The organism is Nonomuraea sp. NPDC051941 (assembly GCF_044593615.1).
The window spans coordinates 55039-109210 of record NZ_JBIUCF010000022.1 but is presented as its reverse complement, the minus strand read 5'-3'; the positions used below and the strand labels follow the sequence as shown (position 1 = coordinate 109210).

Annotated in this window: 61 protein-coding genes (2 of these 61 running past the window's edge); 33 read left to right on the top strand and 28 right to left on the bottom strand. The window is 70.0% G+C overall.

Translation table 11 applies throughout. The features are described 5' to 3' along the window. Both ACIHFD_RS33345 and ACIHFD_RS33340 read left to right on the top strand, forming a co-directional pair. A protein-coding gene (locus ACIHFD_RS33345; RefSeq protein WP_397370276.1) for a sensor histidine kinase crosses the window boundary here: on the top strand, nt 1–876 show its 3' portion. Its footprint begins 270 nt before the window's first position; only the last 876 of its 1146 coding nucleotides appear in the window; its start codon lies beyond the left edge, outside the window; its stop codon occupies nt 874–876. After that, nucleotides 873–1478, top strand: a complete 606-nt coding sequence (locus ACIHFD_RS33340; RefSeq protein WP_397370275.1) for a DNA-binding response regulator — start codon at nt 873–875, stop codon at nt 1476–1478. The genes ACIHFD_RS33345 and ACIHFD_RS33340 overlap by 4 nt, the downstream gene beginning before the upstream one ends. Nucleotides 1479–1498: 20 nt before the next feature. Here the strand turns inward: ACIHFD_RS33340 and ACIHFD_RS33335 are convergent, their stop codons facing one another. Genes ACIHFD_RS33335 through ACIHFD_RS33325 form a run of 3 tightly spaced genes read right to left on the bottom strand, consistent with a single transcriptional unit; the run spans nt 1499 to nt 3280 of the window. Next, nucleotides 1499–1696 (bottom strand): TrmO family methyltransferase, encoded by a 198-nt coding sequence (locus tag ACIHFD_RS33335; protein WP_397370274.1) that lies wholly within the window; start codon nt 1694–1696, stop codon nt 1499–1501. A 30-nt stretch (nt 1697–1726) separates the two neighbouring features. Beyond that, the gene (locus ACIHFD_RS33330; RefSeq protein ID WP_350730510.1) at nt 1727–2275 is read right to left on the bottom strand and encodes a helix-turn-helix domain-containing protein; all 549 of its coding nucleotides are present in this window, start codon (nt 2273–2275) and stop codon (nt 1727–1729) included. A gap of 57 nt (nt 2276–2332) precedes the next feature. After that, nucleotides 2333–3280, bottom strand: a complete 948-nt coding sequence (locus ACIHFD_RS33325; RefSeq protein WP_397370273.1) for a DUF1152 domain-containing protein — start codon at nt 3278–3280, stop codon at nt 2333–2335. 125 nt (nt 3281–3405) lie between these two features. Here ACIHFD_RS33325 and ACIHFD_RS33320 point away from each other — a divergent pair, with 125 nt between their 5' ends. Next, complete coding sequence (locus tag ACIHFD_RS33320) at nt 3406–3657, top strand: hypothetical protein (RefSeq protein WP_355196388.1); 252 nt, start codon at nt 3406–3408, stop codon at nt 3655–3657. Here ACIHFD_RS33320 and ACIHFD_RS33315 read toward each other — a convergent pair. The 10 genes from ACIHFD_RS33315 to ACIHFD_RS33270 all read right to left on the bottom strand — a co-directional run bounded on the left by ACIHFD_RS33315 (nt 3621) and on the right by ACIHFD_RS33270 (nt 12427). After that, nucleotides 3621–3911: a hypothetical protein gene (locus ACIHFD_RS33315; RefSeq protein WP_397370272.1), complete on the bottom strand. Its 291-nt coding sequence runs from the start codon at nt 3909–3911 to the stop codon at nt 3621–3623. The two genes, ACIHFD_RS33320 and ACIHFD_RS33315, sit on opposite strands and share 37 nt — an antisense overlap. 308 nt (nt 3912–4219) lie before the next feature. Beyond that, nucleotides 4220–5656, bottom strand: coding sequence for an ATP-binding protein (locus ACIHFD_RS33310; RefSeq protein ID WP_397370271.1), 1437 nt, complete (start codon nt 5654–5656; stop codon nt 4220–4222). Beyond that, nucleotides 5653–6336 carry a response regulator transcription factor gene (locus ACIHFD_RS33305; protein ID WP_397370270.1) on the bottom strand — a complete coding sequence of 228 codons (684 nt, stop codon included), beginning with the start codon at nt 6334–6336 and terminating at the stop codon, nt 5653–5655. Before ACIHFD_RS33305 ends, ACIHFD_RS33310 begins: the two co-directional genes overlap by 4 nt. Next, on the bottom strand, nt 6333–6719 hold the full coding sequence (locus tag ACIHFD_RS33300) for a hypothetical protein (RefSeq protein ID WP_397370269.1): 387 nt from the start codon (nt 6717–6719) through the stop codon (nt 6333–6335). Before ACIHFD_RS33300 ends, ACIHFD_RS33305 begins: the two co-directional genes overlap by 4 nt. A gap of 46 nt (nt 6720–6765) precedes the next feature. Continuing rightward, nucleotides 6766–8100 carry an acyltransferase family protein gene (locus tag ACIHFD_RS33295; RefSeq protein ID WP_397370268.1) on the bottom strand — a complete coding sequence of 445 codons (1335 nt, stop codon included), beginning with the start codon at nt 8098–8100 and terminating at the stop codon, nt 6766–6768. Further along, a complete protein-coding gene (locus tag ACIHFD_RS33290) occupies nt 8100–8879 on the bottom strand; it encodes an SGNH hydrolase domain-containing protein (RefSeq protein WP_397370267.1) in 780 nt (259 codons plus the stop codon). Before ACIHFD_RS33290 ends, ACIHFD_RS33295 begins: the two co-directional genes overlap by 1 nt. Before the next feature lie 128 nt (nt 8880–9007). After that, a complete protein-coding gene (locus ACIHFD_RS33285) occupies nt 9008–9436 on the bottom strand; it encodes a YybH family protein (RefSeq protein WP_397370266.1) in 429 nt (142 codons plus the stop codon). 29 nt (nt 9437–9465) lie between these two features. Then, a complete protein-coding gene (wrbA, locus tag ACIHFD_RS33280) occupies nt 9466–10074 on the bottom strand; it encodes an NAD(P)H:quinone oxidoreductase (RefSeq protein WP_397370264.1) in 609 nt (202 codons plus the stop codon). A 112-nt stretch (nt 10075–10186) separates the two neighbouring features. Beyond that, nucleotides 10187–11107, bottom strand: a complete 921-nt coding sequence (gene sigJ, locus ACIHFD_RS33275; RefSeq protein ID WP_397370263.1) for an RNA polymerase sigma factor SigJ — start codon at nt 11105–11107, stop codon at nt 10187–10189. Between the two features lie 276 nt (nt 11108–11383). Further along, nucleotides 11384–12427, bottom strand: coding sequence for an NAD(P)-dependent alcohol dehydrogenase (locus tag ACIHFD_RS33270; RefSeq protein WP_397370262.1), 1044 nt, complete (start codon nt 12425–12427; stop codon nt 11384–11386). A gap of 98 nt (nt 12428–12525) precedes the next feature. Between ACIHFD_RS33270 and ACIHFD_RS33265 the strand changes: the two genes are divergently transcribed. The 9 genes from ACIHFD_RS33265 (at nt 12526) to ACIHFD_RS33225 (ending at nt 19533) form a co-directional block, all read left to right on the top strand. Beyond that, nucleotides 12526–13113, top strand: coding sequence for a TetR family transcriptional regulator (locus ACIHFD_RS33265; protein ID WP_397370261.1), 588 nt, complete (start codon nt 12526–12528; stop codon nt 13111–13113). Between the two features lie 102 nt (nt 13114–13215). After that, a complete protein-coding gene (locus ACIHFD_RS33260; RefSeq protein WP_397370260.1) occupies nt 13216–13608 on the top strand; it encodes a VOC family protein in 393 nt (130 codons plus the stop codon). After that, complete coding sequence (locus tag ACIHFD_RS33255; protein WP_397370259.1) at nt 13605–14480, top strand: sigma-70 family RNA polymerase sigma factor; 876 nt, start codon at nt 13605–13607, stop codon at nt 14478–14480. The genes ACIHFD_RS33260 and ACIHFD_RS33255 overlap by 4 nt, the downstream gene beginning before the upstream one ends. A 131-nt stretch (nt 14481–14611) precedes the next feature. Then, complete coding sequence (locus ACIHFD_RS33250; RefSeq protein WP_397370258.1) at nt 14612–15310, top strand: NAD(P)-dependent oxidoreductase; 699 nt, start codon at nt 14612–14614, stop codon at nt 15308–15310. 576 nt (nt 15311–15886) lie between these two features. After that, nucleotides 15887–16210 carry a hypothetical protein gene (locus ACIHFD_RS33245; RefSeq protein WP_397370257.1) on the top strand — a complete coding sequence of 108 codons (324 nt, stop codon included), beginning with the start codon at nt 15887–15889 and terminating at the stop codon, nt 16208–16210. Continuing rightward, on the top strand, nt 16194–16751 hold the full coding sequence (locus ACIHFD_RS33240; RefSeq protein ID WP_397370256.1) for a YceI family protein: 558 nt from the start codon (nt 16194–16196) through the stop codon (nt 16749–16751). The genes ACIHFD_RS33245 and ACIHFD_RS33240 overlap by 17 nt, the downstream gene beginning before the upstream one ends. A 42-nt stretch (nt 16752–16793) precedes the next feature. Next, nucleotides 16794–17396 carry a dihydrofolate reductase family protein gene (locus ACIHFD_RS33235; RefSeq protein WP_397370255.1) on the top strand — a complete coding sequence of 201 codons (603 nt, stop codon included), beginning with the start codon at nt 16794–16796 and terminating at the stop codon, nt 17394–17396. Nucleotides 17397–17400: 4 nt separating this feature from the next. Continuing rightward, nucleotides 17401–17988, top strand: coding sequence for a dihydrofolate reductase family protein (locus ACIHFD_RS33230; RefSeq protein WP_397370254.1), 588 nt, complete (start codon nt 17401–17403; stop codon nt 17986–17988). Nucleotides 17989–18177: 189 nt separating this feature from the next. Further along, the gene (locus ACIHFD_RS33225) at nt 18178–19533 is read left to right on the top strand and encodes an FAD-binding oxidoreductase (RefSeq protein WP_397370253.1); all 1356 of its coding nucleotides are present in this window, start codon (nt 18178–18180) and stop codon (nt 19531–19533) included. Nucleotides 19534–19542: 9 nt separating this feature from the next. On the opposite strand, the gene ACIHFD_RS33220 is transcribed toward ACIHFD_RS33225, so the two are convergent. Then, nucleotides 19543–20985, bottom strand: coding sequence for a PLP-dependent aminotransferase family protein (locus ACIHFD_RS33220; RefSeq protein WP_397370252.1), 1443 nt, complete (start codon nt 20983–20985; stop codon nt 19543–19545). Nucleotides 20986–21084: 99 nt separating this feature from the next. On the opposite strand from ACIHFD_RS33220, the gene ACIHFD_RS33215 reads away from it, so the two are divergent. Next, on the top strand, nt 21085–22551 hold the full coding sequence (locus ACIHFD_RS33215; RefSeq protein ID WP_397370251.1) for an MFS transporter: 1467 nt from the start codon (nt 21085–21087) through the stop codon (nt 22549–22551). Here ACIHFD_RS33215 and ACIHFD_RS33210 read toward each other — a convergent pair. Continuing rightward, nucleotides 22485–22961 carry a MerR family transcriptional regulator gene (locus ACIHFD_RS33210; RefSeq protein ID WP_397370250.1) on the bottom strand — a complete coding sequence of 159 codons (477 nt, stop codon included), beginning with the start codon at nt 22959–22961 and terminating at the stop codon, nt 22485–22487. The genes ACIHFD_RS33215 and ACIHFD_RS33210 overlap by 67 nt on opposite strands. 211 nt (nt 22962–23172) lie before the next feature. On the opposite strand from ACIHFD_RS33210, the gene ACIHFD_RS33205 reads away from it, so the two are divergent. Genes ACIHFD_RS33205 through ACIHFD_RS33185 form a run of 5 tightly spaced genes read left to right on the top strand, consistent with a single transcriptional unit; the run spans nt 23173 to nt 29575 of the window. After that, a complete protein-coding gene (locus tag ACIHFD_RS33205; protein ID WP_397370249.1) occupies nt 23173–24138 on the top strand; it encodes a WD40 repeat domain-containing protein in 966 nt (321 codons plus the stop codon). A gap of 58 nt (nt 24139–24196) precedes the next feature. Next, nucleotides 24197–26491: a transglycosylase domain-containing protein gene (locus ACIHFD_RS33200; protein ID WP_397370248.1), complete on the top strand. Its 2295-nt coding sequence runs from the start codon at nt 24197–24199 to the stop codon at nt 26489–26491. A gap of 11 nt (nt 26492–26502) precedes the next feature. Beyond that, nucleotides 26503–27036 carry a PadR family transcriptional regulator gene (locus ACIHFD_RS33195; RefSeq protein WP_397370247.1) on the top strand — a complete coding sequence of 178 codons (534 nt, stop codon included), beginning with the start codon at nt 26503–26505 and terminating at the stop codon, nt 27034–27036. After that, the gene (locus ACIHFD_RS33190) at nt 27033–27779 is read left to right on the top strand and encodes an ABC transporter ATP-binding protein (protein WP_397370246.1); all 747 of its coding nucleotides are present in this window, start codon (nt 27033–27035) and stop codon (nt 27777–27779) included. Before ACIHFD_RS33195 ends, ACIHFD_RS33190 begins: the two co-directional genes overlap by 4 nt. Nucleotides 27780–27784: 5 nt before the next feature. Then, on the top strand, nt 27785–29575 hold the full coding sequence (locus tag ACIHFD_RS33185) for an FtsX-like permease family protein (protein WP_397370245.1): 1791 nt from the start codon (nt 27785–27787) through the stop codon (nt 29573–29575). Here ACIHFD_RS33185 and ACIHFD_RS33180 read toward each other — a convergent pair. From ACIHFD_RS33180 to ACIHFD_RS33165, 4 genes are all read right to left on the bottom strand, one after another. After that, complete coding sequence (locus ACIHFD_RS33180) at nt 29556–30530, bottom strand: redoxin family protein (RefSeq protein ID WP_397370244.1); 975 nt, start codon at nt 30528–30530, stop codon at nt 29556–29558. The two genes, ACIHFD_RS33185 and ACIHFD_RS33180, sit on opposite strands and share 20 nt — an antisense overlap. Before the next feature lie 102 nt (nt 30531–30632). Then, nucleotides 30633–31829, bottom strand: coding sequence for an NAD(P)/FAD-dependent oxidoreductase (locus ACIHFD_RS33175; protein ID WP_397370243.1), 1197 nt, complete (start codon nt 31827–31829; stop codon nt 30633–30635). Nucleotides 31830–31908: 79 nt separating this feature from the next. Beyond that, nucleotides 31909–32850, bottom strand: a complete 942-nt coding sequence (locus tag ACIHFD_RS33170) for an RNA polymerase sigma-70 factor (RefSeq protein ID WP_397370242.1) — start codon at nt 32848–32850, stop codon at nt 31909–31911. A gap of 104 nt (nt 32851–32954) precedes the next feature. Further along, entirely contained in the window at nt 32955–33440 is a 486-nt protein-coding gene (locus tag ACIHFD_RS33165) for a carboxymuconolactone decarboxylase family protein (protein WP_397370241.1), read from the bottom strand. Between the two features lie 127 nt (nt 33441–33567). Here ACIHFD_RS33165 and ACIHFD_RS33160 point away from each other — a divergent pair, with 127 nt between their 5' ends. Next, nucleotides 33568–33810, top strand: a complete 243-nt coding sequence (locus ACIHFD_RS33160; protein WP_397370240.1) for a hypothetical protein — start codon at nt 33568–33570, stop codon at nt 33808–33810. A gap of 332 nt (nt 33811–34142) precedes the next feature. On the opposite strand, the gene ACIHFD_RS33155 is transcribed toward ACIHFD_RS33160, so the two are convergent. Beyond that, on the bottom strand, nt 34143–35711 hold the full coding sequence (locus ACIHFD_RS33155) for an MFS transporter (protein ID WP_397370239.1): 1569 nt from the start codon (nt 35709–35711) through the stop codon (nt 34143–34145). A 36-nt stretch (nt 35712–35747) separates the two neighbouring features. Next, a complete protein-coding gene (locus tag ACIHFD_RS33150) occupies nt 35748–36383 on the bottom strand; it encodes a class I SAM-dependent methyltransferase (RefSeq protein WP_397370238.1) in 636 nt (211 codons plus the stop codon). Between the two features lie 107 nt (nt 36384–36490). On the opposite strand from ACIHFD_RS33150, the gene ACIHFD_RS33145 reads away from it, so the two are divergent. After that, nucleotides 36491–37087, top strand: a complete 597-nt coding sequence (locus ACIHFD_RS33145) for a helix-turn-helix domain-containing protein (protein WP_397370237.1) — start codon at nt 36491–36493, stop codon at nt 37085–37087. 353 nt (nt 37088–37440) lie between these two features. Here the strand turns inward: ACIHFD_RS33145 and ACIHFD_RS33140 are convergent, their stop codons facing one another. Together ACIHFD_RS33140 and ACIHFD_RS33135 are read right to left on the bottom strand one after the other, a co-directional pair. Beyond that, nucleotides 37441–37875, bottom strand: a complete 435-nt coding sequence (locus ACIHFD_RS33140; protein ID WP_397370236.1) for an ester cyclase — start codon at nt 37873–37875, stop codon at nt 37441–37443. Between the two features lie 159 nt (nt 37876–38034). Next, nucleotides 38035–38085: a hypothetical protein gene (locus ACIHFD_RS33135; RefSeq protein ID WP_397370368.1), complete on the bottom strand. Its 51-nt coding sequence runs from the start codon at nt 38083–38085 to the stop codon at nt 38035–38037. Nucleotides 38086–38290: 205 nt separating this feature from the next. On the opposite strand from ACIHFD_RS33135, the gene ACIHFD_RS33130 reads away from it, so the two are divergent. The 6 genes from ACIHFD_RS33130 (at nt 38291) to ACIHFD_RS33105 (ending at nt 43759) form a co-directional block, all read left to right on the top strand. Continuing rightward, nucleotides 38291–38677 carry a hypothetical protein gene (locus ACIHFD_RS33130; RefSeq protein ID WP_397370235.1) on the top strand — a complete coding sequence of 129 codons (387 nt, stop codon included), beginning with the start codon at nt 38291–38293 and terminating at the stop codon, nt 38675–38677. Then, nucleotides 38670–40271 (top strand): multicopper oxidase family protein, encoded by a 1602-nt coding sequence (locus tag ACIHFD_RS33125; protein WP_397370234.1) that lies wholly within the window; start codon nt 38670–38672, stop codon nt 40269–40271. Before ACIHFD_RS33130 ends, ACIHFD_RS33125 begins: the two co-directional genes overlap by 8 nt. 43 nt (nt 40272–40314) lie before the next feature. Beyond that, on the top strand, nt 40315–40770 hold the full coding sequence (locus ACIHFD_RS33120; RefSeq protein ID WP_355196328.1) for a MarR family transcriptional regulator: 456 nt from the start codon (nt 40315–40317) through the stop codon (nt 40768–40770). Beyond that, on the top strand, nt 40767–41603 hold the full coding sequence (locus tag ACIHFD_RS33115) for an ABC transporter ATP-binding protein (RefSeq protein WP_397370233.1): 837 nt from the start codon (nt 40767–40769) through the stop codon (nt 41601–41603). Before ACIHFD_RS33120 ends, ACIHFD_RS33115 begins: the two co-directional genes overlap by 4 nt. Beyond that, the gene (locus tag ACIHFD_RS33110; RefSeq protein WP_350730448.1) at nt 41593–42423 is read left to right on the top strand and encodes an ABC transporter permease; all 831 of its coding nucleotides are present in this window, start codon (nt 41593–41595) and stop codon (nt 42421–42423) included. Before ACIHFD_RS33115 ends, ACIHFD_RS33110 begins: the two co-directional genes overlap by 11 nt. A 247-nt stretch (nt 42424–42670) precedes the next feature. Further along, entirely contained in the window at nt 42671–43759 is a 1089-nt protein-coding gene (locus ACIHFD_RS33105) for a VWA domain-containing protein (RefSeq protein ID WP_397370232.1), read from the top strand. Nucleotides 43760–43826: 67 nt separating this feature from the next. On the opposite strand, the gene ACIHFD_RS33100 is transcribed toward ACIHFD_RS33105, so the two are convergent. Together ACIHFD_RS33100 and ACIHFD_RS33095 are read right to left on the bottom strand one after the other, a co-directional pair. Then, complete coding sequence (locus ACIHFD_RS33100) at nt 43827–44048, bottom strand: hypothetical protein (RefSeq protein ID WP_397370231.1); 222 nt, start codon at nt 44046–44048, stop codon at nt 43827–43829. Between the two features lie 79 nt (nt 44049–44127). Continuing rightward, nucleotides 44128–45600 carry an MFS transporter gene (locus ACIHFD_RS33095; protein WP_397370230.1) on the bottom strand — a complete coding sequence of 491 codons (1473 nt, stop codon included), beginning with the start codon at nt 45598–45600 and terminating at the stop codon, nt 44128–44130. A gap of 192 nt (nt 45601–45792) precedes the next feature. On the opposite strand from ACIHFD_RS33095, the gene ACIHFD_RS33090 reads away from it, so the two are divergent. Further along, nucleotides 45793–46407 (top strand): TetR/AcrR family transcriptional regulator, encoded by a 615-nt coding sequence (locus ACIHFD_RS33090; RefSeq protein ID WP_397370229.1) that lies wholly within the window; start codon nt 45793–45795, stop codon nt 46405–46407. 415 nt (nt 46408–46822) lie between these two features. Beyond that, nucleotides 46823–47335 (top strand): NUDIX hydrolase, encoded by a 513-nt coding sequence (locus tag ACIHFD_RS33085; RefSeq protein WP_397370228.1) that lies wholly within the window; start codon nt 46823–46825, stop codon nt 47333–47335. A gap of 180 nt (nt 47336–47515) precedes the next feature. Here ACIHFD_RS33085 and ACIHFD_RS33080 read toward each other — a convergent pair whose 3' ends face one another. Further along, the gene (locus ACIHFD_RS33080) at nt 47516–47782 is read right to left on the bottom strand and encodes a hypothetical protein (protein ID WP_397370227.1); all 267 of its coding nucleotides are present in this window, start codon (nt 47780–47782) and stop codon (nt 47516–47518) included. 513 nt (nt 47783–48295) lie between these two features. Here ACIHFD_RS33080 and ACIHFD_RS33075 point away from each other — a divergent pair. Then, nucleotides 48296–48763 carry a DUF4240 domain-containing protein gene (locus tag ACIHFD_RS33075; RefSeq protein ID WP_397370226.1) on the top strand — a complete coding sequence of 156 codons (468 nt, stop codon included), beginning with the start codon at nt 48296–48298 and terminating at the stop codon, nt 48761–48763. Nucleotides 48764–49131: 368 nt separating this feature from the next. Here the strand turns inward: ACIHFD_RS33075 and ACIHFD_RS33070 are convergent, their stop codons facing one another. Further along, a complete protein-coding gene (locus ACIHFD_RS33070; protein WP_397370225.1) occupies nt 49132–49665 on the bottom strand; it encodes a hypothetical protein in 534 nt (177 codons plus the stop codon). Between the two features lie 96 nt (nt 49666–49761). On the opposite strand from ACIHFD_RS33070, the gene ACIHFD_RS33065 reads away from it, so the two are divergent. Then, entirely contained in the window at nt 49762–50139 is a 378-nt protein-coding gene (locus ACIHFD_RS33065; protein WP_397370224.1) for a DUF4440 domain-containing protein, read from the top strand. Between the two features lie 2 nt (nt 50140–50141). Further along, a complete protein-coding gene (locus ACIHFD_RS33060) occupies nt 50142–51557 on the top strand; it encodes an MFS transporter (RefSeq protein WP_397370223.1) in 1416 nt (471 codons plus the stop codon). 56 nt (nt 51558–51613) lie between these two features. On the opposite strand, the gene ACIHFD_RS33055 is transcribed toward ACIHFD_RS33060, so the two are convergent. Beyond that, nucleotides 51614–52288 (bottom strand): TetR/AcrR family transcriptional regulator, encoded by a 675-nt coding sequence (locus ACIHFD_RS33055; protein ID WP_397370222.1) that lies wholly within the window; start codon nt 52286–52288, stop codon nt 51614–51616. An 88-nt stretch (nt 52289–52376) separates the two neighbouring features. Between ACIHFD_RS33055 and ACIHFD_RS33050 the strand changes: the two genes are divergently transcribed. Next, entirely contained in the window at nt 52377–53507 is a 1131-nt protein-coding gene (locus tag ACIHFD_RS33050; protein WP_397370221.1) for an FAD-dependent oxidoreductase, read from the top strand. Nucleotides 53508–53671: 164 nt separating this feature from the next. Beyond that, nucleotides 53672–54172 carry the 5' portion of an NADP-dependent oxidoreductase gene (locus ACIHFD_RS33045; protein WP_397370220.1) on the top strand. It continues 417 nt past the right edge of the window, so the window shows 501 of its 918 coding nt (coding positions 1–501); its start codon is at nt 53672–53674; the stop codon falls past the right edge of the window.

Below are 54172 nucleotides of genomic sequence, written 5' to 3'. Positions count from 1 at the left end.
TGGCTCGGCTCCAACTGGGAAGCCCTCGGGATCTTCGCGCTCGCCTCGATGATGACCTTGCTGCGCGGCGGGTGGGTGCTGGCGGCGGCCGCCACGCTGCAGTTGATGGCCAACGCCACGAGGGAGGTGCTGACGATGGTGCAGAGCCGGGGCACGATCTCGCAGGCCGTCCTCCTCGGCCTGTACGCGGTGGTCGTCACCGGCCTGTACGCCGCGGCTCTGGTCGGGGGCGCCCGGCTGGTCCGGCTGCTGAACGAGCTGGACGCCGCCCGTACCGAGCTGGCCGCGACCGCCGTCGGCGAGGAGCGGATCCGGGTCTCGCGCGACCTGCACGACCTACTCGGCCAGAGCCTGTCGGCGATCGCCCTCAAGGGCGACCTGGCGCTGCGGCTGCTCACCAGGGACGCCGTCGCCGCCCGCGCCGAGATCGAGAGCCTGACCGGCGTGGCCCGCGACGCGCTGCACGACGTACGGGCGATCACGCGGGACCAGCACGCCGTGTCGCTGCGTACGGAGATCGACGGGGCCGCGGCCCTGCTCGGCGCCGCAGGCGTGGAGACCCGGCTCGACGTGGCCGACCTGCGGTCGCTGCCCGGGTCCGCGCAGAGCGCCCTGGCCTGGGCCGTGAGAGAGGGCACCACGAACCTGCTGCGCCACAGCGAGGCCGGCTCCTGCACCATCACGCTTTCCCGGCAGCACGGGAGAATACGGCTGGAGATCGTCAACGACGGCGTCCGCGGCGCCGCCGGCCTTGGGAGCGGCTCCGGGCTCGCCGGGGTGGCCGAGCGGGCCGAAGCCGTGTCCGGCTCGTCCGAGGCCGGTGTCCGTGATGGCCGGTTCCGGCTGTCGGTCGAGGTTCCCGAGGAGGTCGCGTGATCCGCGTGCTGATCGCCGAGGACATGCACATGATCAGGTCCGCGCTGGTCGCGTTGCTGTCGCTGGAGGACGACATGGAGGTGGTCGCCGAGATCGAGCGCGGGGACGAGGTGCTGGACGCCGCGCTGCGGGTACGCCCCGACGTCGCGGTGCTGGACATCGACATGCCGGGCCTGGACGGGCTGTCGGCGGCCGAGCAACTGTCCGCGCGGCTTCCCGACTGCCGCACTCTCGTGCTCACCGGGCTCAGCCAGCCGGGTAACCTGCTGCGCGCGCTGAAGGTGCACGTCAAGGGCTTCATCGTGAAGGACGCCCCGGCGCAGACCCTCACGGACGGGATCAGGCGCATCGCGGCGGGGGAGCGGGTGATCGACCCCGAGCTCGTCGCCGCCGCTCTCGAGACCGGCAGCAGCCCGCTGACGGCCCGCGAGACCGAGGTGCTGCGCGCCGCGGCGAGCGGCAACCGCGTCGCCCAGATCGCCACCCAGCTCTCGCTCTCGCAGGCCACGGTGCGCAACTACCTGTCGAACGCGATCAGCAAGGCGGGCGGGCGCAACCGCATCGACGCCATCCGCATATCTCGCGACGCCGGCTGGCTCTAGACAGGTCAGTGCCCGGGCTGTCAGCGGTCGGGGGTGAGGAGGGGTTTGACGTCCACGATCGGGGTCGCGTCCAGGGCTTCGAGGTTGCGGACGTGGACGCGCGTGCCGTCGATGGCGAGGATGTGGACGACGTGCAGACCGATCGGGTTGGGACGGTCGGGCGCGCGGGTGGCGGAGACGCCGGAGAGCGGCCGGGTGGTGTCGCCGCGCGGGTGCACGCTGAGCGTCTCGAAGGGTCCTGGATCCTCTCACTCGGTCTCGGCCGCGGACGCTTGTTCGATGGGGAAGAAAACCGGGCTGAGCAGGTATTGCGCGCGATCCGGCGTCGGCTCGTTGGCCAGCAGGGGCAGGATCACGCGCCGCAGCTCGATGATCATCTTCTCCAGTTCGTCGCGGTTGAGCCAGACGGCGTGCTGCCGGTAGCCGACCAGGTCCGCGGCCGGCTCGGCGTTGTCGCGATCGAGGTAGGCGTTGAACTCGGCCACCAGCACGGCCATCGACGTGGCGAACACGCGCCGGTGGTCGTCGGGCGACAGCGCCGCCGCCGCGTCGGCGTCCACGACGACCCGGTCAAGGCGTAGCCGGTAGCGGCGTTCCACCGCGCCGCGCACGCGCCGCTCGTCGGCCACCTCCAGGATTCCGTTGGCCGCGAGCAGGTCGACGTGCCGGTAGATCATGGCCTTCGAGCTGTCGGGGATGCGGGCGCACAGTTGAGCGGTGGTGAGTTCGCGCCCTCCGCGCATCGCGTGCACGATCCGCAGCCGTACCGGATGCGCCAGCAGTTCCAGGGTGTCCACCTCGCAACGGTCTCATGCCGTGCCACCATTACACAAACACGAGAACGGTGGCTACCTCTAGTGCGGGAACGCCTTCGGCGGGCGGGGCGTCACCTCGTCGCGGAACGCCTCGATGACGGAGTGGACCTGGCGCATGAGCACGGTGTCCCGGAGCCGGTCCAGGTAGAGCGAGCGCCGGGCCAGCGCGTCGAGGTCCACGGCGAAGTAGATGGCCATCAGTGGATTGACGAACAGCTCGCTGCCCTTGGTCCTGTCGGTGAAGCGCACATCCCCGAACTCGCCGCGTACGGCCGCCGCGATCGAGCCGTTCACGATGCTCGGGTACGCCGGCAGCTCGGCCTGGGCGTGGGCGACGGCGTCGAGGTAGAGCGCGCCCGCCTTCGTGGACCTGGAGACGGAGAACGCGCCCAGGTAGGCGCCGTCGCGCTCCAGGGCTGCCAGGTTCTCCAGGACCTGCACGTGGTTGACGCCGTGATAGGCGTCCACCCCGAAGCCCAGGCAGGCCACGATCTTCTCGGGGACGTCGAGGGCGTGGGCGGCGGCCAGGCTCGTCATGTCGTCGGCCGGCGTGCCGAGACCGGCCTCGTCGCCGCGCATGAGGATGTCGGTGCCGCCGTCCACCAGGACGACCGCGTCCAGGTCGAGGTGCGCGGCGAGCTTGGCGTACGCGGCCCGCAGCGGGCGGACGCCGACCTTGGGGAAGGCGTACACGGTCGACGGCTGGCCGTGCATGGCCAGCCAGCGGGCCAGGCAGCCCTCGGGGAAGTACCAGTCGCGGGCCTCGGTGTCCGGGCGTATCTCCGCCACGTCCTCGAACAGCCAGACATTGAGGTCGAGGGCGTCGAGGTGGCTGAACGACAGGTTCGCCAGGTGCACCTCCTTGCCGGCCTCCCGGAGGGTCAGGGCGAGGGGTAACCCGGCGTACACGTCGGAACCTCCGCCTGCGCCGGCGACGAGGATCCGGCTGCAACGCTCAAGCCGGGCGGACAGGGGCGATCCGAACATGCATCACATCTTGCACTGTGGACAGCACGATCAGCGTCCCGTAATCGCTCGCGCTGCAGGCGTCGGCCCAGGGTTCGGGGCCGTTCATCAGCGGGCGCTGCGATCAATATGGCAGAGTGCGGGGCATGAAGCCCGATTTGCGCCTCGACGTTCCGGCGGACTTCGACGACTCCGATGCCGACTCGCAAGTCCATCCGATGGCCAGGTTGCTGTTCCCCGCACGGACCGCCGCGGAAGCGTTCGGCAAGGCCCAGGAGTGGGTGGGGGCTCACAACGTGTTTCTGGTGGACGTCTCGTGGGACTACGCGACCGGTGAAGCGGAACCGTACGTCCTGAGCATCTACTTCGTCTTCGAGGACGAATCCGAGCCGGCGTGAGCCACGGCCCGGCGCGGGCGGTGCCGGATCCGGCCGGTGCGGGCGGCCCGTCGTAGCCAGAAGGCCGTGGGTCCCAGGCAGACCAGCAGTGCGAGCAGGCTGGCCTCGGGGCCGAACGTTCCGCCGGTCAGCGGGGCCGGGCCGGACAGCGTGGCGTTCAGCAGGCCGTGGGGTGGCAGGTCCGACCCGGAGAGTACGACTCCGAAGATGCCCGCATGGGTGAAGTTCCAGGCGAAGTGAAGGCTGATCGGCAACCACAACGAGCGGCGGCCAGGCCGAACCCGACCGGCAGCGCGAGAATCGAGACGGGTGCGACGAGCTGGTTGATCCCGACGGCCGCCACCATCACGCCGAACATCGCGACCAGCAGCACGGGCAACCGGAACGCGCGGAGCCGGCGCCGGCCCATGGAGGAGGCGGCCTGTGACAGAGCCATGGCGGATCCTTCCGTTCGAGGTTCCGCAGTGATCCTGCGGCAGAAGGGAGGCTAGGGAACGGAGCGGGCCATGCCATCCCACCGGAAGGGACATTCGGGATAGCTCTCACGGGGGATGGGACGAGTTCAGGGTGCGGTCCGGGGGAGGGTGAGGGCCAGGATGGCTCCGCCGTGAGGGGCGTTGGCAGCGGTGAGGGTGCCGCCGTGCAGGCGCGCGTTCTCGGCGGCGATGGCCAGGCCCAGACCGCTGCCCTCGGTACGGGTACGGGCGGCGTCGCCTTTGGTGAACCGGTCGAAGACGTGGGGCAGAAGGTCGGCGGGGATGCCGGGCCCGTCGTCGGAGACGGTGACGACGATCCGGTCGGCACCGGACCGGACCTGGATGAGGACCGACACCGCCGGGCCGCCGTGCCGCAGCGCGTTGCCGACGAGGTTGGCGAGGATGACATCGACCCGGCGCGGGTCGAGGCGGACGCGCAGGCCCGGGGGGATGTCGGTGCGGACCCGATCGTGCCAGTGCCGCAGATCGAGCGTCTTGGCGATGAGCTCGCCCAGGTCGACCTCGTCGAGATTCAGTACGGCGGCGCCGGCGTCGAAGCGGGACACCTCGATCAGGTCCTCGACGAGGCGGGTGAGCTTGCGCGTCTCGTCGGAGACCAGCTGCAGCGCCTCGGCGGTGAGCGGCGCGAGGCGGCCGGAGGCGGCGTCGGCGTCGAGGACTCCGGTGACAGCGCTCATGGCCGCCAGCGGCGTACGCAGCTCGTGGGAGACGTCGGCGGCGAACCGACGCGCCCGCGCTTCCATGTCGCGCAGTGCGGCCGCGTCGGCCTGGAGCGTGGCCGCCATGGTGTTGAAGGTGCGGCCGAGGTCGGCGAGTTCGTCGTCGCCGGTGACGCTCACGCGGGTGTCCAGGCTGCCTCCCGCCATCTGTTCCGCGGCTGTGCGCAGCCGCCGTACCGGTCGCAGCAGTCTGCGCGCGGCCAGCAGCGCGGGGACGATGGAGGCCAGAGCGACGGGGAGGGCTCCGGCGCGGGCGGCGGCCGCCAGGCTGTCCACGTCCTGCTGCTGGGAGGCCAGGGAGAGGGAGGCGTAGACGACGAGCGGCGGGGAGCCGTGCGGGCGTGCGGCGGCGGTGACGGGAAGGGCCACGGCCAGCCAGGGCGTCCGGGCGTGGTGGAAGCGCTGGGCCAGCGCGGTGCGCGCCGAGGCCGCCTGGTGGCGCAGCTGCGCGGGCAGCGGCGGCACCTGCTTCCCGGCGGCGATGAGCGGGCCGCCACGATAGGACAGCGCGGTGTGCCGGCCCCGCGTGCCCATCGCCAGGTCCAGCTGCCGGGCCAGCTTGCGCAGATCCGCCTCGGCGGGGTCGGCGGGCAGGTCGGGCGTCCGGGAGGTGAGGTTGGCGCGTAGTTCCTGCAGGACGTCGGCCTGGGCGCGTTCGACGATCGCGGTGTGGCCCTGCCGGTAGGTGATCGTGGCGGCGGTCAGCGCGCTGATCGTGGAGACCAGGAGGAACACCAGGACCAGCTGGGCTCTCAGGCCGCGGGCGCGGGCGAGGCGGATCACAGCGGCCCGAACCGGTAACCGAAGCCGCGCACGGTCTGGATGTAGCGGGGGTTGCGAGGGTCGTTCTCGATCTTGGCTCGCAGCCGCATCACGCACGCGTCGACCAGCCGGTAGTCGCCGTGGAAGCTGTGCTCCCAGACCTGTTCCAGGAGTTGCTGGCGGCTGAAGGTCTGCTCGGGCGCGGCCGTCAGGAACAGCAGCAGCTTCAGCTCCGTCGGCGCCAGCGCGAGCTGCTCGCCGTGCTTGAGCACGCGCAGGGCGACCCGGTCGACGAACAGGTCGCCGTGGGTGGTGCGGGCCTGGTCGGAGGAGGCGGGCTGGGTGGTACGGCGCAGCACCGCGCGCATGCGGGCCTCGATGACCTCGCTGCTGGCCGGCTTGATCACGTAGTCGTCGGCGCCGGCTTCCAGGCCCACGACGACGTCCACGTCATCGTCGCGGGCTGACAGGATCACGATGGGCACCTGGCTGAAGGCGCGGATGCGGCGGCAGGTCTCCAGGCCGCTCATGCCGGGCAGCATGAGGTCGAGCAGGACGATGTCGGGCGCGCTCGCGATGAGTTCGGCCAGTCCTTCCTCGCCGGTCGAGACGACCAGGGTCTCGTGGCCCCTGTGGCGCAGGCCGAGGCTCACGCCGCGGCGTACGGCCGGGTCGTCTTCTATCACCAGGACGCGGGTCATGAGGAGGCTCCCTGGCGGGCCGGGACGGCCGACCCGCTCTCGTCGCACCTGACGGGCCAGGGCGGGCCCGGCATGCCGGGCTCGAACACCTCGATCACGGGGTCGTCGCCGACGTCCGGGGCCTCAGCGGCCGTACAGACCAGCTGGCTCACCGCAGCCGGGCGCAGGTCACGCACCAGCCACGGCAGATGCAGCTGTACGCGGCCCTTGGCCGTCCTGGCGCGGACCGGACGTGGCGCCGAGGGCAGTTGCGTGATCAGCCCCCGTGCCCGCTCGGCCGCCGTGGGGCCGTCGAGCAGCGCGTCCATGGCCTGTTGCACCCGGGCGGCGGCCGATGCCGGCCGGGAGACCGGCCAGGTGCCCTGGGGCGTGACGAAGTACACCCGCAGCGAACTACCGAGGTTTTCGGTCAGGCCGCCTTGGACCAAGTCACCGGCGGAGCGCACATCGGTGTCGCTGATTCCACAACCCGCCAGCGTCGCCGCGGCGACCAGGCCGGCCGCCACGTGGCATAAGACCCTCGGCATGTGTCCGTTCTCCCGTTTCCTGGCGCGAACCGTCCTGCCATGACTGGCTGAGCCTGCTCACGTCGACCGTCCCGGCGCCGGGCCGCGGCCGCGGTATCGCCGCCCACAGCCCCGCCGCCATGACCGCCGCGGCGGCCAGTGCCGCCCATCCGCGCCGCCCGCTGGCCCAGCCGGTGCGCAACCGTATCGGATCTTCGACGGTGGCCTTCGAGACTACCGCAGCCAGCAGTGACAGCCCGGCCGCGATGATCGTCCAGCCCCAGCCGCCGAACCCGGCCACCGGCCGGGGCAGCAGCAGGTAGACCGGCCAGTGCCACAGGTACAGGCTGTAGGACAGCTCGCCCAGCCGGCGCGGCACGGTGCTGCCGATCACCCGGCCCGCCAGGCCGTCCGGTGCGTGGGCCAGGAGCGCGATCAGCGCGGCGCCGGCCAGGGAGTGTGCGAACATCCCGCCCTGGAACAGGCCGGGGGCCTTTTCCCCGCCGGTCAACAGCCATGAGGTCAACAGTCCGCACAGCAGCAGGACGCAGAGCACGTCCACGGCGGTACGTGACAGGCCGGCCACCGCGTTCCGGATGGGCGCCGTGGCGGCGGCCGCGCCGAGGAGCAGGGAGAAGGCCCGGGTGTCGGTGCCCTCGTAGGCGCGGGTGGTGTCCACGGCCGCCCCGAGCCTGATCATGAGCAGAAGTGAGACGAGCGCGCCGGCCACCGCGACGAGCGCCACCCGCCGGTGCCCGCCGGGCCCTCTCCCGGCCACTGCCAGCATCAGAGGCCAGGCCAGGTAGAACTGCCATTCGACGCCGATGCTCCACAGGTGGGCGAACAGGCGGGTGCCGGAGGCGTTCCAGTAGCCGATCCGCTCCCCGATGTAGTGCCAGTTCACGCTCTGGGCGGCCACCCACGGCGCGTCCTGGAGGGCGTACCTCAGCAGGTCCGGCCTGGCGAACGCCCAGGCCAGCAGCAGTGTTGAGGTGACCATGAAGGTCAGCGCGGGCAGCAGACGGCGGGCCCTGCGCTCCCAGAAGGCCGCCAGGCGGAGACCGCCGTTCCTGCCGAGCTCCTCCAGCAGCAGGCCGGTGATCAGAAAGCCGGACAGGACGAAGAACAGATCGACGCCCAGGAACCCGCCGCGCAGGTGCCCGGCGTGAAACAGCAGGACCGCGGCGACAGCGAGCCCGCGCAGCCCGTCGAGCGCGCCGACATGCGCGCGACGCGGGGCCGACGTCGTCGGCCCCATCAGCCGCAGCCGAGTTTGGCGAAGCGCTCGTCACCGGTCCACGGCCCGGTGGCCCAGACGGCGGGGGCGGCCGGGGTGAAGCCGGCCAGTTCGCCGATCTGCTTGGCGAACCAGGTGGCGAAGGCCGCCGAGCCCTGCTGGCAGGAGTGGATGCCGTCCTTGGCACGCTGGGCCTTGGCGGCCGCGTAGTCGCTGCCCCACAGCGCGGAGGCATCCAGGTAGCGAACGTGCGTGGTCTTGGCGGCCATCGCCGGCGCGGTCTTGATGGCGTTCTCGTGGGGCTTGTAGAAATCGTCGATCTTGAACGGCGGCGCGGACACCAGCACGAGTTCGGCACCCGCGTCCGCGGCCGTTCGGGAGAGCTTCTGGTAGGCCGCCAGCTGTTGGCGGGCGGTGCCCCAGTCGTAGGTGGTGATCTGGTAGGCGATCACCGTCGGCCGGAAGGAGGCGAGGTTCTGCTTCAGCGTCTTCCAGGTGTCCCTGGCCCCCATGGCCGTCACCTCGTGGTCACCGGCGACGACGTTGCCGCCGCCGTCGGACGTGGCGTTCTTGAACGCCACGCCCGCGGCCTTCAACGCCGCCTCCAGCGCCGGGGCCTGCGCTCCCGCGATGGAGTCACCCATCCAGAGCACCTTGACGCCGGTGGCGGTCTGCTGGGTCGCCGCGCCGGGGGAGGTCGCGGACGCGCCGCAACCCGCGAGTGTGAGCCCGGTCGCGACAGCCAGGATCAGGCCGGTGTACCCGTGGTGGAACCGGCGAGAGAGGTTCGTCGATCGCATGGCCAGCAGGCAATCAGACGAATTCGGAGCCCAGCCGGGTTGTCATCGTTTCATCACACGATGCGGGATCGGCCGTCACGAATGCCGGGCGGGCGCGCCAAAGGTGTCGCTGTCGTCAAGCGGCCGGCTCACACCGCCGGTGGGACCCAGGGTTGAAGGGTCTCCGGGTCGAACGGCATCGAGATGTGTTCGTGCGTGATCAGCCACTTGCCGCTGGTCCGGCGGCAGCAGACCGTCGATCGTACCCACATCACGCGATCAGACCCGTCCTTCAGGGTTCCGCTGTCCAGGTGGAGCATGTGCGCGAACGCGACGTCTCCGCTGATGGCGATGTTGAGTTCGTGCGTTTCCAGGCCGATGGGGCCGTCATATTCGTCGAACCACCGCACGAAATTGCGGCTGACTTCGTCGGACCCCGCGAACTGGAGCGGGGGAACGACATCGTAATAAACGATGTCGGGAGAATAGTGGGACATGAGCCGGTCAATGTCCTTTGCCTGGCAGGCATCGACTCGACCTTCCAGGAAGGCCAGAAATTCGGCATCGTTCGTAGTCATTGCATCCTCCGTTCAAGGAATGTGTGGTGTCAGGCGGCGCGGCCGGCCTTGAGTGAGGCGGCGGTGTCGACGATTCGGCGGGCCTGATAGCGGGCCGCGTCCAAGGGCACGTCGCCGGGTGCGCCGTCGCCGGCCACGTGGGAGGTGCCGTACGGGTTGCCTGACTGGAACTGGATGGGGTCGGTGTAGCCGGGAGGCACGATGATGCCGCCCCAGTGGTAGAACGTGTTCCCCAGCGCCAGGATGGTGGATTCCTGCCCGCCATGGGCGGTGTTGGAGGCGGTGAAAGCCGAGTACACCTTGTTGGCGAGCAGGCCCTGGAACCACAGGGGCCCGGTGGTGTCGATGAACGCCCTGAGCTGGCTGGCCGGGTTGCCGAAGCGGGTGGGGGTACCGAACAGCACCGCGTCGGCCCAGTCCAGGTCGTCGAGGCCGGCCTGGACGACGTCGGCGGTGTCCTGAATGTGCTGGCCCCAGGCCGGATTGGCGCTGATCGCCTCCGGCGGAGCCGTTTCGGCAACCTTGCGCAGTCGCACATTGGCACCGGCCTTTTCCGCGCCTTCGGCGGCGGCTCGCGCCAAGGCATGCACGGTGCCGGTGGCACTGTAGTAAATGATCGCGAGGTTGACGGGTTCCATGGTCAGTTTCCTTTCGCAATGTTCGTCTCAGGAGTTTGACGACAGAGCCGTGCGAAATGTCAGGCGGACGTCTTTGCCGAGCGCTTCGCGTGCGGGTTCATCGCCGCGCGCGTCAGGCCGTCCAGGGCCGGAGCTTGTTGGGGTTGCGTACGGCCCACAGGTGCTTGATCCGCTCGCCTGCGACGTCGAACGCCATGACCACCACGGTCTCCCCGTCCTGCTGGGCCGCCAGGCCGGGCTGACCGTTGACCGTACGCTCCAGGAACACGAGGTCGGGTGCCAGGCCGGCGACCTCGACCAGGTAGCGCGCGATCCGCTCGGCGCCCTCGACCGGCTCCAGCATGGCGGTGACCAGGCCGCCGCCGTCGGCGATCGCCGTGGCGTCGGGGTCGAGGAGGTCGACGAGGGCTCTGATGTCCTTGGCCTCCCATGCCTGCTTGAAGTCCCTGACGACGTCGGCCTGCCGGGCCTCCGACGTCACGGGCGTCTGTGACTCGCGGATGCGGCGGCGCGCGGAGGACGCGAGCTGGCGGCAGGCCGCCGGGGTACGGCCGACGACCTCGGCCACTTCGGCGAAGGAGTAGCGGAAGATGTCGTGCAGGACGAACGCGACGCGCTCGGCCGGGGTCATCGCTTCGAGCACCACGAGGAACGCCATGGTGACCGACTCGTCGAGGGTGATCCGGTCGGCGGGGTCGCCCGGCCGCGCGCCGGTCCACTCCGTACGGTCGGGCAGCGGCTCGGGAACCCATTCGCCCACGTAGCTCTCGCGGCGGACCCGGGCCGAGCCGAGCAGGTCCAGGCAGATGCGGCCGGCGACCTTGGTCAGCCAGGCGCCGGGGCTCTCGATGGCCTCCTGCTGCCGCGGGGTCATGGCGTACCAGCGGGTGTAGGTCTCTTGCACGACGTCCTCGGCGTCGGCCAGCGAGCCGAGCAGCCGGTAGGCGAGATTGATCAGCCGACGCCGCTCGCTCATGATCGCGCTCAGGCTCGGATCGCGCCGGTTGTCTCCTGGCTCTGATCGGGTGGTCATGATATGTCGTCTTTCCTTGTCGCAATCGCTCTCACCACTACGACGAGACAGCGCCGTGGAATGTGAGGTCTCGCCTGACATTCCACGGCGCGGTGGTGATCACGGCTCTCAGCGGTGCTACATGATCCAGCCCCAGGGGGACCATCGCGCTCGGGATCAACCGAGGCTCGGTGGGTGAGGAGATCACGGGCGAGGTCGTCCAGGGGTGTCGCCGGCAGACGTCCCAGTGTCGCCGGGCGATGGCCTCCAGCCGTTCCCGTGAGCGCGTAGCTGTCCTTAATCCAGGTCGGACATGTCGAGTACGAAACGGTAGCGGACGTCGTTGCGGCGGAGGCGGTCGAGGACCTCGTTCACCCGCGTAGAGGGGAGCAGTTCGATCTCGGCGGTGATGCCCTTGTCGGCGCAGAAGTCCAGCATGGCGGCGGTCGCAGGACGGCCGCCGCTGCCCGCGGAGCTGAGTTTCTTGCGCCCCACGAGCAGGTCCATGGCCTCCACGGTGAGCGGTCCGAGATGTCCAAGGTGGCTGAGGGTGCCGTCCATGGCGACCAGCCGCAGATACGGGCCGAGGTCGTGCGGGGTGGAGATGGTGTCGATGACGACGCCGAACGTGTCTCGGGCCTCGGCCATCTGTTCCGGATCCGTGGACACGATGAACCCGTGGGCGCCGAACCGGCGCGCGTCGTCGGCCTTGTCGGGGGAGCGGCTGATGACCGACGTCGTGGCGCCGAGGGCCACGGCCATCTTGATCGCGAGATGCCCCAGGCCGCCCAGGCCTGCCACGGCGACGCGGCTGCCGGGCCCCACTCCCAGAGTGTGCAGGGGCTCCCAGACGGTGATGCCGGCGCAGAGCAGCGGGGCGGCGCCGGCCAGGTCCAGGCCAGGGGGCAGCGGGTAGACGAACCGGTCGCGGACGACGTACTCGCGGGAGTACCCGCCCAGGGTGGTCGATCCGTCCTGCCGGTCGCTGCCGCCGTAGGTCAGGGTCGGGAAGGCGTGACAGAAGTTCTCCTGGCCGGCCCGGCACATGGCGCACTCGCCGCAGGAATCGATGATGTTGCCGACGGCGACCCGGTCGCCGGCGGAGAAGCGGGTGACCGCGGGCCCCGTCTCGGTCACCACGCCGGTGAACTCGTGCCCCGGAACCAAGGGTTGCCCGGCTTCGTCGTCGTGGTCGCGGAGCGCATGCAGGTCGCTGTGGCAGACGCCGCAGTAGTCGATCTGGACCGCGAGGTCGTCGGGGCGCAGGTCGCGACGCCGCAACGGTGTGCGCCGCAGACTCGCCGTCGCGCCGTCCGCCTGCCATCCGGTCGTGGTCCGCACTGCAGTTCTCCTTAAAACAGACTGTTCGGTTTATTGGAGTGTAGGCATGGCGTCGCGCGCTCGGCAAACCAACTGTTCTGTTTGGTAAGGTCATCAGCATGGCGGACCAGCCCCTGACCTCGCGCGGAGCCGCGACCTACCAGCGCATTCTTGATGCGGCGACCCGGGAGTTCGCCCAGTACGGCATCGCCGGGGCGCGGATCGAGCGGATCGTGTCCGCTGCGAACACCAACAAGGCCCAGCTCTACGCCTACTTCGGCAACAAGGACAAGCTCTTCGACGCGATCTTCTTCGCCTCGCTGGAGCGGATCGTGAATGTCGTCCCGATCGACGCCGCCGACCTCGCGGACTGGGCCGTACGCCTCTACGACGAGTACCTCCGCCGTCCCGACCTCATCCGGTTGGCCACCTGGGCGCGCCTGGAACGCCGGCCGGCCGGCCACCTCGTGGAGGAGCACGACCGGCTCGACGATCGCAAGCTGAGTGCCATCGCCGAGGCCCAAGCCGCCGGGCGAGTGCGCCAGGGAGACCCGTTCGACGTGATGGCCATGGTCATCGCCATGTCCATGGCCTGGTCGCCGGTCAGCAACGTCTATGCGGCGACCGCCGAGGAGCCCTCCGACGTCCACGAACAGCGCCGCACCCTGCTCCGCGAATGCGTCCGGCACGCAGTCGCGGCCGATTGAGGCTCCCGGAGCGGTCCTGTTACCTTCTCCCATCGGCACTCGTCATAGGTGCGACGACCGAATACGAACGGTCGTCGCACCAACGAGTGAAGTGAGAACAGGATGCTGAACAACATCATGTACGTGACGGTCTACGTCACCGATCAGGACCGCGCGCTGGAGTTCTACACCGAGGGACTCGGCCTGGAAAAGCGGATCGACTTCCGGGGGCCCGACGGACGTTTCCTCACCGTGGGCGTTCCCGACAGCCCGGTGCAGATTCTTCTCTGGTCGCACGCGGCGGCCGCGGGCCGGCCGGGCGACGTGGGCCCGGATGGCGCGCCCGGTCCGCTGATCCTCGAATCCGATGATCTGCGGAAGGATTTCGAGATCCTGCGCCGGCGCGGCGTCACTTTCGAAGAGTCCGAACCCGTGGACTATCCGTTCGGGGTCCGCATCGAGGCGGTGGACCCGGACGGCAACCGGGTCTCGCTCCGTCAGCAGCGAAAGCCGTGACCGCTCACCCGTCCGGCCTCGTGACCGAGGCGTTCGAAGCCCAGCGCGATCGGCTGCGCGCCGTCGCGTACCGCGTGCTGGGCTCGCACGCCGACGCCGAGGACGTGGTCCAGGAAGCCTGGATGCGTCTCGTCCGCCAGGACGAGGCGACCATCGGCAACCTGGCGGGCTGGCTGACCACCGTGGTCGGCCGCATCAGCCTGGACCTCCTGAGATCCCGCCAGGCCCACCCCGAAACCGCCTACGGGCACGAGCATGCGGACCTCGTGGTGACGCCTCACGACGACCCCGCGCCGGACGAGCAGGCGGCGCTGGCCGATTCGGTCGGCCTCGCCCTGCTCGTCGTGCTCGACTCGCTCACCCCGAGCGAGCGCCTGGCGTTCGTCCTGCACGACATGTTCGCGGTCCCGTTTCACGAAATCGGCCAGATCCTGGGCAAATCCGCCGACGCCACCAAGATGCTCGCCAGCCGCGCCCGCCGCAAGGTCCAAGCCACGGACCGGCCGGCGGGCCCCGGCCGCGAGCATCGAGAGGTCGTCCACGCATTCCGCGCAGCCGCCCTCGGCGGCGACTTCGAAGCGCTCCTGCGGGTCCTCGATCCGAACGTGAAGCTGACCGTCGACACCCCCGGCGGCGTGGTGGTCACCCTCGGCGCCACCGAGGTCGCCGCCGGCGCCCGCATGTTCTCCGGCAAGGCCGCCCGCCACCGACCCGTGCTGGTCAACGGTGTCCCCGGCCACATGTCCTGGCGCCCCGACGGAACCCCTCTCTCCGTCATCGCCTTCACCGTCGCCGAAGGCCGGATCACCGGCATCCACATCGTCGTCGATCCGGCCAAACTCGCCTCGATCCAGCTGCCCGCCCCGGCCTGAGCCGGTGCCGTCAGGCTCGGCCCGTGCATGTGCGACCCGGGCCGAGCCCGGGCGCGTTTTTACGCTACTTATAATGAATATAGGATGCGTAAAACGCCGACGTCGCGGCGCAAGCCACGGGAGGGAAGCACGTGAAGCTCGTGATCTTCGGGGCCAACGGCCCGACAGGGCGGCTCGCCACCGCCCAGGCACTGGCCGAGGGCCACACCGTCACCGCCGTCACCCGGCATCCGGAGGCGTTCCCCTTCGGCGATCCCGCGCTGGACGTGGCGAAGGCGGACGCCTTGGACCCCGAGGCGGTGGACCGGGTGGTGGCCGGGCACGAGGCGGTGATCTCGACGCTCGGCGTCCCCTACGGCTCCGAGGTGCCCACCCCGTTCTCCCGGTCCGCCGCGAACATCGTCGCGGCCATGGCCGCGCACGGCGTCCGGCGCCTGGTCTGCGTGACCTCGACCGGAGTGCCGATGAAACCCCCGCCCGGCGAGACCCTCGTCTACCGCAAGGTGATCGTGCCCATGCTCCTCAGAATGGGCCGCCCCCTGTACGAGGACGCCGCCCGCATGGAAGAGCTCGTGGCCCGGACCGACCTCGACTGGACCGTCCTCCGCCCCTCCGGCCTGTTCGACGGCGACGCGGTCACCGGCTACACCGTCGGCCCGCCGCAGATGGTCGGCCGGTTCACGTCACGCCGCGACCTGGCCGACGCGCTCATCCGCGAGGCCGTCGAGGATCGCAACCTCCGCTCCGTCGTCGAGGTCATCACCACCGAGGGCACGCCGAGCGTCTACCGCGTGTTCCTGAAGGAAGCGCTCCGCATCGGCAGCGCTTGATGGTCGGGTACACCACCGACCCCTCGCGAGTACTGCGCGACGTCCACGAAGCCGCGGCCGCGCAGCCCGTCGACGGCGGGCGAAGTGGTAGAAGACCGCGTGCACCACCCCGGCCGGTGCCGGCCCCGGCGGAGAAGAGGGGGCGAAGGCCGTGGTCATGCTGCGGATTGCGGTCGTGTTCACCAGCAGAACTCATCGCCTACGCGGTGACATCTGTATCTGTGCACCGGGGCTGCCACGGCGACAAGGTGGACTTCATCGGAGACATCAAGATCCCGCGGTACAGGCGTGCGAGGCCGCCGGCGGGCGCTTCCCCTGCGCCGGCAAGGAAGGAAACCGTATGACGAAGTCCGTGTTGTACAGGTCGATGTCGCTCGACGGGTTCATTGCCGGCCCGGGGCAACGGGCTCGGGACCGGCGGCATCCGGCTGCACGAGTGGTTCGGCGAGCCCGCCTCCGACCCGCCCTACTTCGACCGGCCGGGGCTCAGCGGGCAGGTGTTCGGCGAGCCGATGGCGACGGGTGCGGTCGTTGTGGGTCGCAAGACGTTCGACCACGCCGGCCACCGGCACGGTGATGCCGATCTTCGTACCCGCGCGTGGCATCCCGCTGACGCCGCAGAGCGGCCGGGTTCACTACGTGCCCGACGTCGCAACGGCGATGCGGGAACTCCGGCACGGACAACCCTCGGTGAGCCGGCCCGACGATTTCTTCGCGGACGCGCGCATGCGCCGCCATCGCGCTGACCACGATCGCGATCTTATGACGATCGGCGGCATCATCCCAGAAATCTGGGATTCAACCCGGCTGGACGATCTCGCATGCCGGGCGCATATCAGTATTCGCCCGGGCAGGCCGGGCCGCGCAAAGGGAGCCCAACGCCATGATCACCATCGATAGTACCCTCGCCGCCGGCGCCTGGGTCGGCGATCCCGTTCATTCCGACATCTCGTTCAAGGTCCGCCACATGGGCGTCGGCAAGGTCAGGGGGACGTTCGCGCTCGACTCGGCGGCGCTGAGCATCGGCGAGGGCGGCGGCCGGGTGACCGCCCTCATCGACCCCGCCTCGGTGCACACCGGCAACGAACAGCGCGACCAGCACATCCGGTCGGCCGATTTCCTGGACGTGGAGAAGTACCCGCAGATCGAGTTCACCTCGACCGAGGTCCGCGGCTTCGACGGCGCGACCTTCATCCTGGTGGGCGAGTTGACCCTGCACGGTGTCACCAGGACCGTCGAGATGGAGGCCGAGTTCCTCGGTGTCGTCGACGACCCGTCCGGCGCGGAGCGGACCGGGTTCTCGGCGACCACCACCATCAGCCGTGCCGCGTTCGGCGTCGACCTCCAGCTCGGCTTCGGCGCCGGTAACGTCGTGGTCGCCGACACCATCGAGATCGCCATCGAGATCGAGTTCACGACCACCGAATCGGACCCGCGATGACTCTCGTGGCACCCCGTTGGACGTACTGAAAGGACCGGAAACGTGAGCAAGACCGTGCTGTACATGTCGATGTCGGTGGACGGGTTCATCGCCGGGCCGAACGCGGCGCCGGGCAACGGGCTCGGTGACAAAGGGCATCGGCTGCATGAGTGGTTTCTGCCGGATGCCGACGCCGATCACAGGAGAGACCTCGACCACCTGGCGGGCGCGAACCGTGAGGTCATGGACGAGGTCATGGCCACCGGGGCGGTCGTCGTCGGCCGGCGGACGTTCGAGCTCGCCGGCGGCTGGGGCGGCGACCACCACGACGGCGTGCCGATCTTCGTCCTGAGCCGCCATCAGCCCGATCCCGAGCTGCAATGGCCCGGGGTCACCTATGTGAGCGACGTGACGGCCGCGATGAACATGGCCAAGGACGTGGCCGGCGACAAGGACGTACTGGTCCACGGAGCCCGTACCGCTCAATTGGCACTTGCCGCCGGCGTCCTCGACGAGCTGCAGATTCACCTGATCCCGGTCCTGATCGGACAGGGTGAACCGCTCTTCGAGGACATGCCGCCCGACCACATCGAGCTCGAACTGCTCCGTGCCGCGGACGGGCCGGGCGTGGCGCACCTGCGCTACCGCGTGAGGACGGAGGGCTGAGGCGATGGCGCTCATCCGGCTGTACATGACCATGTCCCTGGACGGTTACGTCACCGGGCCGCAGGACAGCCCGGACACCCCGATGGGAATCGGCGGGTTCCGGCTCTTCAACTGGCTCGACCGGCGCAACGCCCCGGGACCCAGCGGACAGGTGTACGCCGAGGCGCTTGCCACTCGCGCCGTCATCGCCGGCCGCCGCACCTACGAGCACGCCGACCGCTGGCAGGGCGACCATCACGACGGCGTCCCCGTCTTCGTCCTGACCCACGACGTCCCGGACGACCCGCCGCCGGGCAGCGTCCGCTACGTCACCGACGTCCGCGAGTGCGCCGCACAGGCCCGCGCGGCGGCCGGGGACGGCGACGTGTTGGTGCACGGTGCCGGGGCGGCGCAGGCGCTGCTGTGGGCAGGGCAGCTCGACGAGCTCGAACTACACGTCGTACCGGTCCTGCTCGGGCAGGGACGCCGGCTGTTCGACGACCTGTCGGCCGAGCACATCGAACTCGACCCGGTCCGCCGGTTGACCACGCCGCAGGTCGAGGAACTGACACAGCACGTCACGCACCTGCGCTACCGCATCCGCCGCCGGTGACCCGCGAAGTCCCTTCCGACCAGAGCGCGGCCGCCGACGCCGGGCATCTCCAGTGCGGGGCGTGCGCCTTGACCTGCCGAGCCGGCGTGAGCGCCGCCTCGAATTGCGGGCGCACCTTTGAATTGGACCTCAATTGGGCTACAGGATCGGACCTTATCGAGTGTACCGATTCCTGCCAGGCTGAGTGGCATGACGACGACAGCAGCTCGCTTCGACGGCCAGGTGCTCACGCCTGGCGACGCCGGCTACGACACCGCCCGTACCGTCTGGAACGCCATGATCGACCGGCGTCCACGCATGATCGTCCGCGCGGCGGGCGTCGCCGACGTGGTCGCCGCCGTGCGGATGGCCCGCGAACTGGACCTCGAGATCGGCGTGCGCTGCGGTGGCCACAACGCCGCCGGCTTCGCCGTGCCTGACGGTGGTCTCATGATCGACCTGACGCCCATGGGCGGCGTGCGGGTCGACCCGGCCCGTCGCCGGGCCCGGGTGCAGGGCGGCGCGCTGCTCGGCGCGCTGGACCGGGCGTCCCAGGTGTACGGCCTGGCCACCACCGCCGGCAACGTCTCACACACCGGCGTCGGCGGGCTCACGCTCGGCGGCGGCATGGGCTGGCTGGCCCGCCAGTACGGCCTGGCCTGCGACAACGTCGTCTCCTACACGATGGTCACCGCCGAGGGCGACGTGGTGACCGCCAGCCGTACCGAGAACCCCGACCTGTTCTGGGGCCTGCGCGGCGGTGGTGGCAACTTCGGCATCGTCACCGAGTTCGAGTTCCAGTTGCATCACACCGGTACGCGGACGCTGGTCGCCGAGTTCGACTTCCGCGCCGAGGACGCCGTCCCGGTCATCGAGGGCTGGCGCGACCTGAACGCCGTCGCGCCCCGGCAGGCGACGTTCACCGCCAGTGTCAGCAGCGCTCCCTCTGGTCCGATCGCCACGCTGGGGTTCGTGTGGGTCGGCGACCCGGCCGAGGGCCGACGGCTGCTCCCCGCGATGCGGGCGCTCGGGCGTCCCGTTGCCTCCCGCGTCACCACACCGTCGTACCTCGAACTTCAGCAACGCGAGGACTCCACCGGCGGCCACGCATACCGACGCTATTCCAAGGGGCACTACCTGCGGAGCTTTCCCACCGCGGCGATCGAGGCGTTTTTGCTGCGCGGCGGCTCCGACCTGAGCGCGAGCCTGGACCTGCCGGGCGTCGGCCTGCAGGCGCACGGCGGCGCGATCGCCGATGTCCCGGAAGCAGACGCGGCGTTCAGCCACCGCGGCACGATGTTCGAGTTCGGTGCCGGCTCCCGCTGGACCGACCCGGTTGAGGACGACGCCAGGATGGGTGCCGCCCGCGCCGCCGGTGCCTCGCTCGAGCCGTACGCCAGCGGGATCTACGTCAACTCGTTGACGGCCGACGAACTGGCCGATGGGCAGCGCGGCGTGCGGCGGGCGTACTCGGCCGCAAAGCTGGCCCGGCTGACCGCGGTGAAGACCGCGTACGACCCGGCGAACGTGTTCCACCTGAACCAGAACATCCGTCCGGCACTGTGACGGGCCGCGTCAGGATCCCCGTACCTCCCGGATGGCCGTCGCCAGCAGCGCGACCCCCTCGGCGATGGCACTCTCGCTGAGGATGGCGTAGCCGAAGATCAGGCCACCGGGCCCGGCGCCGGCGATCCGGAACGGCCCGACGCCCTGGATGCCGAGCCCGTGCCGGGCGGCTGCCGCCACCACCGCCGCCTCGTCGAGGTCGGGCGGGAGCCAGGCGACCACGTGCTGCCCGGCGGCGATCCCGGCCAGTCGCAGATCCGGCAGATGGGTACGCAGCGCGTCCAGCAGCGCGTCGCGGCGGCGCCGGTACACCGGACGCATCCGGCGCAGGTGACGGTCGAACTCGCCGCGGCCGAGAAAGTCGGCGAACGTCAGCTGGTCGATGACCGACGAACCGCGGTCGGCGAGCAGCTTTGCCGCGGCGACGTCGTCGACCAGTTGGGGAGGCACTACCATCCAGCCGAGCCGCAACCCCGGCGCGAGTGTCTTGCTGGCCGTGCCGCAGTAGACGACATGATCGGGCGCCAGGCCCTGCATGGCGCCCACCGGAGACCGGTCGTAGCGGTACTCCGCGTCGTAGTCGTCCTCGACCACGATCGCGCCGCGGCGCCTCGCCCAGCGGATCACCTCGGCCCTCGCCGCCGCCGACAGCACCCCGCCGGTTGGCCACTGATGCGACGGCGTGAGGACCAGCGCGTCGGCGTCGGCCAGGTCGAGGGCGTCGACCTGAACGCCGTCCGGACCCACCGGGATGCCGACCACGTCCAGGCCCGCGGCCCCGGCCAGCACCCGGGCATCGTCGTCGGACGACGGGTCCTCCAGGGCAATCCGCCTGGCGCCGCGCCGTGCGAGCACCTGGATCAGCAGCGAGATGCCCTGCCCGTAGCCGTTGCAGATGACCACGTTGCCGGGGACGGCCAGCGTGCCGCGCACCCGGTTGAGATAGTCGCACAGGGCCTGCCGCAGTTCCGGCACGCCGCGCCCGTCGAGGTAGGCGAACCGGTCGTTGGGTGTGGTGGTGAGCACGGTACGAACCGAGCGCAGCCAGGCGGCCCGCGGGAACTGCGACACGTCGGTGCGCCCGTACCCGAAGTCGACCCTGAAGCCGACGCTGAAGCCGACGCTGTGGGCGGCCGGCTGCGCCGTCGAAGCCGCGGAGCCCGGGTCGGCGGCGGCCGGCGGCATCGACGCGGCGACCTGGGTGTAACCGCCCGATCGGCTGGCAAGGTAGCCCTCGGCCACGAGCTGCTGGTAGGCCTCCACGACCACCCCGCGGGAGACCCCGAGCCCGGCCGCGAGAGTGCGGGTGGGTGGCAGCGACGTACCCGCTCGCAACCGACCGGCCCGGATGCTCGCGCGGATGGACGCCTCGATCTGCCGGTGCAGTGGTACCCCGGCGTCGCGGTCCAGTTCGATGAGCAGGTCTTCGGCCAGCCCGGAATTGGTCCTCAATTGCCCCACGGGATCGGACGTTACCGGCGTGTACCAATTCCTGCCAAGCAGAGTGACCTGCCGGCTTCCTCGGTGGTGAGGCCTTGAGCTCAAGTCGGCTTGAACTTCTACGGTTGGCTCGTCGTGATGGCGCGCTCATCGAAGGAGATTGCGCAAGTGGATGTGAGAAGCGGGCGGCCCGGCAATGTGCTGCTGCTGGTCTCGGCGTTCTCGGGGACGTTCGTGGCGTTGCTGGACCTGACGATCGTCAATGTGGCGGCGCCGAGTATTCAGGCCGATCTGCACACCGATCTGGCCGGGCTGCAGTGGATGGTGGATGGGTTCGTGCTGGCATTGGCGGCGTTGATGCTGTCGGGCGGATCGCTGGGAGACCGCTACGGCCGTAAGCGGATGTTCCTTTCCGGTATGGGAGTCTTCGTGGTGGCCTCGGTGCTGTGCGCCTTGGCGCCGACACTCGCGGTCCTGGTCGCCGGCAGGTGCCTGCAGGGGGCCGCGGCGGCGGTCATCGTTCCCGGTGCGCTGTCGTTGATCGGGCAGGCCGTGCCTGACCCGCGGGCCCGCGCTCGGGTGATGGGGTACTGGGGCATGGCCGGTGCTCTGGCCGTCATCGCCGGTCCCCTGTTGGGCGGGTTGCTGGTGGACACGCTCGGCTGGCCCGGCATTTTCCTGGTCAACGTCCCGGTGGGGCTGGTCGCCATCGTGATCGGCCTGCGCGCGATTCCCGAAAGCGCTGATCCGCAGCACGCGGCGCTGGATCCAGCAGGGCAGGTGCTCGTGATCGGTGCGCTGGGCGCGTTGTCGTACGGGATCATCGAGGCCAGGACTCACGGCTGGGGATCATGGATCACGATCGGTTCACTGGCTGCCGCTGTGCTGGCCGCCGCATTGGTGCCGCTGGTCGAGCGCCGGGTTGCCCGGCCGCTGCTGCCGATGGGGCTGTTTGGTGATGCCCGGTTCACCATCACCAACCTGGCCTCGATCGCACTGGGATTCGCCGCCAACGGCGCGTTCTTCCTGCTGTCGGCGCTGTATCTGCAGCAGCTGCGCGGGCACTCGGCGATGGAGACCGGGCTGTTGCTGTTGCCGATGACCCTCGCGGTCCTGCCGGCCTCGCTGGCTGCCGGGCGCCTGAACGCCGCGCATGGGCCCCGCCTGCCGATGCTCACCGGATACGTGCTAACGGGCGCGGCGCTGGGCGCGATGGCCGTCTTCGATACCGGCACCTCCTATGCGGTGGTCGCGGCGCTGTTCGTGGTCGCGGGGATCGGGCAGGGGCTGGCGATCACGCCGGCGGCGGCCGCGGTGCTGGAGATCGTGCCGCGGGAACGGTCGGGCATCGCCGCTGCCACCGTCAACACCTCCCGTCAGGTCGGTACGGCCCTGGGCGTCGCCGTGCTCGGCACGATCGTCGCCGGGAGCGGCGACCAAGTGCACGGGATGCGGCTCAGCCTGCTGGTGGCCGGGACCGTGACGCTCGTGGCCGCCGTCTTGCTGGCCGTTCAGCGGCGGGCTCCCGAGCGACTGCCCGCCGAGTCGGTGCCCGCCTCCGAACCACTGCTCGACTGACCGCGATCGGCCTCGGTCCATCGGCGAGTGGCCTCCCGCAGGTACGGGCAGCCGCCCGCCGGATCATGGTTGGGGCATTCCAGCAGGTGTTCCAGGTAGGCGCGGGCGGTACCCAGCCGTTCGGCCTGGGCGTCGATGGCCCGCACCCGCCCCCGTACGATGGTCCGCCAGTCCTGCCCGTCGCCGCCGGCGGTCAGCACCGTGCCGATCTCTTCCAGGCTCATCAACCCGGTCTCCTGCCACGTCCGGATCAAAGCGATGCGGTGCAGGTCCTCGGCCTGGTAATAACGCCGTCCTGACCGGCGTTCGGCCGCCGGCAGCAGTCCACATTCGTCCCAATAGCGCAGGGCGGAGGTTGCCATCCCGAACAGCGCCGCTACCTCGCCGATCGGAAGAAGCTCATCATCCATGATGCTATTGGACTTCAAGTCGGCTTGAGGTGACAACGTGGCCCTGGCCTCACGGTCTCTGCACCTGCGGTCAGGCCGGGTCGTGGGGTTCTGATCCGGCGGGGTCAGGTCGAGCGTCCAGTTGCCGATCAGTCGTCAGGCCCGCGGTGCGTTTCCGTCGTATTCCGGCCGTACCCGATGGTGGCCCGCAACGGGTGGCTACACTCTGCGGATGATCATGAGCGAAACGATCCCCACCGATTCCCCGATCCGCGACCTCTCCGTTGTACGCCACGAGGGAAGCTCCCTGATCGTCTGCGCGGACAGGTGGGGCGGGGTGTGGACGTGGTCTCCGTCGACCGGCGAATGGTCGGGACATTCCCTGCCGTACGCGCACGCGGGCGATCCGATCGTGGCACAGTTCCCCGATGCCGCGAACGTCATCGACATGGTCGCCGCACTCTCCGTTGACGGCAGGCTCCTCCTGGCGGCCGGCGGGGACGAGCAGGAGCCGGCTCTGTGGGATCTCGGCAGCGGTGAGCTCCTGTGGCGGACGCCGCTCAACGGCGCCTACCTCGCCGACGTCATCGCGCTCGACGGCCGGTTCGTCACGGCGCAGCAGTATTCCGAGGAGGTACGGCTCTGGTCGCCGGACGGCACGGACACCCTGCTTGACGAAGTGGGCCAGTTGTCCTGCCTGGGGACGGCACAGGTCGGCAGCCGCCGTCTGATCCTGGCGGGCGGGTCGGGAGCTCATGTGTGGGACGCCGCGAGCCGCACCGAGCTCGGCTCCTTCTACCCGTACGAGGGGCGGGTGTGGGCCGTGACCGCCTGCGCTCTCGCAGAGCGCACGGCGATCGTCGCGGTCACCGAGAAGGGCGAACTGTACGCCTGGGCCCTTGACGCCGAACCGGACGAACTGCTGTACGGACCGGTCCCCGCTTCGGGCGGTGCTCTGGAGACAGTGGCGGTGATGACGGTGGACGGGCGGCCGCTGGTGGTGACGCCGACCCAGGACTCGCTGCGCCTGTGGGACGCCACCGACGGGACCGAGGTCGGCCACGTCAACGCGCACGGGCACGGCATCACGACGATGGAGCCGGCGATCGTCGACGGCCGGTGCGTACTCGTCACCTCCGGGGGCGACGGAGTCCTGCGGATCTGGAACGAGTCCGACCTCGCGCCCCCGGCGCTTTGACACCCCTTAGGGTAACCGCTATCTATTGGCTAACCGTTAGGGGGATGGATTGCTGGCAATGGCCGAGGAGCCGTCGCACGGGTACCGCTCACACACTCGGCGCGAGGCCGACCGCAGCGGCGCCGGGGAAAGCCCGCGCAGGCGGCGGCGCCGCGCCACCCCCCAGACGACGGTGCCAGGTGGTGACGGGTTACGGAGAGCCGGCGGCCAGGGACGAGGCGGACCGGGCGGCGAAGGTCCCGGGGGACGGCCGGACGAGGACGGCGACCGGCCGCGCCGGACCGGCTGGAAGCGGTTCATCCCCAGCTGGAAGGTCGTGGTCCTCGCCTGCACGGTGCTGGCGGTGGGTCTTTTCGGCATGATCATGGTGGCGTACGCCAACACCCCGCTGCCTCTGGCGACCCAGCAGAAGGCAACCGAGCAGGGCAGCGTCATCTACTACCGGGACGGCAAGACCGAGATCGCCCGGCTCGGCACCAAGCGCGAGATCGTCCCGATCGCCAAGATCCCGCGGCATGTCCAGGACGCCTTCATCGCCGCCGAGAACCGCACGTTCCGCACCGACCCGGGCATCTCGGTGTCCGGCATCACGCGGGCGGCGTGGAGCACCCTGACCGGCCAGCAGATCCAGGGCGGCTCGACGATCACGCAGGAGATGGCGCGGGCCTACTACGACGGCCTCAGCCAGGAGCGGACCATCCAGCGGAAGGTCAAGGAGATCTTCGTCTCGATCCGCGCCAGCAAGGAGATGTCGAAGGACGAGATCCTCGCCAACTACCTCAACACCATCTATTTCGGCCGCGGCGCGGACGGCATCCAGGCCGCCGCCCAGGCGTTCTTCGACAAGGACGTCGACAAGCTGACCGCCGCCGAGGCGGCCTACCTGGCGGGCCGGATCCAGAACCCGGTCGTCTTCGACAAGACGGAGGCCAAGAAGAACTGGGCGCCGACCCGGGAGCGTTTCGCCTACGTCATCGGCGGCATGGCGATCGTCGACCCGGCGAAGTACGGGCAGCTGCCCAAGACGGCGAAGTTCCCCAAGCTCGCCAAGCTGGACAAGAAAGAGACCCTCAAGGGCATCAACGGCTACATGGTCGACATCGCGCAGCGTGAGCTGGAGCAGCGGGGGATCTCCAGGGAAAGCCTGCGCAGCGGCGGCTTCCGGGTCACGACGACGTTCGACAGGAAGCTCATGCAGGCCGCGAAGAAGGCGGTGGAGAGCAACCTCGTCACCGTCAACGACAAGCACATCCGCGCGAACATGGCCGCCGTGGACCCGCGCAACGGCCGGGTGATCGCGTTCTACAGCGGCCGCGACTACCTGAAGAGCTTCACCAACAACGCCTTCGACGCCTACAAGCAGGCCGCATCGGCGTTCAAGCCGTACGTGCTGGCCGCCTGGCTCGAGAACGGCTACAGCCTCAAGAGCTACGTGTCCGGCAACGGCCCGGTCACGCTGCCGGGCACCAAGCCGATCGGCAACTCGCACAACCTCGGCGCGGCCGTGCAGATCGACCGGGCCACCGCCGAGTCGGTGAACACGGCGTTCGCCACGATGGCGCAGGAGGTCGGCCTGAAAGAGGTCGAAAGGATCGCCGGGGACGCCGGGATCAACAAGAAGAATCTGGACCAGGCCGTCAAGGACCACGCGTTCGGCATGTCCATCGGCGCCGGCCTGGTCACCCCGGTCGAGCAGGCCGACGGGTACGGCATCTTCGCCAACGGCGGTGTCCACCACGACGCGCACGTGGTGGTCTCGGTCAAGACGTTCAAGGGGATGACCGTCATGGAGGAGGCCGGCGTGCCCAAAACGGTCATCAGCCCGGACAGCGCCGCGGACGCGACCTACGCGATGCAGCAGGTGGTCAAGAACGGCACCGCCAGGGGCACCTCACTGCCCGGCGGGCGTCCGATCGCCGGCAAGACCGGCACCAACAACGAGAACAAGGAAGCCTGGTTCGTCGGGTACACCCCGCAGCTCTCCGCGGCCGTCGGGATGTACAAGGAGGTCCCGCGGACGGACCCGAAGACCAAGAAGGTCATCAAGGACGCCAACGGCTACCCCCTGCCCAAGGAGGTCTCCCTGGGCAACATCCAGGGCGCCGGGACGCCCACCAAGATCTGGCGTGACTTCATGACGATCGCGATGGACGGCAAGCCGGTCGAGCAGTTCCCGGCGCCGACCTTCGGCGGCCGGCAGCACGACCTGGTGCAGAAGCCGACGCCCAAGCCGACCGAGGAGCCGTCCACCGACGACGACATTGGCGACGACGTCGGCGACGACCCGTTCGAGGACGGCGATCCCCTCGAAGGGGACGACGTCACCACCGGGTTCCGGCTCAGGAAGCCTTAGGAGGGAGGGAAGTGCAAGACGCAGTGCTGGCGATGCTCGCCAAGGAGGCGTCGCACGGCTACCACCTGCACGCCCGGCTGCGGCAGAGTCTCGGGCCGCTGGGTGAGTCGATGAACCGCGGTCAGATCTATGTGACGCTGGCCCGGCTGGAAAAAGCGGGGCTCGTGGTCTGCGAGCGGGCCGACGGCCTTCCCGAGCGGCCGGACCGCAAGGTCTATGCGCTGACGCCGGCCGGGCAGCAGCGGGTGGCCGCGTGGCTGGCCGAGGTGGGCTGGCCGAAACCGGACCTGGCGGAGTTTCACCTCAAGCTCGTCGCGGCCGCCGCGGCCCGGCTGGCCGACCCGGTCGAGCTGGTCGCGGCGCAGCGCCGCGAGCTGCTGCGCCGCCTGAACGAGACGCAGCACGCGGCGCTGGCCGAGCCGGCGGGCTCGGGCGCCGGCCTGCTGCTGGAAGGGATCATGCTGCGGCTGCAGGCGGACCTGCGCTGGCTGGCGGCCTGCGAGCGAGCCTGGTCCAGGACCGACGACAAGGTTGAGGACGCATGAGCGAGTCGAGTCCCGTGGTCGGTGGCCGCGGCCTGGTGAAACATCACGGTCAGGGGCAGGGCCGGGTCCGTGCGGTCGACGACGTCGACCTGGAGGTGCCCCAGGGGCAGATGCTGGCGGTGATGGGCCCCAGTGGCTGCGGGAAGTCCACCCTGCTCCACCTGCTCGGTGGCCTGGAGCGGCCCAGCGACGGGGAGGTGTGGCTGGCCGGCCGGCGCATCGACACCCTCAGCGAGCGGGCTCTGGCGCGGCTGCGGCGCCGGTCGGTGGGGTTCGTCTTCCAGGCCTTCCATCTGGTGGAGGAGCTGTCGGCGGCCGAGAACGTGGAGCTGCCCGTACTGCTGGCCGGGCGCTCGCGGCGCGAGGCCAGGCGGCGCACGGGCCTGCTGCTGGAACGGGTCGGGCTCACCGACCGTGCCCGGCATCTGCCGTCGCAGCTGTCGGGCGGGCAACGCCAGCGGATCGCCATCGCCCGCGCGCTGGCCAACGACCCGCTGGTCGTCCTGGCCGACGAGCCGACCGGCAACCTCGACACCGCGGCGACACTCGACGTGCTGAGGATCTTCGAGGACCTGCGTTCGGCGGGGCAGACCCTCGTGATCGTCACGCACGACGAGCGGGTCGCGGCCACCGCGGACCGGCTGATCTCGATGCGCGACGGGATGTTCGTCGACGACACCCGGATGGCCGGCACGAGCACCGGCACCGGGTGGCTCGGCGGCCTGATCGGGCTGGAGGGCTGAACGTCATGGGCTCCATCGTGCTCATCGTGCGTCTGGTGCTGGCTGACGTGCGGCGGCACCAGGTCCAGGCCGTGATGCTCCTGCTCGCGGTGACCGTGGCCACCGCCACGATGGCACTGGGCCTGTCCCTGCGCGGCGTGAGCGACGCGCTGTACGTGCAGACCCGCGCGGCCACCGCCGGGCCGGACGTGGTGGTGCTCTCCGGCGAGACGGGCCCCGCGGTGACCCCGACCCTGGTCTCGCTGACGGACGCTCCCGAAGTGGTCGCCCACCATGGCCCTTATCGCATCGTCTACGCCAACCTGACCACGCGTGATTCCACGTCGTCCCCAGTGGTGGTGCAGGGCTTCGCCGAGAAGCTCGGCGCGGTCAACCGGCCCCTGGTGACCTCGGGGCAGTGGGTTCGCTCCGGCGGCACGGTCCTCGAACGCGGCTTCGCCACCGCGCTGGGCGTCGGCGTCGGCGACCACGTCACCATCGCCGGCCGGTCGTACCCCGTCGTCGGGATCGCCGTCACCGCGGCAACCTCCATCTACCCCTGGGCGGCGCAGATCGGCCCGGGCGGCGGCCCCAGCGACTACAGCGGCCTGGCCTGGATGACCCGATCGGACGCCCGGACACTGGCGTCGTCCCAAGACCTCCCGGTGACCACGGCCATGGACCTCAAGCTGCGCGACCCCGCCGCCACCGAGGCCTTCATCGACGCCCGCAGCGTGCCCACCCTCAGGGTGAACTTCCACTCCTGGCAGTTCACCGCGCAACAGGACATGGTCATCCTCAGGAACAGCCAGCCGATCCTGGTCGTCGGCAGCTGGCTGCTCAGTTTCCTGGCCATCACCGGAGTGGCGGCACTGGCCGCGGGACGCGCCGTCGAGCAGACACGCCGGGCCGGGCTGCTCAAGGCCGTCGGCGCCACCCCGGGGCTGATCGCCGCCGTCCTGTTCACCGAGTACCTGGCGCTGGCGCTGGTCGGCGACGTGCTGGGGCTGGTGATCGCCCGCCTGACCGTGCCCGCCATCGCCAGCCCCACCGCCAGCCGGATCGGCGAAGCGGTCGGGCCCGGCGGCGCCACCGTCGCCACGGCGACCGTCCTCGCCGTGGCGGTGGCAGTGCTGTCCACGCTGCGTCCCACCCTGCGGGCCATGCGTACGGCGACCGTCACTGCGCTGTCCGCCACCGCGCACCAGCCCCGTCACCGGCCCTGGCTCACCGCGCTGTCCGCGCTGCTGCCCACGCCGCTGCTGCTCGGGCTGCGGCTGACCGCCCGCCGGCCGGGCCGCGCCGTGCTGCAGGCGTGCTCCACCGCCACCACAATGATCGCGATCGTCGCCCTGCTGACCCTCTACGTCCAATCGGAGAGGGGTTACGGCCTCAACGGCTCCTCCGCCCTGCCCAACCTGCGGGGCGAGCACGACCGCCGGCTGATGCTCGCCGTCGCCATCCTGCTGATCGCACTCGCCGTCGTGAACACCATCACGCTCACCTGGACCACGGCGATGGACGCCCGAGCGAACATGGCCATCGCCCGCACCCTCGGCGCCACCCCGGGACAGATCTCCGCTGGGCTGTCCGCCGCCCAGCTCCTGCCCGCCCTGCTCGGCGCGCTCGCCGGCGTCCCCCTGGGCATCGGCCTGTTCGGGCTCTTCAGCGTCGGGAACACGATCACACCGCCCGTCTCCTGGATGCTGGCGGCCGCACTCGTGATCGTCCTGGCAACGGCGGCACTCACCGCCGTACCCGCACGCTGGGCGGCCCGTCGGCCCGTGGCACAGACCCTCAGCGCCGAAACGGCCTGACCAGAGGGTTGTTGCGCAGCCAGGTCAGGACCTGGACGGCGTGCTCGTCCGGCGGGAAGATCGGGTAGAAGACGTGCTCGATCACGCCGTCGCGGATGATCAGGGTCAGCCGCTTGTACAGCGTCCGCCCGCCGGCCTCGAACGTGGGCAGACCGAGCGACTGGGCCAGGCTCCGCGCAGGGTCGGAGAGCATCTGGAACGGCAGGTGGAGCCGCTCGACGACCTCGCGCTGATAGTCGGTGTCCTGGCTCGACAGGCCGAACACGCCGGCCGCGCCGGCGGCGAGCAGGTCCTGATGGTGGTCGCGGAAGCCGCAGGCCTCGGGGGTGCAGCCACGCGCTCCGGGGATCGAGTCCCAGCCGTCGGGCAGGTCGGTGCCCGGGCGGCCGGTGAGCGGGTAGATGTAGAGCACCGTCCGGCCCGCGCCGAGCGCGTCAAGGCGGATCGTCGCGCCGCCGGTGCCCTGGAATTCCAGGTGCGGCACCTTCATGCCCGGCAGATGGGCGGCCGCGCCGTCGTCCTCGGGAACGGGCAGGTCAGCGGGCAGGCTCGCGTAGTCGGTCATCGGGTCCTCTCCTTCGGCGGCCGGTGAGACGCGGCTGTTGCGGTGGGCGGCCTCCTCCAGGTGCCCGATCAGCACCGCCCGGCGGGCGGCGAGCCCCTCGATCCGCTGCGTGAGCTCGGCGATCGCGTCCCGGTACCCTGCCAGCGAGGCCGGGCAGTCGTCGGCGTGCCGGTGGCCGGCCGTGAGGCAGTCCAGGAACGGCCGGGTGCGCTCGACGGGGATCCCGAGGTTGCCGAGCGCCCTGATCTCCCGCGTGAGTCGTACGTCGTGCTCGTCGTAGTCCCGGTAGCCGTTGGCCAGCCGCTCGGGCGTGAGGAGTCCCAGCGATTCGTAGTAACGCACCGCTTTTGTCGTCACGCCCGCTTGACGGGCCAGCTCGCTGATCCGCATGCCTCTCACCTCGAAGAACGGTAAACCTTGCCCTCGAGGGTAAGGTCAAGCCGGGCCGAGGACGTCTCTGGGGCCGCGCGGGCGCCCGCCGCCCCTCGCGCTCTATGCCGACGCCTTGACGGCCGAGCCCGCCGCGGCGCGCTCCCGGGTGACGCGGCGGCGCCGGGTCGGCAGCCCGAGCGTCGGGTTGGCGACGCCCCAGGCGGCGCTCTTGCAGATCAGTTCCTTGTAGACGGCGGCGAGCCGGCCGGTCAGGACCGCCTGCACGGCGCGGTCGTCGGCGGTGACGTACTGGATCAAGCCCTCCTTGCGGCCCAGCGAGATGCACTGGTTGAAGTAGCGGATCGACACGTTCGGGAGCTTCCCGCCGGTCAGGCGCGCCGCGATCGCGTCGGCGGCCTGCCACGCGGTCGGAGTACCCGAGGCGCACGACATGCGCAGCGGCTTGTCGCCGGGGCCCATCACCATGGCCGCGTCGCCGATGGCGTACACGTCCGGGTGCGAGACCGAGCGCATGGTCCCGTCGACCACGATCTGGCCGCTGCCGGTGACCTCCAGGGCGGTCGCCTTCGCGATCGGGTGGACTGCGAAGCCGGCGGTCCACACGGTGACCGCGGCCGGGATGGCCGTGCCGTCGGCGGTGGTGACGCGATCGGCTTCGACGCCGGTGACGGCGGCGTGCTCGTACGCGGTGATCCCGAGCTTGCCGAAGACCTTGCGCAGGTGCTCGCGGCCCTTGGGGGAGAGCCAGTCGCCGAGGCCGTCCCGGGCGGCGAGGGCGACGTCGAGGTCAGGGCGGGCCTCGGCGATCTCGGTCGCGGCCTCCACGCCGGTGAGACCGCCGCCGACGACGACCACGCTCTGCCCGGCGTCGAGGCGGGCCAGGCGCTCGCGCAGCCGGAGCGCTCCGGGGCGGCTGGCGATCTCATGGGCGTGCTCGGCGGTCCCGGGGACGCCTTGGGCGTTCCAGCGGCTGCCGAGGGCGTAGACGAGGGTGTCGTAGGGGAGCTGTCCGGCACCGTTCGCGTCGATGACGGCGACGGTCTTGCGGTCGACGTCGACGCCGGTGACCTGCGCGAGCCGGACTTCGACGCCGGTGCCCGCGAACATCTCGCTGAACGGCCGGGGCTTCAGGTCCTGGCCGGTCGCCACCTGGTGCATGCGGACGCGTTCGACGAAGTCGGGCTCGGCGTTGACGAGGGTGATGGCGACGTCCTCGCGGTGGAGCCGCTTGGCGAGGCGGCCGGCGGCGACGGCTCCGGTGTATCCGGCTCCGAGGACGACGATGCGGTGCTGCATTTCCTGCTCCTGTCTGGTGCGGTTGCCTCTTGAACCGGGCAGCCCGCCGTTTCCTGACAGGAACGGGATGTGAAGCACCTCACATATCGAACAGGGGCTCTCCGTGGTCGGCGGCCGCCCATTGCGCGGTGGCGCGTTCGAGCTTGTCGGGGTTGACCTGGTTGTGGAACGCGGTGATGCCCTCGGCGGTGACCTCCAGGCACATGATGCCCACGACCCGGCCGTCCACGACGGCCACCACGGCGGGGTCGCCGTTGACGATCCAGGCGTAGATCTCGGGCGACCCGCCGACCATGGTGCGCTTGGCCTCGGTGGGTTTGAACAGGCCCCGCAGGAACTTCGCGACCGCGACGGCGCCCTCGAACGCCTTGGTGCGGGCCGGGATCTTCCCGCCGCCGTCGCCGACCGAGATGGCGTCCGCGGTGAGCAGGCGTACAAGCGGCTCGGTCCGGCCGCTGGTGGCGGCCGCCAGGAACTCCTCGACGATCCGCCGGGCGGCGGCCGCGTCGATCTCGGTACGGGCCTTGCCGTCCGCGACGTGCTTCTTGGCGCGGTGGAAGATCTGCTGGCTGGCGGCCTCGGTGAGGTCGAGGATCTCGGCGATCTCCCGGTGCGGGTAGTCGAAGGCCTCCCGCAGCACGTACACCGCCCGCTCGTTGGGGGAGAGGCGCTCCATGAGGGTGAGGACCGCGTACGAGACCGAGTCGCGCTGCTCGGCGGTGTCGGCCGGGCCGAGCATCGGGTCCCCGGCGAGCAACGGCTCGGGAAGCCATCGGCCCACGTAGGTCTCGCGGCGCGCCCGCGCGGAGGTGAGCTGGTTGAGGCACAGGTTGGTGAGGACCTTCGTCAGCCAGGCCTCGTGGACCTCGATGCGGTCGACGTCGGCGGCCTGCCAGCGCAGGAACGTCTCCTGCACGGCGTCCTCGGCCTCCGAGGCGGAGCCGAGGAGGCGGTAGGCGATGGCCTCCAGGCGCGGCCTGGACGCCTCGAACCGGTCGACGTCGTCCACAGTCAAAGGCATGGCGCGATCCTAGCCCGCGCGGCGCGAACCGGCCGCCGCCGCACCCGGCCATGGGCGGGCCCCGGCCCGGATCGAACGATCCTGGACCGGGGTTCGCCCGTCGATCAGCTCGACATGCTCGCGAACATGCCGGGCTCGTAGGAGCCTCCCTGGGTGCGCACGATCACGCCGAGCCGGTTGGCCGCGTTGATCATGGCGACCAGGTAGACCAGCGCGGTGATCTGGTCGTCGTCGTAGTGCTTGCGCACCTGCGCCCAGGTCTCGTCGGACACCCCCTGGTAGGCGTCGGCGAGCCGGGTGCCCTCCTCGGCGAGCGCCAGCGCGGCCCGCTCGGCCTCGGAGAAGACGGTGGACTCGCGCCAGGCGGCGACCAGGCTGAGCCGCACCGCGCTTTCCCCGGCGGCCGCGGCATCCTTGGAGTGGTAGTCGACGCAGAAGCCGCAGCCGTTGATCTGGCTGGCACGCAGCATCACCAGGTCCTGGGTGGGCTTGGGCAGCGTCGACTGCTCGATCGCCAGGCTGACGTTGTAGAACCGCTTGCCGAGCTTGGCGCCGAACTCGTTGGCGTTCAGGTTCATACGGGGTTCCATGGCTTCGTCCTCACTTGTGGAGTTGCACGCCGCGCGGATCGTTCGCGCGGCGTCCTGACGGCATGGAGATGCCGGCCACCCGTTCCCTGTGACAACTCGACGATGTGACGTGCGCCACCGGGCCCGGGTGTCACAAAGCGCCCGGAACCGGCGTCAGGACACCGCGCCGGACCTGTTGATCGGCGGGCGTACGAGGGTGCACTACCTGGCCACCGGCGCGAGTACCGGCGGCCAGTACGGGCTCTACCGGTGGGAGATGGGCGCCGAGCCGTCCGGGGGAGGACCTCACTTTCACCGGACCTTCTCCGAGTCCTTCTTCGTCCTGAACGGGACGGGCCGCCACGACCAGTACATGGTCTTGTCCCAGTAGCCCTGGTGATTCGCGTCGGACACGGAAGCCGTCGATCGGATCGAACCTGCCGGCCACCAGGCAGGTCTAGCGGTCAGGTGCGTGAGTGGAGACCGCGGGAGTGGGTCGTCCGGCAGGCGCGGTCGATTCAAGACGGCGTGATTCAGCCGCAGGTCTCGCCCGAAAAGCTCAAGCCCTTGTCGTGATCCACGAGCCTGGGACGGGCAGTGCTTGCCCGTCCCAGGCCGACCACGGCGTCTTCGTCACACTGTCGCAGGTGGTGGCGGTCGCCCAAACGTAGGACGGCAGCGAGCACACCGGGAGGACATCCTGAGAACCGTCGCCTGGGTGAGTCAGCGCAGGTCGGCGGCTACATCGTTGGATTCACGGCTGTCGCTGTCGGAACCCCGGGGCCGTGGCCGCGGACCTCGCGCGAGAACGTACCCGAACAGGACCGCCATGACCACTGCGCCCGCCCACATGGCCTGCTGCCACCCGGCGACGAAGGACTCTTGGGCGGCCCGGATCAGCGCCTGCGTCCCGTCGGGGGCCGCGAGGGCGTTAGCGATGCCCTCGCGGGCGGTGTCGGCGGCGGCGTCCGGCACTCCGCCGAGCCGGGATTCGATGGCGCCGCGGTACCCGGCGGTCAGGACCGCTCCCAGCAGCGCGACACCGAGCGCCGTCCCGAACTCCCTGGTGACGTCGTTGAGCGCGGACGCGACACCTTGGCGCTCACGCGGCAAGGCGGTGGTGATGGCCTCGGTGGAGGGCGTCATCGTCAAACCCATGCCGAGTCCCATGGCGAGCATGCCGGGGAGGATCGACAGGTAGCCGCCGTCGACGGAGACGAAGGTGGCCATGAGGACCAGCCCCGCGCCGCCGAGGAAGATCCCTGAGGCCATCGTCGAACGGCTGCCGATGCGCGCGGCCACCTGCGGGGCGAGGCCGGAGGCGAACATCATCAGCAGCGCCATCGGCATGAGCGCCAGGGTGGAACGAAGGCCGGACCAGCCGAGCACCGCCTGGAAGTACGGGAAGAGGACCACGAAGATCCCCGCCTGCACGCCGAAGACCGTCAAGAGCGACACGGAACCGCTCGCGAGACCACGTTCGCGGAACAGGCGGACGTCGAGAAGCGGTGCTTGCCGGCGCAGCTCCCATGCCACGAATCCGACAGCGGCGACGAGGCCGACGATAAGGCCCAGCAGCGTCGCGGGCGCGGTCCAGCCTCGTTCGGGGCCCTCGTGGAGGAAGAAGACGAGCCCGACCACCGCGACCGCGGACGACACCGAGCCGATGGCGTCGAACCCGTGCCCTGACGCCTCGCGCGAGTTCGGGACGGATCGCAGCGCCATGACGATGGCGACGACGACGAGCACGACCGGCAGGACGAACAGCCACCGCCAGCTCGCCAGGTCGACCAGGACCGCCGACAGGTACATCCCCAAGATGCCTCCACCGCCGGCGACGCCGGTCCACACGCCGATCGCCTTGGAACGTTCCTCATCCGGAAAGGTCGAGGTGATGACGGCGAGGGTGGCCGGCATGATCATCGCTGCGCCCACGCCGCTCAGGAATCGCGCGGCGAGCATGATCCCGGACGACGTGGCCAGGCCGGCCGCCGCACTCGCTGCTCCGAACACGACCAGGCCGGCGAGCAGCACCGGCCTGCGGCCCCATCGGTCGCCCATCGCGCCGAGTGGCAGGAGCAACGCGGCCAGGCTGAGGGTGTAGATGTTGATGAACCACAAGACCTCGGTCTGGGAGGCGTCGAACGCGACGGTGAGCTCCGACTGGGCGACGTTCAGCCCGGACACCGAAGCGATGACCGCCATGAGCGCGATGCAGACCCCGGCCAGGATCGTACGTCGTTGTCGTGGGTCGTGGATGGTCGGGTCGGGTGCTCCCGGGTTCGTACTCATGCAATTCCTTTCAGAAGGCCAGGGGAGTCGGCGCGGTCACCGGCGGCGGGCGGCGCGCACGACGACGTCGTGCAGGGGGACCGCTCGGCCCCCGTGGCCGGTGAGCGTGCGGCGGGGCTCTTCGGCGGTGACGATCTCCCACTGCGTGTCGTCCAGGCGCGCGGTGACGGTCGCGGAGGTGGCCGACGCTTCGGCCGGATGCTGGTGCCCGTGGCCGGTGGAGTCCGAGGTGTGCAGGTGCCCCACGATGAGCAGCGTGCCGCCGGGAGCCACCCACCCGGCGATGCGATCGTAGAACTCCAGCTGGGGCATCGCCGGATGGGCGTAGTGGGTCATGACCAGGTCGAACCGATCGCCCGGGTTCCAGAGGCGCAGATCCGCCTCAACCCACTGCAACCGCTCGGAGGCCCCGCTCGTCGCCGCGCGCTCGGCAGCGCGAGCAAGAGCCTCGGACGAGATGTCGGCCGCGGTGACGTGCCAGCCGTGAGAGGCGAGCCAGATCGCCTCGGCACCGCCGCCGCACCCGGCGTCCAGTGCCGTGCCCGGCGTCAGGCCGCTGGTCTCACGGGCGAGGTACGGGTTCGGCTGGTTGCCGCCCATGGACCCGGAGCCCCCGGCTCGCCCCTCTTGCCAGTGCCGCTCCCAGAAGTCCTTGTCGAATTCGTAGTTCATAGGTCGTTTTCCCTTGTTCGCGATGATCTCTCCGCCGTGGCGTTGTTCATGGTGCTGACAGAGCAGGCAGATTCGCAAACGCTGTTGCCGAATGGCAAAATGGCGGGGTGGACGAAGCCATAGACCGCACTCTTGACGCTGTGGGACCGAAGTTGAAACGCCTTCGGCTACATCGAGACGTCACGCTCGCCGACCTCGCGGCGGAGACCGGCATCTCCACCAGCACGTTGTCCCGGCTCGAGGCGGGCCTGCGACGTCCCACGCTCGAGCAGCTGCTTCCGCTTGCTCGCGCCTACGGGGTCACGCTCGACGAACTCGTCGACGCGCCGCCGACCGGCGATCCCCGCGTCAATCTGCGTCCCATCCCATGCGGCGACGGCTCGATCGTCCTGCCGTTGACCCGAAGGCCTGGAGGAATCCAGGCCTACAAGTTCGTCCTCCCGACCGGAAGCGACGACGCCGAGCCCGACCTTCGCACCCACGAGGGCTACGACTGGGCCTATGTCCTCAACGGAACGCTCCGCCTTGTGCTCGGCGAGCATGACCTCATCCTCAGGCCAGGGGAGGCGGCGGAGTTCGACACGCGCACCCCGCACTGGTTCGGGGCCACCAGCGCCGGACCCGTCGAGTTCCTGAGCCTCATCGGGAAACAAGGCGAACGCGCGCACGTCCGTGCGGCACCGAGACAGGCCCCGGTCGAGTAAGAAAGCTCAGGTACGGGAGCCACAGAACCGGGCCGCGGTACCGGCTCCGGGAGGGACCCACACAATTCTCATGCCCTGCGACGGCTTCGTCGGCCGTTGCGGTGCCGAGGCCCAGCCTCGGGGCGGGGCGGCTCGGCGGGCGGGTGAAGCCGGGGCGACCGTCCATGCCGCATGCACGCCGGGTTGGCTCAGAAGGGCTCGGGGTGCGCGAAGTCCATGTCCTTCATCCGCGCCGCCTTGTCCTTGGTCCGCCACCGGAGGAACAGCGCGGCGGTGACCGGCACCCAGCACCGGGCCGGTCGGCTCCGGTCCGGCGCCGGGGGAGGGCCTCCGGGCACGATGATCGCGAGGTACTACGCCTTGATCAGGCCGAGCTGCTGCAGCTGTGAATAGATGTCCACGACTCCCCATATGTCGGTGATCTGGCCGTCGGCGAAGCGGGCGATGAAGATCTCGTTGTACGTGACGGATCTGCCGGTCGGGGGCATGCCCCGGTATTCACCGGAGTTGGTCCCGGTGACCCTCTGCCGAGCGACGATCTTGTCTCCCTCCGCGAGCAGGTCCTCGACGCTTACGTGAATGTCGGGGAACGCGCGCAGGAGGACGTCCCATATGCGCTTCTGCGCCTGCACCGCGGTCACGTCGGCCAGTTCCGCCGTGTGGAACCGCCCGTCCGGGTGAATGAACTCGTCGATCGCCTTCGAGATGATCTCCAGATCGCCGCTGTTGATGGCCTCGTGGAAGCGGTGGTACGTCTCCTTGTTGCGTGCTTCCTGAGCTGTTGACATGTCGCCTCTTCTGGTCGAGATAGTGAAACCCGCGTCTCTGTAGTTACCGACCAGACAGCCCCTCGGAATGTGAGGCCGGCGCCCAGTGGAGTGCGACCTCGATGGAGGGATGGGCTCGCTTGAAGGCCGCCGGCGGCCCGGTGAGGGTGAGGAACGTCTTCAACGCCAGCCGCTGCGATCGAACAGCGGTGTGCCCAGCTCGCTCTCCAAACGGGCGATGGTACGGCTGAGCGAAGGCCGCCCGGCTGAGGTGCTCCAGCCGCGCCATCACCAGGAACTGCCTGAGCGTGTTCAGCTCCATCATGACTCCCCGGGCATAACAGCATAGCAATATTGATCTTAGACAAGATAACTGCCGAGCCATAGTGTCGAATCCGCTCGCGAACAGCGAGAACAAAGCGAGGAGGGATGTCGCATGCTCACCATGGCCGCGCGAACACTGCGGGCCGTCGTCAGCGCGCATGTGGTGGCGATCGTCGGCCAGCCGGTGTTCGCCGGGGTGTATCTGACCGGCGACTTCGACAGCCTGCGCTGGCACGCGATCGGCGCCGACGTGGTCACCTCCATCGGCTATCTGCAGGTGGTCGTGGCGATCGTGGTGTGGATCCGGCTGCGTCAGGTGTGGCCGTTCCTGGCCACGACGGCGGTGGCGGCGGCCGAGACGGTGCAGTACTTCGCCGGGTTGGACGGCGCGCTGTGGTTGCACATCCCGTTGGGTGTGATGACCGTCGTCGCGCTCGTCGTACTGTTCATCGCCGTCTGGAGCCGGCCCTTGCCGCGGCGGGAGGTCCGCGATGCGTGAGGATGACGCCCGGGGCCTGACCCGGCGGCGGGTTCTGGGCATCGGCGGGGCGCTCGGGCTGATGGCGGCCACCGGGCTGTCGGCCTCGGCCGCGCTGGCCCGCCGGCCGTCGATCACGGGTGCCGAGTTGCGCAGTGCCGTACCGCTGCCGCCGCCTTTCCAGGTGCCGCTGCCGATCCCCGCCGTACTGAAGCCGGTCAGCACCTCCGGCGGCGCCGACCGTTACGAGATCACCCAGCGTGAAGCGAGCGCGGAGATCCTGCCCGGGGTCACGACGCCGATGTGGACGTACGGCGGGACCTTCCCGGGGCCGACGATCGAGTCGCGCCGCGGCCGGCCGGTCACCGTGACGCACCGCAACGAGTTGCCCGTTCCGACGGTCGTGCACCTGCACGGCGGGCGGACCCCGGCGGCTTCCGACGGGTATCCGACCGACCTCGTCCTGCCCGAGGGCCGGCAGGAGCACGCCATGCACATGGAGCACGGGTCCGAGCACGGCATGCGCGACCCGAGGGCCGTGGTGACCGAGCTGACCAGGGATTACACCTTCCCGCTGGACCAGCGGCCCACGCTGCTGTGGTACCACGACCACCGGATGGACTTCACCGCCCCCGCGATCTGGCGGGGCCTGGCCGGGCTGCACATCGTCCGTGACGACGCCGAGGACGCTCTCGGCCTGCCCGCCGGACCGCGCGAGCTGCCCCTCATGATCGCCGACCGGGCGTTCGCCACCGACGGCAGCCTCGCCTACCCCGCCCTCGACCCCACCCTGCGCGTACGGCCCGGCGTCCGCGAGCCGTACCTCGCCGGGGTCCTCGGCGACGTGATCCTGGTCAACGGCGCACCCTGGCCCGTGCACGAGGTCGACGCGGCCCGCTACCGGCTGCGCATCCTCAACGCCTCCAACGCCCGCCACTACGAACTCGAAGCGGTCACCGACGACGGGCGCCGCCTCGACCTCGTCCAGATCGGGGCCGACCAGGGGCTGCTCGCCGCCCCGGTCACCCACCGGCTCCTGCCGATCGCGCCCGCCGAACGCTACGACGTGGTCGTCGACTTCTCCGGCGTCCCGACCGGCAGCCTCGTCAGGGTGATCAACCGGCTCGGCGAAGGCCGTACCGGCGACGTGATGGCCTTCCGCGTCGCCCGCGGAGCCACCGACGACAGCCGCATCCCCGGCAGGCTGTCCACCGATCTGCCGGATTGGCGGCGTTCGGACGCCGTCAGGGTGCGCGACTTCTCCTTCCGTGCCGGGCAGATGCACGCGGGCCACGGCTGGCTCATCGGCGGCCTGCCGTTCGACCCCGCCCGCGCCGATGTCACGGCCCGGCTCGGCGACGTCGAGGTCTGGCGGCTCGTCGCCGACGTCCACCATCCCGTCCACCTGCACCTGGTCGGCTTCCGCGTGCTCTCGCGCAGCGGCAGGGCGCCGCTGGCCCACGACGCGGGGCTCAAGGACACCGTCTCGCTACGGCCCGGCGAAGCCGTGGAGATCATCACCCGGTTCGACGGCTACCGCGGCCGTTACCTCTTCCACTGCCACAACGCCGAACACGAGGACATGGGCATGATGGCCAACCTCGAGATCATTTAAGGCTACTTCACATTAGCTCGTGAACAGAGCTAATGTTTTGAGTATGGGCAGTACAGATCTTCCCGACGCTCTCGCGGGCGTCCTGACCGGTATCCAGCGGCTCCTCCGGCGCAAGCTGCGCCGAGGGCTGACCGGGCCGCGGTTGCGCGGTGCCCAGGTCGAGCTGCTGCGGCTGGTCTCCACCAACCCCGGCATCGGCGTCTCGGCGGCGGCCAAGGAGCTGTACCTGGCCGGAAACTCGGTGTCCACGCTGGTCAATCAGCTCACGACCGCCGGGTTGCTGCGCCGGGAGACCGGCACCGACGACCGCCGTTCCGCCCGGTTGCTGCCCACCCCCGAGGCCGAGGCGCGGCTGCGCGCCTGGGAGGAGCGGCGCGCGGCGCTCGTCCGCGAGCAGGTGGAGCGGCTCAGTGAGGAGGACCGGGCCGCGCTGACCGCCGCGCTCCCGGCGCTGCGCAGGCTCGCCGAGGGCCTGCACGAGGAGGTGGGGACGGCATGAGGGACGGTACGCCGACGACGGGTGACGCGGTCACCTGCACCGACCTGCGCTATTCGTTCGGCCGGACCAGGGCCGTCGACGGCGTCGATCTGACGGTCGCCGCCGGAGAGGTGTTCGGTCTGCTCGGCCCCAACGGGGCGGGCAAGACCACCGCCATCCGATGCGTGACCACGCTGCTGCCCGTTCCGTCCGGGATGGTGCGGGTTTTCGGGCACGACGCGGCCACCGAGAAAATGGCGGTGCGCCGCCTGCTCGGGTACGTGCCCCAGCAGCTGTCGGCGGACGCGAGCCTCACGGGCCGCGAGAACGTCTCCCTGTTCGCCCGCGTCTTCGACGTCCCCCGGCGCGAGCGCGCGGGCCGTGTCGGCCAGGCGCTGGAGGCGGTCGGGCTCGCCGACGCCGCCGACCGGATGGCCGGCACCTACTCCGGCGGCATGGTACGCCGCCTCGAACTCGCCCAGGCCCTGGTCAGCGCGCCCCGCCTGCTCATGCTGGACGAGCCGACGATCGGGCTCGACCCCATCGCCCGCACCAGCGTCTGGGAGCACATCATGGCGGTACGCGCCGCCACCGGGATGACCGTCCTGGTCACCACGCACTACATGGACGAGGCCGAACAGTACTGCGACCGGGTCGCGCTCATGCACAAGGGACGCGTACGGGCCCTCGGCACCCCGGAGCGGCTCATCGCCGACCTGCGCGAGCGGCGCGGTGACGGCGCGGTGCCGACGCTGGAGGACGTGTTCCGCGACGTCGCCGGAAGCGGCCTCGACGAAGGAGGGGAGTTCCGCGATGTCCGCCGTACCCGCAACACCGCCTCCCGTGTCGGCTGACAGCGCCGGCGCGGGCGGCCTCGATCTGCTGCTCGTTCCGCCGCGCGCCCGTACGGGGTGGCGCGTGCTGCCCGCCAGGGTCGCCGCGATGTGCGTGGTGGAGCTGCAGAAGCTGCGCCACGATCGCACCGAGCTGTACACCCGCGCGATCCAGCCAGCCCTGTGGCTGCTGATCTTCGGTGAGACGTTCACCCGCATCAAGCTGATCCCCAGCGACGGCATCCCGTACCTCGACTATCTGGCCCCCGGGATCATCGCCCAGTCCACGATGTTCATCGCCATCTTCTACGGCATCCAGATCATCTGGGAGCGCGACTCGGGGGTCCTGACCAAGCTCCTGGTCACGCCGACCCCGCGAGCGGCGCTGGTCACCGGCAAGGCGTTCGCCGCCGGTGTGAAGGCGATGATCCAGGCGGTGGTCGTCATGCTCATCGCCGCGCTCCTGGGCGTGAGCATGACCTGGAACCCCGTGCGCCTGGCCGGCGTGATCGTGGCCGTGCTGCTCGGCTCGGCGTTCTTCTCCTGCCTGTCGGTGACGATCGCCGGAATCGTCCTGACTCGCGACCGGCTGATGGGCATCGGGCAGGCGATCACGATGCCGCTGTTCTTCGCGTCCAACGCGCTCTACCCGACCACGGCCATGCCGGACTGGCTGCAGTACGTCAGCGCGGTCAACCCGCTCAGCTACCAGGTCGACGCGCTGCGCGGACTGCTGCTCGGCGTGCCCGCGCACCTGCCGCTGGACTTCGCGGTGCTGTTCGCGGCCACGGCGATCGGCATCACGGCGGCGTCCGTACTGCTGGGGCGGCTGGCGCGGTGATCCGCGGGACGCCTCACTTGCGGAAGTAGGCGCCGGCCAAGGGCAGCAGAAGCAGGGACAGGCCTTGGCGGACGAGTTCGGCCTCGTTCTCCATGCGTCAGCCGATCGCGCCGGCCGCCGCTGAGACGACCGCCGTACACACCCCCGGCGACCATGACAGCGGTCGGGAGGTCACATGTCGGGCACGGCACGGTCACCGTGTGGCCCGGGCTCGAACGCCCGCGCCGATCCTTCCGTCGGAAAGGTCATGACACGTCACCGTGTACGTCTCGCCGTCCTGCCGTTGTCCGTCATCCTCCTGACCGCCTGCGGCGCAGCGGATACGACCGCCGCCGATGCCCCCGAACCGAGGTCCGGAGCCCAGGGGCAATCGGGGTTACGCGCGGGCAGCGTCGACGACAACGCCGCCTTCACCGCCTACCTCGACTACCGGGAGAAGTTCGCCGACGGCGACCAGGAGGTGCGCGACGCCGATGTCCGCGGGCGCAGGATCGTGACCGTGACGGACAGGGGCGGCCGGCCGCTGTCCGGCGCCACCGTACAGGCTGGAGATCAGAAGGCGCGTACCTACGCCGACGGACGCGCGCTGATCTTCGGTGACGGCCGGATCACCGTCTCGTACGGCGGAGCCACCGCCGCGGCCACCGGCCAGGCGCCCAAGGTCAAGCTGCCCGTCACCGGGCCGGAGGGCCGGGCCAAGCTGCAGGTGCTGTTCCTCATCGACACCACCGGCTCGATGGGCGACGAGATCGGCCGCCTGACCGCCAGCGTCGACTCGGTCGCCGCACGCATCGCCAAGCTGACGGCGGGGCCCGAACTGGAGCTCGGCATGACGCTTTATCGCGACAAGGGCGACGAATACGTCACCAGGACCACCGACTTCACCGCCGATGTGGGAACGTTCCGCGAGCAGCTCACCGCGGTGCGGGCCGAAGGCGGCGGTGACACCCCCGAGGACCTGAACGCGGCGCTCGCCGAGGCGCTGGCCAAGCCGGCCTGGCGCGAGGACGCCGTCAAGCTGGTCTTCCTCATCGCCGACGCCCCGCCGCACCTCGACTACGACGGGCCGGACTACCTGACCGAGGCCCGCCGGGCCGCCGAACGTGGCATCAAGATCGAGCCGATCGCCTCGTCGGGCCTCGACGCCCAGGGCGAGTACATCTACCGCCAGCTCGCCCAGCTCACCATGGGGCGCTTCACCTTCCTCACGTACGGGGCCGACGGTGTCTCACCGGGCGACAAGACCGAGCATCATGTCTCGGAGTACGCCGTGCTGGCCCTGGACGATCTGGTGGTCAAGCTGGTCGCCGACGAGCTGAAGCCCCTGTCGCGATGAGGCGACGCGCGTTCTCCACCATCAGGGTGCCGTAACCGGCGATGAAGAGGGCGGCCCGAAGGCCGGGTCACGACACCACATCCGGGCGCGCGTCGAGCACGTCCGGATGCCGGCGGGCTTCGAGGTCCATCACCTTGTTGCCGCCGATCCCGGTGTTCAGCCAGGTCACGGGGCGGTCCGGATGCCGGAGGCCCCATTCGCCCGCGATGCGCAGCGGGTAGCCGAACCCGAGGCCGTCCTCGCTCTCCGGCCGTTGGCAGTCGGTGATCGAATCGCCGGCGAACACCACGGTGCTGCCCGGTCGGAGGGTGATCGTCAGGTGTGCTCCTTTGATGATGATGATGGTGCGGGCGTTGCGGCGGAGGGTGTCAGGCGTCCTGGGGGACGGCGTCGTCGAGGGGAGTGGCCGCCTGGCCGCCGGCGGCGTACCGGGTGCGGGCGATCCCCCAGCCGACGAGGGCCGCCGCGACGGTGGTGAGGGTGAGGCCCGCGATGGTGACGGCCTGGTGGAACTCGCCGGTCTGCTGCGGGCTCCAGTGGGAGGTGGCGATGTCGCCGGTGAACAGGGCGGCGAGGATGGTGCCGGTGATGGCGATGCCGGTGCCGGAGGTGACCTCGGTGGCGGTGTCGACGAGCGCGGTGCCGATCGTGGTCCGGTTGTCGGGGAGGCCGCGGACCACGTTGAGCCCGGCGACGACGCCGACCACGCGCATCCCGGCCGCCACGAGGACGAGCGCGATCGCGACCCACAGGTAGCCGACCCGGCCGAGCAGGCCGTAGACGGCGAGGCCGGACACGACCGCCGCGGCGCTGATCCAGGCGGCCCGGTCCAGGCCGACGCGCTGCACGAACGGGTTGACGAACGCGCTGCCCGCGATGAGGACGACGACCTGCGGCAGCATCCCGATGGCTGCCTGTGCGGGCGTCCAGCCCCAGTCGAGCTGCAACTGCAGCGTCACCAGGTAACCGAGTCCGGCGGTCGCCAGCCCGGTGGCGGCCTTGTAGGCCAGGCCGCTGGAAACCAGGGGAAGGGCGAGGAGCTTCAGGTCGAGCAGCGGATGGCGGGCCAGGCGCTCGCGCAGGACGAAGCAGATCGCCGTCACGGCGGCCGCGGCGGTGGCCGCCCAGGGCCCCCATGAGCCGGCGCCCTCGTCCACGAACAGCGTCGGCGTGAGGAGTGCGAGCACGATCGTCGCCGTGCCCAGCAGTATCCCGGGGACGTCGAGCGGGTCGCGGTGGAGGTCGGCCGGGTCGTCGGCGGCGATGCCGGAGCGCACGCCGAGGAACGCGAGCACGGCGATCGGCACGTTCACCAGCAGCAGGGCCTGCCAGGGCACGATCGCCAGCACGAGGCCGCCCGCCGTCGGGCCGATCGCGAGCCCGACCAGGCCGACGGTCGAGATGAGGGTCACTGCGCGCACGCGCAGGCCGTCCTCGTCGAACAGCCGGAACGCCAGCGCCATCGATCCCGGGGTTGTCATCGCCGCGGCGACCCCCATCGTCGCCCGGACGGCGATCAGCTGCTCGGCGGTGGTGACCGCGGCGGTCGCCAGGCTCGCCACGCCGAGCAGGACCAGCCCGATCAGCATGATCCGCCGCCGGCCGAACCGATCGGCGATCGCGCCGAACGCCAGCATCAACCCGCCGAACACGACCGCATAGGCGCCCGTCACCCACTGCAACGCGATCGTCGAGGCGTGCAGCTCGCGTCCGATCACGGGCAGCGCGACGTTCAGGATCGAGTTGTCCAGCATCTCGAAGAGGAACACCGCCGACAGCCCCGCCAGCGCGACCCACGCCTCCCGCAGCGACCGGGGAGTACGAGCAGCCATCTCATTCATGGAGGACTCCCTTCACGTCGTGATCCCGACGGGGACCCTGATCAGGGCAATCCGGCCGCTCGCGCGGGCCGTGGTCGCTGTGGAGCGCGGCCCGCTGGGGGGTTGCTCCGGCGACAATGACAGTGGTCTGTTCGAAGGACACGCCACTAGGTTATGCGACTAAGTTAAGTGACACAAGAAAGTGAGGTCGGGATGCCCAGGACCGGAGCGCGAGGCGGACCGCAGACGCGCGCGAAGATCTCGGAGGTCGCGACCCGGCTGTTCCTCGAACGCGGATTCGACACGGTCACGGTCACCGAGGTCGCGCGGGAGGCCGGGGTCTCGGCCGTGACGGTCTTCAAGCACTTCCCGCGCAAGGAGGACCTCCTGCTGGACCGCGAGGTCGACGCCGTCGGGCTCCTGCGCTCAGCGGTACACGACCGCGCCCCGGACGCCGGGGTGCTCCAGTCCCTGCGCGATACGGCGTTCCGTCTCTTCGAGGAGCGCCACGCCCTGTCCGGCCTCAAGGAGGGGTCCGCCCCCTTCTTCCGGACCGTCGCGGCCTCGCCCACGCTGGTCGCCCGCGCCAGGGAGATCGCCTCCGACCTCCAACAGACTCTCGCCGGCGAGCTCGAACACGACCCGCTCTTCGACGGCGACGCCTCTTTGCTCGCCGCCTTCTTCATCGCCGGCTACACCGTCGTGCTGGTGGAGACCGCCCGGCGCCTGATCGCCGGCGACCCGGCCGACACCGTCGCAGACGACCACCGCGCCCGCCTGGAGCGCCTGTTCGACGCCCTCAGCAACGGAGTCGTGCCCCGGCCGTGAGGATCACCGCCGCACTGCCCGCATCCGCCAGGAACTCGTGGGGAGGTTCGGCGAGGAGATCGCCTACGAGATCCGGCTGACCGGTGCGACCAGACCCCGGATCGGCAGTCCGACCTGGGAGCCGCTCCCGGCTTCGGCAGGCAAGGCGTAACGGCGCGTGGTGTCGGGGGGAATCGGCGATCACGATGGGGTTCTTGCCGTCGCGGATGAGCTGGGAGGCGAAGGTGTGGCTTCTGTCCGTAGTGGCTGTGTGCGGTTGTGTTCGTGTGGCGATCGAGCAGGTGACTTCCCATCGGGGTGTTCGCGCTGGGGATCGTCGCTCGTGTTGCGCTTCCGGGCGGATCGTGTGATGCAGATCGCTAGCTTGGGGTGCTCGTAGAGCAGGTTGTCGGTGGTGCCTGCGATCGTGTCCTGCATGGGCGAGCCGGTCGAGCGAGTGGATGAACGGGACCGCGTGCTGGGAGTCGTGGATCGCGCAGAGGCGGAGCGTCGGCGATGGATGCATCGGATCGCGACGACGATCTGTCGCGATCCGATGCGGCGGATCCTGGTGCTGCGCCGAGCGGAGCGACACACTCGCTTTCTCGGCCACTATGACGTGATGGTCGGCGGTGCCGTGGATGTGGGCGAGTCGTATGAGGACGCGGCAGCCCGCGAGCTGTCCGAGGAGTTGAGCGTCGGCGTCCCGGTGCGTTTCATGTTCAAGTTCCTGTGCCGGGATGGGGTCAGCCCTGTCTGGTTCGGGGTGCACGAGGCCGTGATCACCGAGCCATTGGTTCCAGATCCGTCCGAGATCGGTTGGCATGCCTGGCTCACAGAGCTCGAACTGCGGGAGGTCGTAGACCGATGGCCTTTCGTTCCCGGTGGGCGAGAGGCGTTGCGCCGATATCTGGTATTCGGGAACGAGGGCCGGCCGTCGGCTGGCTGATCGGCGGCATCATGTCGAGTGGGTGGCTCGGCCGAATGGCCCGATTCCCTCAGCCCGGGCTGGCAGCCGACACGTACTCGGGTGTCGCGGTTGTGCTGGCGGCGGAGCTGGAGGGGCGTCTGGGCCCTTCGGGTAGACGTATGACGAGAAGACTCCGAAGCCGTACTTCGCCCGCTGGGCCTACAACGCCTCATAGTCGCCGGCTCTGCGCTTGCGCTCCCCGTCGGTCATGGGATCTTCTTGTGGCACGTAGGCGATGTATCTGAAGCCCTTCTGCTTCATGCAGTCCGCCTTGACGGATTCGAACTGGCGTCTCTTCTCCTGTGCCGTCGCGGCCGACGTCGAGGGAGGTGAAGCGCCCTTCCCAGCCGGCTCGGCGTCGGCCCCGCAGCCGCTGAGCACGATCGTCGCAGCCAGGGTCAAGGCGGTCCTTCTGATGGTGTTCATGGTCGGTTTCCCCGTATTTCAACGTCACGCGCGCACGCGACGGCCGAGGCTTCCGCCCGGCGCGCGTGATCTGCTTCTTCCGTGGCTCGCGTAGGAGCCGGCTACCGTCCGATCCGGCAGGTCGTGCGGGTCCTGCCGCAAGCGGCCCTTGCGGCTAGCGCCGACCACTGCCGCAACAGTCGCCCGCCTGGACGTGCTGTTTGCCTGTCCTCCCGTGCCCGGCCGAAGGCAGTGGACGCGACTATGGCGATCAGCGCCAATGTGGATCTTTCTGGCATGCCCGGCGACAATACTCTGTTCAATGAAGTATGGTCAATCGCGGCAGTCTCGACGCCCCCGCTCGGGTTGTGCGACCAGCCCTGAACTCAGGTCCGCCCTCGATGCGGGCCGAGCGTCTCAGAAGCCCCGTGGGCGTCCTCGACCGTCGTGGCACGTATCGGCGTCACCGTTCGGCAGCGCGGTGCCTCCGACAGCCAGTAGACAGCGGGTAAGCGAGAAGTCCCTCCGGATGCCGTGATCATCGACGGTTTCTGGGACCTGGTTGAGCGCTCCGCGGCGGAGACCGGCACCCGGCAGGCGCGAGTGGAATGGCTCGAGAATCACCTCTCCGGTCTGTCCGCTGATGAGATCGTGGACTACGACGTCTGGTTCACGATCTGCCGCAACCGCGCCTGTTCCTGGGACATGTACGCGGCCTTCTACTTCACCACCGGCTACGCATCGTCCGACGGATTCGAGTATTTCGCGGACTGGCTGATCAGCCTGGGCCGAGAGGACTTCGAAAAGGCCGTCGACCGTCCCGATCGCATTCTCGAGCTGTCGGCCATGCAACAGCTCGATGAGCTGTCGCGTAATTACCGACACGAGCGGACAAGCATGTCAAGGGACGGCCGGCCTGATGGCGAGGAATGGGATTTCGGCGATGAGGCCGAGTTCACGCGCCGGCTCCCGTGGGCTCGCCTACCACTACGGCGTCAATGACGACCCGGACAAAAAGGTCTCCGAATGGTGGCCGCGATTTATGCATCGAGGCGGAGAAAGAACCCGCATCTGGTCGTTCTCCCGCGGGGCGGACGGCACGATGCAGGGTCAGATCGCGCCCTTCCTGAGCAAAGCCGATCGTCTCTTCCTGCGCTACGGGACGCTGCCGCCCGACGCCTGCCCCATGCATGGATGAGTGTGTCCGTCAGAGAGGGTCCTCTTCATGACCGAAGCGCCTGCTACCGGCTTGTTGCGCCAGGTCGGGATCCGGCGCGCCACGGGGAGCCGGATGTGACTGCTACACCGTTCTCCCAGCACCGGGGCCGGAATTGCTCCTGCACGCGAGTGCAGGAGCGTGGACGCTCGGGTCACCAACCCGCCGCGGTGCAGAATTCGTCCCCTACGCCCGGAGCCGTTGGCCAAGGGTCGTAGCAGGCTTTCCATGGTCCTCCTTGGCGGCCGACTGTGGCGGTGTCGTAATTGCCGTTCCGGGGGATGTTCACCACGGCGGTCTTGGTGCCGGCGGCGCTTCTGAGGAATAGCTGGTCGCCTTCGAAGGCGCCTACCGCTTGCCCGTGATAGCCGTTCCTTGTTCCACCGGTGCCGTCGCAGTACCAGAGCCGTAACGACCCTCCGTGTGTGTCGGCGACCACGTGGCAGGGAGCCAGGGCGGCTCCGGCCGTCGCCGGGGTCGCGAACAGCGCGGCTCCTCCGATGATCACAGAGGTGGCCGCGAGAACGAGTTTGCCGATCCGCATCCGCACTCTCCTGTTTCGCGGGTTTCGGTTGGGACGGTGGGGGATGAGCCAGGCGTTCGTGACCGCGATATGCCGGGTGGCGATGCTCGCCTCGCATTCTTTCGCCGGCTTCGGCTGAAAGAGAGTCTGGCTGATGGCGATCAATGGGCGACAGGTCATGGACCGGACATTCACCGGACATTTTCCCGCCACCGGAATTATCCGGTTCCCATTTTCGCGGCCACGCCTATGCTCGGCTTCATGACGGACACGGAGAAAGAGGCGGTCTTAAGCCTGCAGCGGCAGTTCGACGAGGCCGAGCTGGCCGCGGACGCCGACCGCTTGCGCGAGTTGCTGGCCGACGACTTCCAGTCGATCGGTCCCAAGGGGTACGTGCTCGACAAGGAGCAGTGGATCGGCCGTCACGCCCAGTTCGAGTACCACGCCCTGGACGCCAGCCGGATCGACATCCGGATGTATGGCGACGCCGCGATCGTCCGCAACGTGCAGAGCAACAAGGCGACCTCGCACGGCCGGCCGGTGGCGCTGCGGGTGCGGGTGTCCCAGGTGTGGGTGAAGCAGGAGGGCTCGTGGCGGTTGGCGGGCATCCAGTTCAGCCCGATGGCGGACGACGCGTAGCGATGACCGGATCCCGGCGGTGGGTCGCCCTCTCCGTCGTCTCCGTGGCTCAGCTGATGGTGGCCCTGGACGCGACGATCATGAATATCGCGTTGCCCTCGGCGCAGCAGGCTCTGCATCCGTCCGACGCCGACCGGCAGTGGGTGGTGACCGCGTACACGCTGGCCTTCGCGGGCCTGTTGCTGCTGGGCGGGCGGATCGCCGACTACCTCGGACGCAAGCGGGCCTTCCTGTCCGGGCTGGCCGGGTTCATGGCCGCCTCGGCCATCGGGGGTGCAGCGGTGAACTTTCCCATGCTGGTCGCGGGCCGGGCGTTGCAGGGCGCCTTCGCCGCGGTGCTGACCCCGACCGCGCTGTCACTGCTGGCCGTGACGTTCACCGAGCCGAAGGAGCGGGCCAGGGCGTTCGCGGTCTACGGCGCGATCGCCAGCGGCGGGGGAGCGGTCGGGCTGCTGGCGGGCGGTCTGCTGACGGAGTTCGCGTCGTGGCGCTGGTGCCTGTACGTGAACATGATCATCGGGCTGGCGGCCGGCCTGGCCGGGCTGTGGGTGCTGGCCGATGGCGAGTCCCAGGGCAGGCAGCGCTTCGACGTGCCCGGCGTGCTGCTGGTGACGAGCGGGCTCGTCGCCGTGGTGTACGCGTGCACGCAGGCGGTTGCGGCCGGATGGGGAGCGGCTCAGGTGATCGTCCCGCTCGGGGCGGCCGTGCTGTTGCTGGCGTCGTTCGTCCTGTGGGAGTCGCGGGCCGCTCAGCCGCTGCTGCCCCTGCGCCTGTTGTGGGAGCGCAACCGGGGTGGCGCCTGCGTGGCCTCGGGGCTGGCGATCGTCGGGCTGTTCGGCATGTCGCTGCTGCTCACGTACCACTTTCAGGCGGTATTGGGCTACTCGCCGTTCCAGGCGGGGCTGGCCTTTCTGCCCATGACGCTGGCGGTGGCGGCCAGCGCGTTCGGAATCGCCAGTCCGTTGCTGCCGCGGGTGCCCGCGCGGCTGCTCATCGTACCCGGGCTGCTCGTCACGGCCACCGGCCTGCTGCTGCTCACCGGGCTCACTCCCGAGAGCGACTACCTCACCGTGATCGTGCCGGCCGAGGTGCTGCTGGGCGGGGGGATCGGCTGTGTCATCACCCCTGGGTTCAGCGTCGTGACCCAAGGCGTCGACCGCCGGGAGGCCGGCGTGGCCTCGGCCATGGTCAACACAGCCCAGCAGATGGGTGGCTCGCTCGGCGCCGCGCTGCTCAACACGGTCGCCACCGCGGCCACCGCCGCCTCTCTGCGCGCGGGCCTTCCGCAGGCGCGGGCGCTGGTCCACGGGTACACGACCGCGACGGCATGGGGAGCGGGGGTCCTGCTCCTGGCCGCCGCGCTGGCGGCCCTGCTGATCAACATACCCGTCCCGGAGGCTCACGCCAGGCAGCGGTAGAGCGTCGCGGCGCGGTGGGTGACACGCTGGAACAACCCCTGGCAGGTGGTGGTCGTCTAGCGCAGGGTCGCGATGCCGGCCAGGAAGATGTCGACGCCGGAGAGGAACTGTTCGCGGTCGTCGTGCTCGCGCAGCTGCGTCGCCGCTCTCACCACGAACGGGTACTTGCCGGGGTCCAGCTGCGACCATTGTGCGGCTACGGTGGCCAGGAGGGCCGAACGGTCCGCCTCACTGGAGGCAAGGACCCGGGCGTTCGCGGCATTCTGCCCGGCGACACCGAGCACGTAGTTCACGAGCGCGCCCGCAGCATCGAAAAGTGCATGCTCGGGAACGCCGAGCGCATCGAGCAGCCTGCCGATGCACTCGTAGATCTCCAGCAGCGCGGGACGCCACGGCTCCCGGGAGAGTTGAGCGCCGACCCAGGGGTGCGCGTCGATCGCGTCAAACAGGCCCAATGCGACAGTACGCAGAGCTTCCCGCGGCTCCGTATCGATGACCACGCCGGTCATCACGCCGGCCATGACGTCGGCGGTGGCCGCCGCGAGCAGGTCGCTCTTGTTCGCGACATGGTGGTAGATCGCCCCGTAGCCGGTGCTCAGGCGAGTGGTGAGCGCACGGAAGGTCAGCGCGGTCTCGCCGTCGGCGTCGAGGATCTCGGTCGCGGCCTTGACGATCAACTCCTTGGACAGCCCGTCCGTGCGCCGCGGGGTCCGCTGAGCCTTGTTCGCCATGGTCGCATTATCGCATGTTTGGATCGTCGATCCAAAGTCGTGCTAGCTTGATTGGATCGTCGATCCAAACCCCTCTGGAGGGAACACCATGACGACCCCGGTGACGATCATCGGTGCCGGCCTCGGCGGTCTGGTGCTGGCCCGCGTCCTGCACGTACACGGCATCCCCGTCACGGTCTACGAGGCGGAGCCCTCACCGGCCGCGCGCCGTCAGGGCGGGATGCTCGACATCCACCCCTGGAACGGCCAACCGGCGCTCGAGGCGGCCGGCCTGATCGAGGGGTTTCGCGAGCTCGTTCTGGAGGGCCGCGAGTCCTACCGGGTCCTCGACCGAAAGGGGACCGTGCTGCTCGACCGGCCCGACGACGGCACGGGCGAGCGTCCCGAGGTGCAGCGCGGCGAGCTGCGGCAGCTGCTGCTCGACTCACTTCCGAACGGCATCGTCCGGTGGGGGTGCAAGGTGACCGGCGTGCAGACACTGGACGAGGGCCGCTACACGGTGGGCCTGGCCGACGGCACCACCGTCGTCACGAGTCTGCTCGTCGGCGCGGACGGCGCGTGGTCGCGGGTTCGTCCGCTGCTCTCGGGCGCCACCCCCGAGTACGTCGGCGTCTCGGTCATCGAGACGTTCCTGTTCGACGGTGACACCCGCCATCCCGCCGCCGCGAAAGCGGTTGGCGCCGGATCGCTGTTCGCGCTCACGCCGGGTAAGGGAATCCTGGCTCATCGCGAGAGCGGCGGAACCCTGCACAGCTACGCGCAGCTGGTGAAACCACAGGACTGGCTCGCCGGCATCGATCTCACCGATGCCGCAACCGTGACCGCGCGTGTCGTCGAGGAGTTCGACGGCTGGGCTCCCGAGCTCACCGCCCTGATCACCGACAGCGACACCCCGCCGGTCCTGCGCCGCCTCTTCACCCTGCCGACCGGACACCGCTGGAATCGAACATCGGGTGTGACCCTGCTCGGCGACGCCGCCCACCTCATGCCCCCGAACGGCGAAGGCGCCAACCTGGCCATGCAGGACGGCGCCGCACTCGGCCAGGCCATCGCCGCCCGCCCCGACGACATCGAGGCCGCACTCGCCGGGTACGAACAAGCCATGTTCACGCGCGCCGCCGCCGTAGCCGCAGACGACGACATCTACACGATCATGTTCGGCGACGACGCACCCCACAGCATGGTCGCCATGCTGACCGGAGCCGAGCAGGGTTCATGAACTACGGCGCCCTGCGGTGTGGGAGGCGTCGCGATGCATCCCCGAATCGGGGGTCGAACGCATCATCGGAGCGTCGGTCCTAGGAAGACCGCTCCGTTCCTCGACCATCGAGGGCGATGGCAGTGTGAAGGCCCGTCCGAACGAGGAAGAGCGGTGATCAGGCGATGAAGGCGGTGCGGTTCCACGAGTACGGCGGGATCGATGTCCTGCGGGTGGAGGAGGTGGAGCGTCCGGTGCCCGGCCCCGGGCAGGTGCTGGTCGAAGTCCGCGCGGCCGGGATCCAGCCCGGCGAGGTGATGATCCGGCAGGGCGCGCGGCACGAGCGCTGGCCGGCGACGTTCCCCTCCGGGCAGGGCAGTGATCTGGCCGGACTCGTGGTGGAGGTCGGTCCGGAGGTGCGCGGTGTCGCGGTGGGCGACGAGGTTCTCGGTTTCACTCACAAGAGGGCGAGCCACGCGGAGTTCGTCGTGGTGGAGGATGTGCAGCTGACCCCGCGTCCGAAGGGGCTGTCCTGGGAGGTGGCCGGGTCGTTGTACGTGGCCGGCACGACGGCGTACGCCACCGTGTTCGCGGTCGACCCCGGGCCGGGCGACACGGTCGTCGTGTCCGGTGCGGCGGGTGGCGTCGGGTCCCTTGCGGTACAGCTCGCGCGGCGGCGCGGCGCC

What these genes read in the sequence shown, in the direction of transcription:
- ACIHFD_RS33105 (WP_397370232.1), top strand. Translation starts at nt 42,671, where the DNA reads ATGACACGTCACCGTGTACGTCTCGCCGTCCTGCCGTTGTCCGTCATC.
- ACIHFD_RS33130 (WP_397370235.1), top strand. Translation starts at nt 38,291, where the DNA reads ATGCTCACCATGGCCGCGCGAACACTGCGGGCCGTCGTCAGCGCGCAT.
- ACIHFD_RS33115 (WP_397370233.1), top strand. Translation starts at nt 40,767, where the DNA reads ATGAGGGACGGTACGCCGACGACGGGTGACGCGGTCACCTGCACCGAC.
- ACIHFD_RS33095 (WP_397370230.1), bottom strand. Translation starts at nt 45,600, where the DNA reads ATGAATGAGATGGCTGCTCGTACTCCCCGGTCGCTGCGGGAGGCGTGG.
- ACIHFD_RS33230 (WP_397370254.1), top strand. Translation starts at nt 17,401, where the DNA reads ATGGCGCTCATCCGGCTGTACATGACCATGTCCCTGGACGGTTACGTC.
- ACIHFD_RS33080 (WP_397370227.1), bottom strand. Translation starts at nt 47,782, where the DNA reads ATGAACACCATCAGAAGGACCGCCTTGACCCTGGCTGCGACGATCGTG.
- ACIHFD_RS33305 (WP_397370270.1), bottom strand. Translation starts at nt 6,336, where the DNA reads ATGACCCGCGTCCTGGTGATAGAAGACGACCCGGCCGTACGCCGCGGC.
- ACIHFD_RS33175 (WP_397370243.1), bottom strand. Translation starts at nt 31,829, where the DNA reads ATGCAGCACCGCATCGTCGTCCTCGGAGCCGGATACACCGGAGCCGTC.
- ACIHFD_RS33050 (WP_397370221.1), top strand. Translation starts at nt 52,377, where the DNA reads ATGACGACCCCGGTGACGATCATCGGTGCCGGCCTCGGCGGTCTGGTG.
- ACIHFD_RS33165 (WP_397370241.1), bottom strand. Translation starts at nt 33,440, where the DNA reads ATGGAACCCCGTATGAACCTGAACGCCAACGAGTTCGGCGCCAAGCTC.
- ACIHFD_RS33320 (WP_355196388.1), top strand. Translation starts at nt 3,406, where the DNA reads ATGAAGCCCGATTTGCGCCTCGACGTTCCGGCGGACTTCGACGACTCC.
- ACIHFD_RS33055 (WP_397370222.1), bottom strand. Translation starts at nt 52,288, where the DNA reads ATGGCGAACAAGGCTCAGCGGACCCCGCGGCGCACGGACGGGCTGTCC.
- ACIHFD_RS33295 (WP_397370268.1), bottom strand. Translation starts at nt 8,100, where the DNA reads ATGGGGCCGACGACGTCGGCCCCGCGTCGCGCGCATGTCGGCGCGCTC.
- ACIHFD_RS33150 (WP_397370238.1), bottom strand. Translation starts at nt 36,383, where the DNA reads ATGAACTACGAATTCGACAAGGACTTCTGGGAGCGGCACTGGCAAGAG.
- ACIHFD_RS33185 (WP_397370245.1), top strand. Translation starts at nt 27,785, where the DNA reads ATGGGCTCCATCGTGCTCATCGTGCGTCTGGTGCTGGCTGACGTGCGG.
- ACIHFD_RS33190 (WP_397370246.1), top strand. Translation starts at nt 27,033, where the DNA reads ATGAGCGAGTCGAGTCCCGTGGTCGGTGGCCGCGGCCTGGTGAAACAT.
- ACIHFD_RS33240 (WP_397370256.1), top strand. Translation starts at nt 16,194, where the DNA reads ATGATCACCATCGATAGTACCCTCGCCGCCGGCGCCTGGGTCGGCGAT.
- ACIHFD_RS33260 (WP_397370260.1), top strand. Translation starts at nt 13,216, where the DNA reads ATGCTGAACAACATCATGTACGTGACGGTCTACGTCACCGATCAGGAC.
- ACIHFD_RS33205 (WP_397370249.1), top strand. Translation starts at nt 23,173, where the DNA reads ATGATCATGAGCGAAACGATCCCCACCGATTCCCCGATCCGCGACCTC.
- ACIHFD_RS33140 (WP_397370236.1), bottom strand. Translation starts at nt 37,875, where the DNA reads ATGTCAACAGCTCAGGAAGCACGCAACAAGGAGACGTACCACCGCTTC.
- ACIHFD_RS33085 (WP_397370228.1), top strand. Translation starts at nt 46,823, where the DNA reads ATGGGCGAGCCGGTCGAGCGAGTGGATGAACGGGACCGCGTGCTGGGA.
- sigJ (WP_397370263.1), bottom strand. Translation starts at nt 11,107, where the DNA reads ATGACCACCCGATCAGAGCCAGGAGACAACCGGCGCGATCCGAGCCTG.
- ACIHFD_RS33210 (WP_397370250.1), bottom strand. Translation starts at nt 22,961, where the DNA reads ATGGATGATGAGCTTCTTCCGATCGGCGAGGTAGCGGCGCTGTTCGGG.
- ACIHFD_RS33245 (WP_397370257.1), top strand. Translation starts at nt 15,887, where the DNA reads ATGCCGATCTTCGTACCCGCGCGTGGCATCCCGCTGACGCCGCAGAGC.
- ACIHFD_RS33065 (WP_397370224.1), top strand. Translation starts at nt 49,762, where the DNA reads ATGACGGACACGGAGAAAGAGGCGGTCTTAAGCCTGCAGCGGCAGTTC.
- ACIHFD_RS33325 (WP_397370273.1), bottom strand. Translation starts at nt 3,280, where the DNA reads ATGTTCGGATCGCCCCTGTCCGCCCGGCTTGAGCGTTGCAGCCGGATC.
- ACIHFD_RS33120 (WP_355196328.1), top strand. Translation starts at nt 40,315, where the DNA reads ATGGGCAGTACAGATCTTCCCGACGCTCTCGCGGGCGTCCTGACCGGT.
- ACIHFD_RS33180 (WP_397370244.1), bottom strand. Translation starts at nt 30,530, where the DNA reads ATGCGGATCAGCGAGCTGGCCCGTCAAGCGGGCGTGACGACAAAAGCG.
- ACIHFD_RS33290 (WP_397370267.1), bottom strand. Translation starts at nt 8,879, where the DNA reads ATGCGATCGACGAACCTCTCTCGCCGGTTCCACCACGGGTACACCGGC.
- ACIHFD_RS33200 (WP_397370248.1), top strand. Translation starts at nt 24,197, where the DNA reads ATGGCCGAGGAGCCGTCGCACGGGTACCGCTCACACACTCGGCGCGAG.
- wrbA (WP_397370264.1), bottom strand. Translation starts at nt 10,074, where the DNA reads ATGGAACCCGTCAACCTCGCGATCATTTACTACAGTGCCACCGGCACC.
- ACIHFD_RS33225 (WP_397370253.1), top strand. Translation starts at nt 18,178, where the DNA reads ATGACGACGACAGCAGCTCGCTTCGACGGCCAGGTGCTCACGCCTGGC.
- ACIHFD_RS33060 (WP_397370223.1), top strand. Translation starts at nt 50,142, where the DNA reads ATGACCGGATCCCGGCGGTGGGTCGCCCTCTCCGTCGTCTCCGTGGCT.
- ACIHFD_RS33170 (WP_397370242.1), bottom strand. Translation starts at nt 32,850, where the DNA reads ATGCCTTTGACTGTGGACGACGTCGACCGGTTCGAGGCGTCCAGGCCG.
- ACIHFD_RS33155 (WP_397370239.1), bottom strand. Translation starts at nt 35,711, where the DNA reads ATGAGTACGAACCCGGGAGCACCCGACCCGACCATCCACGACCCACGA.
- ACIHFD_RS33285 (WP_397370266.1), bottom strand. Translation starts at nt 9,436, where the DNA reads ATGACTACGAACGATGCCGAATTTCTGGCCTTCCTGGAAGGTCGAGTC.
- ACIHFD_RS33125 (WP_397370234.1), top strand. Translation starts at nt 38,670, where the DNA reads ATGCGTGAGGATGACGCCCGGGGCCTGACCCGGCGGCGGGTTCTGGGC.
- ACIHFD_RS33265 (WP_397370261.1), top strand. Translation starts at nt 12,526, where the DNA reads ATGGCGGACCAGCCCCTGACCTCGCGCGGAGCCGCGACCTACCAGCGC.
- ACIHFD_RS33090 (WP_397370229.1), top strand. Translation starts at nt 45,793, where the DNA reads ATGCCCAGGACCGGAGCGCGAGGCGGACCGCAGACGCGCGCGAAGATC.